At 70.6% G+C, this 57,671-nt stretch carries 44 protein-coding genes, 1 tRNA gene and 1 pseudogene (2 of these 46 cut by a window edge); 24 read left to right on the top strand and 22 right to left on the bottom strand.

Going from position 1 to position 57,671, the window contains the following annotated elements:
- Positions 1-1,751 carry the 5' portion of a DEAD/DEAH box helicase gene (locus FRADC12_RS05170; protein ID WP_045879109.1) on the bottom strand. The gene continues 4,693 nt to the left of window position 1, outside the view, so only the first 1,751 of its 6,444 coding nucleotides appear in the window; its start codon is at positions 1,749-1,751; its stop codon lies off the left edge, out of view.
- 166 nt (positions 1,752-1,917) lie between these two features.
- Positions 1,918-3,429, bottom strand: coding sequence for a hypothetical protein (locus FRADC12_RS30885; protein ID WP_157488696.1), 1,512 nt, complete (start codon positions 3,427-3,429; stop codon positions 1,918-1,920).
- A gap of 62 nt (positions 3,430-3,491) precedes the next feature.
- On the opposite strand from FRADC12_RS30885, the gene FRADC12_RS05165 reads away from it, so the two are divergent.
- Complete coding sequence (locus FRADC12_RS05165) at positions 3,492-4,490, top strand: IS30 family transposase (RefSeq protein WP_045875091.1); 999 nt, start codon at positions 3,492-3,494, stop codon at positions 4,488-4,490.
- On the opposite strand, the gene FRADC12_RS05160 is transcribed toward FRADC12_RS05165, so the two are convergent.
- The 3 genes from FRADC12_RS05160 to FRADC12_RS05150 form a co-directional block, all read right to left on the bottom strand.
- Complete coding sequence (locus FRADC12_RS05160; RefSeq protein WP_232303624.1) at positions 4,475-7,825, bottom strand: Eco57I restriction-modification methylase domain-containing protein; 3,351 nt, start codon at positions 7,823-7,825, stop codon at positions 4,475-4,477. The two genes, FRADC12_RS05165 and FRADC12_RS05160, sit on opposite strands and share 16 nt — an antisense overlap.
- Positions 7,825-10,845, bottom strand: a complete 3,021-nt coding sequence (locus FRADC12_RS05155; RefSeq protein WP_045875776.1) for a helicase-related protein — start codon at positions 10,843-10,845, stop codon at positions 7,825-7,827. The genes FRADC12_RS05160 and FRADC12_RS05155 overlap by 1 nt, the downstream gene beginning before the upstream one ends.
- A 163-nt stretch (positions 10,846-11,008) precedes the next feature.
- A complete protein-coding gene (locus FRADC12_RS05150) occupies positions 11,009-12,397 on the bottom strand; it encodes an NsdA family TPR-like regulatory protein (RefSeq protein WP_045875775.1) in 1,389 nt (462 codons plus the stop codon).
- A 356-nt stretch (positions 12,398-12,753) separates the two neighbouring features.
- Between FRADC12_RS05150 and FRADC12_RS05145 the strand changes: the two genes are divergently transcribed.
- The 5 genes from FRADC12_RS05145 to FRADC12_RS05125 all read left to right on the top strand — a co-directional run bounded on the left by FRADC12_RS05145 (position 12,754) and on the right by FRADC12_RS05125 (position 21,216).
- The gene (locus FRADC12_RS05145; protein WP_045875774.1) at positions 12,754-13,269 is read left to right on the top strand and encodes a hypothetical protein; all 516 of its coding nucleotides are present in this window, start codon (positions 12,754-12,756) and stop codon (positions 13,267-13,269) included.
- Positions 13,270-13,797: 528 nt separating this feature from the next.
- Complete coding sequence (locus FRADC12_RS05140; protein WP_198152775.1) at positions 13,798-17,385, top strand: AAA family ATPase; 3,588 nt, start codon at positions 13,798-13,800, stop codon at positions 17,383-17,385.
- A 175-nt stretch (positions 17,386-17,560) separates the two neighbouring features.
- Entirely contained in the window at positions 17,561-18,802 is a 1,242-nt protein-coding gene (locus tag FRADC12_RS05135; RefSeq protein WP_045875773.1) for an IS256 family transposase, read from the top strand.
- A 165-nt stretch (positions 18,803-18,967) separates the two neighbouring features.
- Positions 18,968-19,564 carry a hypothetical protein gene (locus tag FRADC12_RS31995; RefSeq protein WP_198152774.1) on the top strand — a complete coding sequence of 199 codons (597 nt, stop codon included), beginning with the start codon at positions 18,968-18,970 and terminating at the stop codon, positions 19,562-19,564.
- 1,466 nt (positions 19,565-21,030) lie between these two features.
- Positions 21,031-21,216, top strand: coding sequence for a helix-turn-helix transcriptional regulator (locus FRADC12_RS05125; RefSeq protein ID WP_045875771.1), 186 nt, complete (start codon positions 21,031-21,033; stop codon positions 21,214-21,216).
- Positions 21,217-21,394: 178 nt separating this feature from the next.
- Here FRADC12_RS05125 and FRADC12_RS05120 read toward each other — a convergent pair.
- Positions 21,395-21,466: transfer RNA gene (locus FRADC12_RS05120), tRNA-Lys, on the bottom strand.
- Between the two features lie 38 nt (positions 21,467-21,504).
- Between FRADC12_RS05120 and FRADC12_RS32830 the strand changes: the two genes are divergently transcribed.
- Complete coding sequence (locus tag FRADC12_RS32830; protein WP_349305849.1) at positions 21,505-22,998, top strand: glycerophosphodiester phosphodiesterase family protein; 1,494 nt, start codon at positions 21,505-21,507, stop codon at positions 22,996-22,998.
- Here FRADC12_RS32830 and FRADC12_RS05110 read toward each other — a convergent pair.
- The gene (locus FRADC12_RS05110) at positions 22,954-23,472 is read right to left on the bottom strand and encodes a hypothetical protein (RefSeq protein ID WP_198152773.1); all 519 of its coding nucleotides are present in this window, start codon (positions 23,470-23,472) and stop codon (positions 22,954-22,956) included. The two genes, FRADC12_RS32830 and FRADC12_RS05110, sit on opposite strands and share 45 nt — an antisense overlap.
- Positions 23,473-23,654: 182 nt before the next feature.
- On the opposite strand from FRADC12_RS05110, the gene FRADC12_RS05105 reads away from it, so the two are divergent.
- A complete protein-coding gene (locus FRADC12_RS05105; protein ID WP_084011263.1) occupies positions 23,655-24,485 on the top strand; it encodes a TylF/MycF family methyltransferase in 831 nt (276 codons plus the stop codon).
- Between the two features lie 358 nt (positions 24,486-24,843).
- On the top strand, positions 24,844-27,009 hold the full coding sequence (locus FRADC12_RS05100; protein WP_157488693.1) for a WD40 repeat domain-containing serine/threonine protein kinase: 2,166 nt from the start codon (positions 24,844-24,846) through the stop codon (positions 27,007-27,009).
- 89 nt (positions 27,010-27,098) lie between these two features.
- Here FRADC12_RS05100 and FRADC12_RS05095 read toward each other — a convergent pair whose 3' ends face one another.
- Positions 27,099-27,461 carry a nuclear transport factor 2 family protein gene (locus FRADC12_RS05095; RefSeq protein ID WP_232303623.1) on the bottom strand — a complete coding sequence of 121 codons (363 nt, stop codon included), beginning with the start codon at positions 27,459-27,461 and terminating at the stop codon, positions 27,099-27,101.
- Positions 27,462-27,968: 507 nt separating this feature from the next.
- On the opposite strand from FRADC12_RS05095, the gene FRADC12_RS29195 reads away from it, so the two are divergent.
- A complete protein-coding gene (locus FRADC12_RS29195; RefSeq protein WP_349305848.1) occupies positions 27,969-28,217 on the top strand; it encodes a protein kinase domain-containing protein in 249 nt (82 codons plus the stop codon).
- A gap of 72 nt (positions 28,218-28,289) precedes the next feature.
- Positions 28,290-29,003 (top strand): hypothetical protein, encoded by a 714-nt coding sequence (locus FRADC12_RS05090; protein ID WP_045875767.1) that lies wholly within the window; start codon positions 28,290-28,292, stop codon positions 29,001-29,003.
- Between the two features lie 126 nt (positions 29,004-29,129).
- On the opposite strand, the gene FRADC12_RS05085 is transcribed toward FRADC12_RS05090, so the two are convergent.
- On the bottom strand, positions 29,130-29,738 hold the full coding sequence (locus FRADC12_RS05085; protein ID WP_045875766.1) for a TetR/AcrR family transcriptional regulator: 609 nt from the start codon (positions 29,736-29,738) through the stop codon (positions 29,130-29,132).
- A 121-nt stretch (positions 29,739-29,859) separates the two neighbouring features.
- On the opposite strand from FRADC12_RS05085, the gene FRADC12_RS05080 reads away from it, so the two are divergent.
- Positions 29,860-30,189, top strand: a complete 330-nt coding sequence (locus FRADC12_RS05080; protein WP_232303622.1) for a cupin domain-containing protein — start codon at positions 29,860-29,862, stop codon at positions 30,187-30,189.
- Positions 30,190-30,612: 423 nt separating this feature from the next.
- Here the strand turns inward: FRADC12_RS05080 and FRADC12_RS05070 are convergent, their stop codons facing one another.
- The 5 genes from FRADC12_RS05070 to FRADC12_RS05050 form a co-directional block, all read right to left on the bottom strand.
- Positions 30,613-32,133: a sensor histidine kinase gene (locus tag FRADC12_RS05070; protein ID WP_045875764.1), complete on the bottom strand. Its 1,521-nt coding sequence runs from the start codon at positions 32,131-32,133 to the stop codon at positions 30,613-30,615.
- A gap of 15 nt (positions 32,134-32,148) precedes the next feature.
- Complete coding sequence (locus FRADC12_RS05065; RefSeq protein WP_045875763.1) at positions 32,149-32,829, bottom strand: response regulator transcription factor; 681 nt, start codon at positions 32,827-32,829, stop codon at positions 32,149-32,151.
- A 137-nt stretch (positions 32,830-32,966) separates the two neighbouring features.
- Positions 32,967-33,974 (bottom strand): FAD:protein FMN transferase, encoded by a 1,008-nt coding sequence (locus FRADC12_RS05060; RefSeq protein WP_349305847.1) that lies wholly within the window; start codon positions 33,972-33,974, stop codon positions 32,967-32,969.
- 2 nt (positions 33,975-33,976) lie between these two features.
- Positions 33,977-34,444 carry an FMN-binding protein gene (locus FRADC12_RS05055; RefSeq protein WP_232303621.1) on the bottom strand — a complete coding sequence of 156 codons (468 nt, stop codon included), beginning with the start codon at positions 34,442-34,444 and terminating at the stop codon, positions 33,977-33,979.
- Between the two features lie 262 nt (positions 34,445-34,706).
- The gene (locus FRADC12_RS05050) at positions 34,707-35,993 is read right to left on the bottom strand and encodes a ferredoxin reductase family protein (protein ID WP_349305846.1); all 1,287 of its coding nucleotides are present in this window, start codon (positions 35,991-35,993) and stop codon (positions 34,707-34,709) included.
- Positions 35,994-36,705: 712 nt separating this feature from the next.
- Between FRADC12_RS05050 and FRADC12_RS05045 the strand changes: the two genes are divergently transcribed.
- Positions 36,706-37,089 carry an acyl-CoA dehydrogenase family protein gene (locus FRADC12_RS05045; protein ID WP_045875761.1) on the top strand — a complete coding sequence of 128 codons (384 nt, stop codon included), beginning with the start codon at positions 36,706-36,708 and terminating at the stop codon, positions 37,087-37,089.
- 31 nt (positions 37,090-37,120) lie between these two features.
- Here the strand turns inward: FRADC12_RS05045 and serA are convergent, their stop codons facing one another.
- Positions 37,121-38,317 (bottom strand): phosphoglycerate dehydrogenase, encoded by a 1,197-nt coding sequence (gene serA / locus FRADC12_RS05040; protein WP_045875760.1) that lies wholly within the window; start codon positions 38,315-38,317, stop codon positions 37,121-37,123.
- A 146-nt stretch (positions 38,318-38,463) separates the two neighbouring features.
- On the opposite strand from serA, the gene FRADC12_RS30870 reads away from it, so the two are divergent.
- From FRADC12_RS30870 to FRADC12_RS05025, 3 genes are all read left to right on the top strand, one after another.
- Complete coding sequence (locus tag FRADC12_RS30870; RefSeq protein ID WP_045875759.1) at positions 38,464-38,667, top strand: hypothetical protein; 204 nt, start codon at positions 38,464-38,466, stop codon at positions 38,665-38,667.
- Positions 38,668-38,805: 138 nt separating this feature from the next.
- On the top strand, positions 38,806-39,258 hold the full coding sequence (locus FRADC12_RS05030) for a YdeI/OmpD-associated family protein (protein WP_045875758.1): 453 nt from the start codon (positions 38,806-38,808) through the stop codon (positions 39,256-39,258).
- A 131-nt stretch (positions 39,259-39,389) separates the two neighbouring features.
- On the top strand, positions 39,390-41,345 hold the full coding sequence (locus FRADC12_RS05025; RefSeq protein WP_045875757.1) for a M13 family metallopeptidase: 1,956 nt from the start codon (positions 39,390-39,392) through the stop codon (positions 41,343-41,345).
- Between the two features lie 72 nt (positions 41,346-41,417).
- Here FRADC12_RS05025 and FRADC12_RS05020 read toward each other — a convergent pair whose 3' ends face one another.
- On the bottom strand, positions 41,418-42,398 hold the full coding sequence (locus FRADC12_RS05020) for an NAD(P)-dependent alcohol dehydrogenase (RefSeq protein WP_045875756.1): 981 nt from the start codon (positions 42,396-42,398) through the stop codon (positions 41,418-41,420).
- A 96-nt stretch (positions 42,399-42,494) separates the two neighbouring features.
- Here FRADC12_RS05020 and FRADC12_RS05015 point away from each other — a divergent pair, with 96 nt between their 5' ends.
- On the top strand, positions 42,495-45,476 hold the full coding sequence (locus FRADC12_RS05015; protein WP_232303620.1) for an AfsR/SARP family transcriptional regulator: 2,982 nt from the start codon (positions 42,495-42,497) through the stop codon (positions 45,474-45,476).
- Between the two features lie 457 nt (positions 45,477-45,933).
- Here the strand turns inward: FRADC12_RS05015 and FRADC12_RS05010 are convergent, their stop codons facing one another.
- The 4 genes from FRADC12_RS05010 to FRADC12_RS33740 all read right to left on the bottom strand — a co-directional run bounded on the left by FRADC12_RS05010 (position 45,934) and on the right by FRADC12_RS33740 (position 49,509).
- Positions 45,934-46,704 (bottom strand): VOC family protein, encoded by a 771-nt coding sequence (locus tag FRADC12_RS05010; protein WP_045875755.1) that lies wholly within the window; start codon positions 46,702-46,704, stop codon positions 45,934-45,936.
- Positions 46,705-46,869: 165 nt separating this feature from the next.
- Positions 46,870-47,757 carry a transglutaminase-like domain-containing protein gene (locus FRADC12_RS05005; RefSeq protein ID WP_084010454.1) on the bottom strand — a complete coding sequence of 296 codons (888 nt, stop codon included), beginning with the start codon at positions 47,755-47,757 and terminating at the stop codon, positions 46,870-46,872.
- Positions 47,758-47,997: 240 nt separating this feature from the next.
- Positions 47,998-49,323: a low temperature requirement protein A gene (locus FRADC12_RS05000; RefSeq protein WP_052710689.1), complete on the bottom strand. Its 1,326-nt coding sequence runs from the start codon at positions 49,321-49,323 to the stop codon at positions 47,998-48,000.
- A gap of 63 nt (positions 49,324-49,386) precedes the next feature.
- Positions 49,387-49,509 (bottom strand): hypothetical protein, encoded by a 123-nt coding sequence (locus FRADC12_RS33740; protein WP_255355168.1) that lies wholly within the window; start codon positions 49,507-49,509, stop codon positions 49,387-49,389.
- Positions 49,510-49,804: 295 nt separating this feature from the next.
- Between FRADC12_RS33740 and FRADC12_RS29185 the strand changes: the two genes are divergently transcribed.
- Positions 49,805-50,080 carry an Lrp/AsnC ligand binding domain-containing protein gene (locus tag FRADC12_RS29185; RefSeq protein ID WP_084010453.1) on the top strand — a complete coding sequence of 92 codons (276 nt, stop codon included), beginning with the start codon at positions 49,805-49,807 and terminating at the stop codon, positions 50,078-50,080.
- Here FRADC12_RS29185 and FRADC12_RS04995 read toward each other — a convergent pair.
- Positions 50,058-50,585, bottom strand: coding sequence for an NUDIX domain-containing protein (locus FRADC12_RS04995; RefSeq protein ID WP_045875753.1), 528 nt, complete (start codon positions 50,583-50,585; stop codon positions 50,058-50,060). The genes FRADC12_RS29185 and FRADC12_RS04995 overlap by 23 nt on opposite strands.
- A gap of 305 nt (positions 50,586-50,890) precedes the next feature.
- Here FRADC12_RS04995 and FRADC12_RS04990 point away from each other — a divergent pair, with 305 nt between their 5' ends.
- The 6 genes and pseudogenes from FRADC12_RS04990 to FRADC12_RS04960 all read left to right on the top strand — a co-directional run bounded on the left by FRADC12_RS04990 (position 50,891) and on the right by FRADC12_RS04960 (position 56,847).
- Positions 50,891-51,481 carry a Panacea domain-containing protein gene (locus tag FRADC12_RS04990; RefSeq protein ID WP_045875752.1) on the top strand — a complete coding sequence of 197 codons (591 nt, stop codon included), beginning with the start codon at positions 50,891-50,893 and terminating at the stop codon, positions 51,479-51,481.
- A 9-nt stretch (positions 51,482-51,490) separates the two neighbouring features.
- Positions 51,491-52,168, top strand: coding sequence for a Fic/DOC family protein (locus tag FRADC12_RS04985; protein ID WP_045875751.1), 678 nt, complete (start codon positions 51,491-51,493; stop codon positions 52,166-52,168).
- 307 nt (positions 52,169-52,475) lie between these two features.
- Complete coding sequence (locus FRADC12_RS04980) at positions 52,476-54,113, top strand: AMP-binding protein (RefSeq protein ID WP_045879099.1); 1,638 nt, start codon at positions 52,476-52,478, stop codon at positions 54,111-54,113.
- 44 nt (positions 54,114-54,157) lie between these two features.
- A pseudogene (locus tag FRADC12_RS29175) lies at positions 54,158-54,397 on the top strand (SMP-30/gluconolactonase/LRE family protein); the annotation flags it as partial.
- 706 nt (positions 54,398-55,103) lie between these two features.
- On the top strand, positions 55,104-56,369 hold the full coding sequence (locus FRADC12_RS04965; protein WP_045875749.1) for an ABC transporter substrate-binding protein: 1,266 nt from the start codon (positions 55,104-55,106) through the stop codon (positions 56,367-56,369).
- A 190-nt stretch (positions 56,370-56,559) separates the two neighbouring features.
- Positions 56,560-56,847, top strand: a complete 288-nt coding sequence (locus FRADC12_RS04960) for a hypothetical protein (RefSeq protein ID WP_045875748.1) — start codon at positions 56,560-56,562, stop codon at positions 56,845-56,847.
- 36 nt (positions 56,848-56,883) lie between these two features.
- Here the strand turns inward: FRADC12_RS04960 and FRADC12_RS04955 are convergent, their stop codons facing one another.
- Positions 56,884-57,671 carry the 3' portion of a DUF2127 domain-containing protein gene (locus tag FRADC12_RS04955; protein WP_045875747.1) on the bottom strand. It continues 25 nt past the right edge of the window, so 788 of the gene's 813 nt are visible here — the last part of the coding sequence; its start codon lies off the right edge, out of view; the stop codon is at positions 56,884-56,886.

Below are 57,671 nucleotides of genomic sequence, written 5' to 3'. Positions count from 1 at the left end.
TCGTCGGCGCCGCCGTCGGTGGGCGGCCGGCCGACGAGCTGGAGGCTGGCCAGGTCCAACCAGAGCAGGCCCTCGACGGGCGCCGCATCGTCATTGGCCAGCGTGGCGGCCTCACCCGGAGCGTGCAGCAGGGCTCGGAACCGCTGGTCAGCGGCGCGGGCCGCCTTGCGGATCGAGGCGTCGGACGCTTCGATGTTGCGGCCCAGCACCGAACGCAGCGCACCCCAGCCAGACCGTCCGCAGTGCCGGCAGTACAGCGCCGGAAGATAAAGCTCCGGATCGGCGTGGGCGCCGTCGTCCGACCAGCGGAACGCCGGCACCGCCGCGACCCGCCGATCGACCCGGGTCACCTCCCGCACCCACAGCTGAGCATCCACGCCGAGCAGGCGGCGCCCGGCCACGCCGACCGCGTCGGCGCGGGCCGCCGAGAGCAGCCCGAGCAGCGCCTCGACGACCAGCACCCCGTCGGTCCGATTCGGGCTCGCGTCGTCCGGCAGCACGGCCTCGGCCAGCGCCCTGGGCGGCGCCGGTCGCAACGCGGCCGGCAGCAGCCGCTCGACGAGTGGGTGGCCGGCGAGCAGTGCGGCGAGCCGGCCCCGGGTGCGCAGCCGGCGGACATCCGCCGCCGCCAGGCCCGCACCGTCACTCTCCCGGATGAACAACGACCCCAGTAGTGCGTGCGCCACCTCGTCCGGGCCACCGCCCGCCGCCGCGCGGATCGCATCCGCGAGCAGCGCCGCCGACGCCACCGGCCGGGCCGCGAATCCTGGCGCGGAGCCCGCAGTCGCCGCACGCCACTCGTCCGGCGACATCCGGTCCTCGACGACGACCGTGTCAGCCTCGAATGGGCAGCCGAACACCGTCTCGGCGAAGGTCCGCATCGCCGCGAACGACGCCTCGTCGCCACCGCCGAGGGTCGCCGACGTCGCCACGGGCACGATGTCGCCGAGCGGGGCCCCCTCGCGGGCGACGCCGAGCATCGAGCCGAGGCGACGCAGCAGCATCGCCACGTCGGTGCCCTGCGCGCCGTCGTAGGTGTGGAACTCGTCGAGGACCAGGTAGGTCAGCGACTCCTCGGCGCCGACCCACAGGCCACGGTCGTTCGCCCGCAGCAACAGCTGGTCGAGCATCTTGTAGTTCGTCAGCAGCAGGTCCGGCGGGTCCGAGCGCAGCACCTCCCGCGACGTGATCAGACCGTCCGGGGTCACCTGGGTGCGCTGGGCCTTGTCCTCGCCGGTGTAGATCCCGGCGGTCAGCCCGCCCAGGCGCGGGTCGGACGTGAGCAGCTTCGCGATCCGGTCCGCCTGGTCGTTCGCCAGCGCGTTCATCGGGTAGAGCAGCAGCGCCTTCAACCCAGGCTGGCCCTGCCGGCGCATCCGCAGCGCGTGGTCGAGCAGCGGGATCAGGAACGCCTCGGTCTTGCCCGAGCCGGTACCCGTCGTCACCAGCGTCGGACGCGGCCGTGTGTGCTTCGAGGAGAGGCGCTCGAACGCCTGGGCCTGGTGGACGTAGGGCTCGAACCCTTCCTGCCACCAGTCCAGCGCCACCGTCCAGGCGCCGTCCGCCGGGCGGAACGGTAGGCGCAGCCGGGCGAAGGGGCCGCGGAAGATGCCCTCGTCCGGGTCGATCAGGAAATCGGTCAGCGCCGCGCGGACGTCGTCGTCGGTCAGCGCGAACGTCGTCGACAGGTAGTCGGTGAGCGCTCGCCGCAGGTCGGCCGCCTGGAGCGAGGGGAGCAGTGGGCCGCTCACGCCGACACCCACCCGGAAACACCGGCTGTCCAATTCAGAGCGACGCCCCGTATGCGTGCGGCAATGATGATCATCGGTCTTGTACCGGAATACGAAACATACAATCTTCGTGGTTCGGATTGCCGTACATAACCGCCGCTCATCGACGCACGCAGGGACAGCCTCATCATGCCGTGTCCACCCCACGGCCGATCTTTCCCGCGACGTCCGGGCTTTGGCTCTGGCGCGCTGCGACCAGTCGGGAAAAGTGCTCGTGGGCCAGCCGTAGATCGCGTTCCCGGTCGACGGCGAAGAATGGACCGACATAGGTACGATCAGGAGCCTGCAATGTATGTATCTTGTGCCCGCCCGACGCCTCCTTGTCAAGTTCCTTCACCAGCTCGGCCGGAACCTCTCTGCCGAAACTGTCGAATCGCAATCGACGCTCATTCTGTCGAAGAATGGGGAACTGTGTCCGATATACGGCCGCCAGTTCGTCAGCAGTGAATCCAAGCATGATAGCAACAATCGCGTCGATCTCTATCAACGCTTGCCGTCGATCCGCCGGCCGACGTAGCGGCGTATCGTACTGCCACGACGACGTAATTTCCCCGACCTCGGATCGATCGCGATAAGCGGTGCCGGCACCTGGAACCCATCGATCGTTCTTCCATTCTGCAGAGTGCAGTGTATTCCACAACGGAGCGTAGGGCCGGACTAGGCAGTTGAGCCGGAGCGTGCGTAGTACGATCTCCTGCTCCAAGGCGTGTCCCCTGACGTGGGGAAGCTTGGAAAGAACTCCGATCTTAATATTTGCTACCGTTGTCACCTTGATGAAAAAGTCTGCGATAAGCGAGGAAGTTGTCGCTGCCGAAACTGCTAGGTCTAGTGGATCTTCGACGGTGAGCGAGAAAATTCCAAGAACATGAGAAGGTCCCGGGGGAATTATGGCGGAATGCAACGTCCGTGCCGTCGCGGGGTCAGCCATGGCCCGCCAGGAGAGACGAAAGTCGTCGCAGCTGGGGTGTCCATTCCACTGCGTGTAGGCTTCCCGGTAAGCGCTCACAGAGCTCGCGCGTTGATATTTTGTTCGAGGAATAAAGTTCTCGGTGATTTCCTCGAGATCTATTGGTTTGTAATCCTGATGATTCTTGGCGGTCGGATTCGGCTGTTGGAAAAGTGCTGTTCCAGCGCTCAGATGCGGTCCTTGAAGGATTACATCCTGCCACGATCCAGCAAACCCCGGCCTCCGTTCAAAGTATCCTTTTTGGCGATCTCCAGTCTCGTGCCATCCCGGAGTCCAATGAAAGTCCAAGGCGCCAAGTCTTGGCGCGCTAGCTATTTTTTCCAGAACTATGGCCGTGGAGCTATTAACCGGAAAGATTGCGCGAGCCTGATCGAAGTGTGTACCGGGCTCGTCGAGGAGATCCGCCCAGCCCGAGAGAACCTTCCAGTCCACGTGGGTGATGCGTGCTCGATGAGGTCGAGTATCCCACTTTCCGTCGTCGTCCTTGACTCCAGGCTCGTCCCCTGACCCATCGTGCAGTAGAGAGCGGTCGATGGTCGATGGGTCATAAATCCAAGCGGCCTGAAGAAAGGATATGGTGCCACGCGGTGCACCATAAATATGCACTCCGAACTCGCGTGTGTCCTTGATTTCGAACAGGCGATGCTTGTTCCGATACTGCCAGGGCGGCATCAAACGGTCGTAGCGACGCCCCGATAGGATGATCGCGATGGTGTCGAGGGGCTGGATGGTGGATGGGCGTACGGGAGCGGTTGACGGTGGAGGACCGCGAGGTCATCTCGCGGGAGTTGAGTCAGGAGCGTTCGGCTCGGTATATCGCCGCTGTGCTCGGTCGTCATCATTCGGGGATCTCCCGGGAGATCGAGCGTAACGGCGGTGCCGCGGCGTATCGGGCGGTGGATGCGCAGGCACGGTGTGATCTGATGTGCGCCCGCCCGAAGGAACGGAAACTCGTCGCGTCGAAGGAGCTGCACGACGCGGTGAACACCGGCCTGGTCGAGAAGTGGTCGCCGAAGCAGATCAGCGAGAGACTGCGCACGGACTTTCCCGACGACGAGAGCATGCGCGTGAGCCACGAAACAATCTACGAGTGCCTCTACCTCCAGGCGCGCGGCGAGCTGCGGACGGAACTGAAGATCGCGCTGCGTAAGGGCCGGGCCAGGCGGGTCAACCGGTCGCGCAGCACCCTGACCAGGGGCGGGATCGTCGGCATGGTCAACATCAGCGAGCGGCCGAAGGAGGCCGAGGACCGCGCCGTCCCCGGTTTCTGGGAGGGCGACCTGATCATCGGGAAGGGCAACAAGTCGCAGATCGCCACGCTGGTCGAGCGCACGACCCGGTTCGTGATGTTGGTGCGAATACCGTACGACCGTAACGCCGACAAGGTCGCCTACCTGCTGGGCAAGAAGATGGAGACCCTGCCCGAGTTCATGCGGAACTCGGTGACCTGGGACCAGGGAAAGGAGATGGCCCGGCACGCCGATTTCACCGTCCGCACCGGTATTCCCGTGTATTTCTGCGACCCGCACTCACCGTGGCAGCGCGGCTCGAACGAGAACACCAACGGGTTGCTGCGCCAGTACTTCCCGAAGGGCACAGACCTGTCCTTGCACACGCAGGAAGAACTTGATATGGTGGCCACGCAGCTGAATGGGCGGCCACGGCAGACGCTCAAATGGGCGACGCCGCTCGAGGTCTTTACCGAGCTGCTGGAAAGTCATGTGTCGCCATGACCGCTTGATTCCGCCCAGTGACGCCGAAGACGATGATACGCTTCTCGGCGCAGCGCGGCAGCACGTAGTTCGGTAAAATGGGACTCTGGATGTATGAGCGATACAATTCCCTGGGCGGCAGATGAGCGCCAAGTGTGATCTATGAAGCATCGATAAAGATCGGTTCTTAGGCCGGCCAGCGTGGGCCTATCAATCGAACTTCCAAGATGTGCGGATATCCCTGCCTGCTCGGAGCGCTGGTCGAGATACCATAGCTCCGATGCGGGCGACGCAAAGGCCTGCACGCGGCGTTTCTTTTTGGCCTGTTCGGAGGCCTGAGCGTCGAGCTCCCACCACGGATCGGATTCTGCTAGCACGCCTGCCTCGTCCCAGTCTGGCCGGACCCACGGTGGGTTCCCGACCTGGAGGTCGAAGCCGCCCTTGGTGAAGACCTGGGGGAACTCCAGCTCCCAGTGGAAGAAGCCTTGGGCTTCGGCGATCTGGGCGGCGACCGTCAGCCAGGGGTGGCGGGCCAGCGCCTCGTCGATGGGGAGGGCGCCGGCGAAGCCGAGGTCGAGTTCTTCGGCGTCGTCGAGGCCGTTCCAGGTGTGGTCGGCCGTGAGAGTGGTCTGGCCGCGCTTCTCGGCCGCCACACCGCTGCGGTCGATCGCGGCCACGCCGAGCAGGGCTTCGAGGCCGGCGAGCCAGGCATTCCAGTCAGGCGGCGGAGTGTCGGTCGTGAGCGGCCAGGACCACAGGGCGCACCAGACATCCATGGCCCGGCGCAACCGCCTATAGGCGCTGCCCTCGTCGTGCAGCACCCTCTCTACCTGGTCTCGGCTGACTGACGTCCCTTCAGCCTTTTCCTGGTCGGCGGTGTCCTGGCTGGAGTGGCCGGACGGCGCCCCGGCCGGCTTGGCGTGGCCCCAGATCTCGGCGTCGCGACGGACGCCGACCTCGGCCAGCTCGATCCGCCGGCGGGCCAGGTCCCACAGCGTCTCGACCCGGGTCGCGAGCCGCGCGAGCCGTTTGCTGGTTTGTGCATCCGGGCTACCGAGAACCCCCGAGCGCCATTTACGCAGTTCTTCGCGCTTTTCGGGCGCGTAGATCTTGGCTTCGGCGGTGTCGACGACGGCGCCCCAGCCGGCGGCGGGCAGCAGGAAATGGTGGATTCCGGCACCGACCGATGGCACGAACCCCGGCGCGGTTGGGTCGTGCAGACCGACGTCCTTGGGGACGGTCGTCAGCCACGCCTTTTTCTTGAGCAGGCTCGGGTCGTAGACGGCGCGCCGAGCGCCGATCAAGCTGTTGCCGCGACGCAGATGTAGGCCGAACCAGGGCGCCGCGAGCCCGGCCTGCATCGTGTCCAGCCACAGGGAGACCTCGGCCAGCTCGACCGCCGTCGCGTTGAGGTCGACCCCGTAGACCTGGTGCAGCGCGAGGTAGGCCTTCACGCGCTGTAGCTCGGCCGGGTAATCCTCGGCCGGGATACGAACCCCGGCCTCGTCCTGGGCGCGGCGGAGATATTCGGCGGCGAGCTGGCGGACCGCCTCAATGGCGAACGCGCCGGAGCCGAGTGCCGGCTCGCAGATCGTCATCCGCAGGATCTCGGCGGCCTTCGTCGTCGCACCGTCCTGGTCGAGCAGCTCGGCCAGCGCGTGGTGGACGACGGAGCGGGTAAGCGACTCGGGCGTGTAGAAGGAGGCGGACTGCTGACGTTCGCGACCGGCGAGGCGGAAAACGAAGGAGCCGCGTCGGTGCAGCACTGGCTTCGGCTCGCCGGTGTGCTCGTCCTTCTCCCGGACCAGGGAGCTGGTGAGGACGGTGTCGTTGTGGACCCGGTCGGCGGGGACCAGCCAGGTGCCGCCGGACGGGTCGCCGCCCTTCGCGACCTCGTACAGGTCGGTGTCCGCGATCATGCCGGACCAGGACATCAGGCCTTCGTACACGGCGCCGAGCTGGTTGATGCCCAGCTCGCCGTAGGCGATGAAGCCGCGATCCTCGTTCTTCTTCACAGGGGTGAGCAGCAAGTGGCTCAGCACCTGCTGAAGCGCCTCGTTGCCGAGACCGACCTCGTCGATCAGCGCGGTCGCCGCCGGGGCGAACAGGTCCGAACGCAGCGCCTGGAACACCAACTGGTCGCCAGCGGTCCCGTCGGCCTCGTTGCCGTCAGCCGTCTCGCTGTCGTCGGAGTCGTCCGGACTCGCGAAACCGTCGATCTCCGCGTTCCGCGGAACGGCACGCCGGGGGTCAAAGCCCTCGTCGACGAGCCGGAACAGCAGCGCGAGCGAGGAATAGAGGTGGGTGCCGTTCCGCGAGCGATCACCGGACAGGTCGGTGAGGATCAGGTCGCGCAGCCGGTCGAGGCCGTAGCCGGCCTGGTATTCGGGCGCGCCGACGGGCAGCACCTCCAGCTGCGGAGACGCCTCGGCGTACAGCAGGAACAGGATCCGGTAGAGGAACCGCAGCGCCTGACGGGCCAGGTCCTGACCGAGCCCGGGAACGCCAAGCACCGGCACACCGCGAGCCGCCCGCCGGGCAACAACGTCGTTCGCGATGATCGAGATCGACAGTCGCACCCCGGTGCGCAGCCCAGCGGAGACGCCGACGGTGTGCTGGACCGACTTCTCCAGCAGGCCGAGCCATGGGGCCTGGCCGTCCTCGGCCGGCAGCAGCAGGTCGGGGCCGAGCATCGCGGCCGCGTGCTCCAGCTCGCCGGCGCGTTTCGTGTCGCGCCGGTCCACGACGACGCCGAGGTCGACGGCGAGCCAGCGGCCCTCGGCCCAGCGGGCCCGCTCGACGAGCAGCACCCAGCGGCCGGCCTGAATGAGGATGAACGGCGGCGCATCGTCTGTAAGGAAGATTGTCGAGACAGTCTTCGCCAGTGCGGGCTGGGGCTTGCCGTCGACCGTCGCCGGGTCGATCAGTACGCCGGTCTCCGGGTCGAGCAGCTCCTCGACGGCGGAGACGGGCCGGGCCTCGACGACGATCAGCGCGGTTCCCGTCGGCGACGGGTGGACGACGGCGGCGGGTAGCCGCACCTCGTCGCCGGACCGGTCCGACGCCCAAAGACTGGGGTCACGGTCGAGCAGCAGGGCCCGGCGGACCTCGCGATGGGTCTCGCGGACCGTGTCGTCGGAGCTGTCCTCCCCGAGGGCGCCGAACCGGCGGGCCAGCGGGGTCGCCGCGTCGCGCAGCGCGGATCGGGCGCTCGGGTGGCCGGCGCTCTCGGTCTCGTCCCAGCGGTCCCGTAGCGCCAGCACCTCGGCGAGGAACGTGCCGCTGCGCCCGTCCGAGGTCAGGTAGTGCTCGGAGATCCACGACTCGCCGACGACGACGGCGTCAAAGCTTGGCATCAGTCCAGCTCTCCCGAGGGCACGGGGATGACGACGGCGAGTGGCCGGAGCAGCCGCTGGCTCGCCTTCAGCGACAGTGCGATCTCCTCTTCCAGACTGACCCGCTTGGCGAGGCGGCGGACCTTGGCGCGGGCGGCGCCGCTGAGCGACAGTTCGAGCTGCTCGGCCTGGGCGCGCCAGCGCAGCTGCCGGCTCGACCAGGCGTGCAGGCGGCGGTCGAGGTCGGCGTGCTGGGTCTGCTCGGCGAGGTCGAGGGCGGCGGTGGCCGCGTCGATCGCCGCGGGGACCAACGCGGCCAGCTCGTCGGTGACGTCCGCGGCCCCTGCGTTCACCGGATCGCTGTCGCTCAGCCCGGTGCCCTCGAACAGTTCGAGGCCATCGACGACGTGGGCGAGCGGCAGATCGGCGCGGCCGGTCGGGAACTCGACGGAGACCATCTGCCGGGTGACGACCTGGCCGCGCTGGTTCATCAGCATCGCTAGGACCAGGACCCGTGGGGAGTCGACCGGTCCGTGGACGAGCGGGACCTCGTTGCGGCCTGACGCGGCGAGGACCTTGTCCGCCGCCCAGTCGAGGACAGGGTGCAGCGGGGAAAGGAAGTGCGCCTCCGGCCAGGTCGAGCTGTGCGGCGGCAGCACCTCGCGGACCGTGACCGCATCACCCTTGGCCGCCTTCGCCGGCCGGCCACCGCCGCGTTTCGGAGTGGCGGCGATGCCCTCGCGGGCAGCACGCAGGGCGTCGAGCGCCATCTCGGGCGCTGTGGCGAGCACCAGCTGGTGGCGGACGCCGCGCTCCGTGACGTAGGAGGCAGGCAGCGCGTCAAGGCGGGTCCGCAGATCGCGCGGTGGGGTCATCGAGACCAACGCCGCGCCCTGGTGGACCGTCCAACCGACCCCGCCGCTGCCAGGCGGAGCGCCCCGGTCCTCGTTGGGCGGGCGGGTCGGCTGGTCATAGACCTCGGCGAGCGCGTCCTGCAGAAAGGCGAGATCGGTCGGGTAGAGCGACTCACGCGGCCGGGTCGGCGGTGGCGTCGGGAGCTCGGCGGTCGCAGCGGCGGCGACGAAGTCGGTGTCGAACTCGTCGCCGAACATCGCCATCAGGTTTTCGTCGTCGCCGGCCGTGGCGGTCGGGTCAGGGATGAGGTCGTCGAGGTCGCGGTGGCGGGCGAGCGCCTCGCGGATCGCGTCCGCCTCGGCGGTCGGCGAGTGCAGATGCATCAAGGTCGCCGCGTCGCCGAGGGTCGTGTGCGCCAGGTGCTCCTTGGCGAGCAGCTTCTCCAGGACACGGACATCGCCGCTGAAATGCTCGTCCGACGGGGTCAGCGCCAGCGCGGCGATCTGCGGCGGGTGCTGCTGGCCGTAGCGGTCGATCCGGCCGTTGCGCTGCTCGATGCGGATCAGCGACCAGGGGATGTCGACGTGGACCAGGTGGTGGCATTGGGCGTGCAGGTTGACGCCTTCGCTCGCGACGTCGCCGGTGACGAGGATCCGGATGGGGCTGGCGGCGGTCTTGAAGTCGTCGACGATGCGTTCCTGCTCGACGTCCGGTAGCGCGCCGTGCATGACGGCGACCTGGTCGCGGGTCAGGCCGAGCAGTGGCGCCAGGTTGGCCGCGAGCCAGTTGAGGGTGGCGACTCGTTCGGCGAAGAGCACCGCTCGTGTCGACGATCCAGGGCCGACGCCGGACCTGCGCAGGTAGTCGGCGAGAACGGTCAACTTGCCGTTGGTCTTCGTGGCCTGTGGCGTCGACGCGGTTTCGGTCAGGTCGCGCAGCCGTTCGAGGGCCTGACGTTCCCGTTCGGTGTCGCGGTCGGTCAGACCGCTGATCCGCTTCAGTCGAGCCTCGGTCGTTTCCAGCAATGCGGCCGGGGACGACAGGAACGCCTTCGCCAGTGTCCATGGGAACAGGGCCGCGCCCTTTCCCGAGACCGGGGGCGTCGTGTCGCCGCGGGGGTAGAGCCAGGTCTGCGACAGCTCGGTGGCGATCGCGTCTTCGGCCGGCGACGGCGTGACCGGGATGACGAGGGGCTCCGGGCGAAGCGCCCAGTCCGCGCCGACCTCGGCGGCGACCTCCGGGGAGTTGCGGTGCCGGCGGACGAACAGGCGGGTGACGTCCTGGACGTCGTACTCGCCGTCCGGGCCGACCGCTGTCGGGTCGAGCAGACGCAGTAGCTCGGCGAACGAGTCCTTCTTGCCGTTGTGCGGAGTAGCCGAGGCGAGGATCAGCGCCTCCGCGTTCGGCGCGAGCACTCGGGCCAGCTCGTTGTTCAGTGTGCCGACGTTCGTCAGGTTGTGGGACTCGTCGATGACGACGACGTCCCAGCGGTGTTTCTCCAGGAACGAGCGGTACCTCGGCGACTTGAGCGTGTCGATCGAGACGATGATCCGCCGGTAGAACGTGAACGGATTGCGGTTCGCGGGCAGCTTCTGACGGACCCGCTGCAACCCGTCCGAGTCGAGGCGGACCAGCGGCAGGCCGAACCGGCACCACAGCTCATGCTGCATCTGCTCCAGCACGTGGCGCGGTGTGACGACCAGGACCCGGTCAGCGCGGCCCCGTCTCGTCAGCTCGGCAAGCAGCATTCCGATCTCAAGCGTCTTCCCGAGCCCGACCGCGTCGGCGATCAGCACCCGAGGCCGCAGGTTCTCCGGCGCCAGCGCGTGCGCGACCGCCTGGCGCTGGTAGTCCAGTCGATTGATCAGCATCCCGTCGGACACCGTGAGCGCCGGATCCCCGAACGGCATCGGCGTGCGGCGCAGCGTCGCCTCCAGCCACAGCCGGGTCCGCCGATGCTTCGGCGAGGCGTCCGGACGTAAGGCAGCCTCACGCGGGTCGAGCAGCGTGATGTCCCGGTCGAGCGCGGTGAAGAAGGTTGCGGTGGTCTCCCGGACCAGCTCGCTCAGGCCGACGACATCCAGTCGCCAGTCCCCGTCCGCGGTACGGTCAGCCCGCTCGGCTGCGGTGACCAGCCACTCCTCATCCCGCGCAACGACCACCGATCCCGGCGCAAACGTGACCATGCCCCCGCCAACCCCCCTGGCTCCAGGCGATCCGCCCATCAGGGGCGAGCGGTGAGCATACCGTCAGCGAGTTGATATATCTCCCGATGGGCGCGCCAGTCGCCCACACCGCCCGGCGCCAGACCAACCAGCACAATTCCGGCACCTACGGCACCTACCCCCGTTAGACGGCGGCGGCTGCCGGTAGGGCGTGGGGGCTGGCAGGGAGGTGGGATGCCAGGTCGCGGATGGCGGGAAGTCCGGCCCAGCCGGGAGTGGCTATGAGGCGGCGGTAGATCGCCGTCGCGCGGATCGTGGTGCGGCCGTGATCGTTTCCCGCTGCCACGCGCAAGGCATCCGTGACTGCGCCTGCGGCCTGTTCCGGGTCGGGCGCCGGGCGCCGTAGGAAGGCTCGGGCGAGCGCAAGCTGGGACCCGGCTGCCTGGACATGGCGGCCGGAATCCGCCACGAGCTGAAGCGATGTCCGGGCATGCTGTTCGGCTTCGTCGCCGCGTCCGAGATAGCTGAGCGTGATCGCACTGAAGGCCTCATAGAACTCTTGGCTGGCCACGTTCGGCCCGGGAAGCGACGCGCCGTCCCAAACGGTGTCATGCAACGTCCCGAGCGCGGCCATCGCACCATCGGCGTGGCCAAGTTGCGCCAATGCGCGCGCCAGGCAGCCGGCGAGAAGGGGCGCTACATAGGGATGGGCGCCAGCCTGTCCCTGCTGGGCCAAAGCTGCGGACCGGCCGAAGTCACCTGAAAAGAAGGCGCATGAGGAGCGCATGACGGCGACCGAACCCGAGAGCAGGCTGTCGCCTGCGGCGTTGGCATGTTGGGCGGCGAGGACGAGGAATGTGAGTGCGGTTTGTTCGTCGCCCATGTCGAAGGCGAGTTGGCCGCGGTAGTAGGCGTATTGGCCGGCGACGAGTTCGAGGTCGGTGCGGCTGGTTCCGGTGACGCGAGTTTCCAGGAGTGCTTCGGCGTTGTCCCAGGCGCGTTCGATCGGTCCGACGAGTTCGGCGTGCGGCGTCAGGGCATAGCGGGTCGTGAGCTGGTGGATGCCGTGCTGGAGCTGGGCCAGCGTCAACGGGTCGGGCGTGGAGGCGGCGATCGCGCGGGAGATGCCTGCGGCCCGGGTGACGGGGTCGATGAGGGAGCCGGTGGCGGTGAGCAGGACACCGGCGCCCAACAGGTCACGGCGACGCGAGGAACCCACCTCCTCGGACGGAGCTGAACCGGTCTGCTCATGGTCACTCGCGGACGCAGCCACGGCCACCCCTTCGGCAGTGAGGGATCGGTCACGCACCGGCGCATCTGGCGGAGCGAGCAGAACCTCGGCGTCGGTGGCGAACATGGTTTCCAGGACGCGACGAGACGCCGGATGTGGCAGCGAGGGCAGCCGACCGCCGACCCAGCGGGTGGCCTGCCGCCGGCTGATCGTGTGGTCTTCGCCGTCCGGCCCGGATTGGCGGCCTGCTTTGTTGAAGGCGCGGACGAAGTCGTCGACGGTCCACCGCTTCTGGCGGATGAGCTGGGCGAGCAGGGTCCGCGCAGTGGGAGCAGGGGGCATGCCGCACCTCTCGGGCCATGAGGCAACCAGACATCTCGCATGATCCGGACCTGCCGGTCATCTGTCACGTCACCACCACGCCGCGTGTCGAAACGTCACCAAGGAGGCTCAGACCCCGCCCCTGGGCGTCACTGAAACGGCGCGGACCCGTGCCGACGGCGTCTCCAGGACGGCCCGGTGTCGTCGCCGCGGCGGGTCGTCGGCGCGGGGTCCGTCGAGTCCCTTGGGAAGCCTGAACGAGTCGCTGTCGACGGCCCGGCCAGCCGCGTCATGGTGGCCGCGGCCCCCGGGGTCGGCCGGCCCCCACAACCCCGGCCCCGGGGAGCCGTAACCCACGCCTGGACGGGAGGCCTCGCATGCACGTGATGCTCGATCTCGACGGCACCACCACCGGCCCTGTCACCCTCGACCTCGAACCCCTCGACCTGCCCGCCCGCCCAGGCGTCCTGCTCGACGGCCACGCCCGCCACCATGCCGGCGGCGACACGGGTGTCGTGTTCGTCCCCGCCCATCCCTACCCACCCGAGAACAAAGCCCGATCCCTCGCCACGGCCGGCGATGCCCGGGTCCTGGTCGTCTGCCCCAGGCTCGTCTCCCCGGCCCGCACCTTTCTCGCCCTCGCCATCGCCCGCCTGATCGCCCAGCAGCGGACCATCGACGAGGCTGCCCACGCCCCGGTGATCACCTGCGGCGCCCGTCCCCACTGCACCTGGGAAGCCGGCGCGATCACCGTCCCTCACCTGGTCTCGGTCGTCACCCCGGACGCGATCCAGCTACGCGTCGTGTGGGAGCTCACCGACCATCGCCGCACCGCAGCCTGGCGCGACCGGCCTGACCCGGCCGATCTCGAACCCCTCGCTGTCGCGGCATGACGCCGACCCGACCGGCGAGACGTCCTCCGTCGCTGGAACCCTCCCGGGCACGGCGCTCTGCCCGGGGGCACGGCTGTGGACAACCGGACACGGGCGCCCACGTCCGTACGTATCGTCATGCAGTTAGGTTCTGACCATGATCAGGAGCAATGTGGAGCCTCGAAATGGTCGCTGACCTGCAGTAATTGGCAGCGACGTCCAGCCCAGCCCGACTCTAGGGGTTCACTGCGGAGCAGACGCCGTGGTCGAGATTCAAGACTGGCATCGGTGGCAGATGACCGTCTTGTCGGTGCTGGATGGTATGCCGGTGGCGTGAGCGGCGTTCAGCACCTGTCGATGCGGGTTCCGTGGCGGGATCGTCCTTGGGATCAATATGTCTGTGACGACCCACGGGGGAACTCGTCGTGTGTGCTTCTGAGCAACATCGGTCCGAAGCGGGACGATGCTTATGAAGTCGAGCATGCGTCTGCCGGCATCGACTCGCTCGACCAGGGTCGCCTGCCGTGCCTGAGTGAGCGTGCGACGTTCATGTCGCCCGTCGGGTACACGGTGACGAAGACGCATCCGTTCGCCTGGAACCAGGCGTACAAGGGCGCGATCCATCCAACCGATGTATCGCTTCCGGGCTACGCGTTCGAGGCGGTGCCGTTCCGCTGGCTCAACCGGAAGATGCTGGCTGACGAGGTCGGTCACGGCCGCGTGCGAGCCTTCAACCCGACCGCGGAAGACCAGGTTGATGAGGCGACGGGCTACGGCGATGCGGCCTGGGTGATGGACGGGAACAACCAGCGGGCGGTCATCGAGGCGTTCTTCGAGCCCGTGACGGTGGGTCACTCGCTGGTCGTCATCTACCTGAAGCATTCACCGCTGCAGGAGCTGCGTACAGACCGGCTGCTGGTCGGAGCCGCGCGCGTCACCCGGGTGACGCTTCCGCCGATGTACAACCAGTCGCCGACCGCGCCGTTCCTGTCGTCGATGTGGGAGACGGTCGTCGAGCACAGCCTGCGGCCCGGCATGACCGACGGCATTCTGCTGCCCTACCAGCGGCTGGTACCACTCCTCGATGACGGTGTGGATGTCACCGGAGCCCTCGCCTGGGCTCCCGAAAGGCGCGGCACCGAGTTCTCGTACGTGACGGAGCACCTGTCGGATGACGCCGCAATCGAGGCGCTCGCCTCACTCGAACGGGCCGCCCGGGGTATGCGGGCGCTCGGGGTGGAGGTTCCGGACGCGTCGCTGGACTGGATCGCGACCCAGGCCGAGCGGCTGTGGCAGATACGTGGCCCCGTTCCTGGTCTCGCCGCCATCTTCAGTGAACTCGGCGTGGCCCAGCCCTATGCCGCTGCCCGGGCGGTCGTCGGGCATGTTGGCGAGTCCGATCCCTGGCCGCTCCTCGAGAAGATCTTCGCTGATCCCGCTGCTACGCCCGACCAGCTCAGGTCGCACCTGCCCCGCCCTATCGGCAGAATCTGGAGCAAGCAGCCGGCCGAGCGCCAGGCCGCGTTGCGGCTGCTCTCGGCGTTCGACATCACGCCCGACCAGGTGAGGACCATCATGGCCGGAGAGACGGACGTCGGCTTCGAACTCAATCAGCTGCTGGACAACCCATACCTCGCGGCGACTTGCACCTACGGGACGCCCGATCACGTGCCCTTCACGACAGTGGACCGGGCCCTGTACCCGCCGACGCACGTCAGCTGGACAGCACCGGTCCCGGCCGAGGTGCGGCGAGACGGGCCGTTGAACAGGCCACGCGTCGAAGCGTTGCTCGCCGATGTACTGGAGCAGCAGGGTGCCCAGGGCGACACACTGGTCCCGGCGGACGAGACTGTGGACCTGGCAAACGCGCGCAGCTTGGACCAGCTAGGCAACCTCACCAGCACGATCATCCTGGGTCTCGACCTGGATCACGATTCGGCCGTCGCGTGGCCCGACTGGTCGCCGTTGACCAGCGTGTCCCTGGCGGACGGCTCCCCGGCCTACAAGCTCGTCCGCCATGAGGAAACGTCGCAGACGATCCGCGACTGGATTGCGGTCCAAAAGCGGCGCACGCGGCTGGGCGACCTGTCGGACGCTCGCGCCGTGCTGGACGCGGCCCTCGACCGCAACCAGCTTGTCACCGTCTCATCCGGTGGTGCGGACGACGAGCTGGAGGACCGTGCCCGTACCGAGAAGACCGCCGGCCTGTCGATCCTCCACGATTCGGCCCTGTCGGTGCTCATCGGGCCCGCCGGCACCGGAAAGACCACACTGCTGCGGGCGCTTGTGGAATATCCCGGGGTCGCCGCCGATGGCGTGCTGCTGCTCGCGCCGACAGGCAAGGCGCGGGTCCAGCTGGAGACGAAGGTCGAGTTGCCGGCGATGACTCTCGCCAGCTATTTGACCCTCTCGGGCCGCTACGAGGGCGAAACCGGCCGCTACCGGGTCCTGGGCAACGACGGCCGACGCCGGAGCTATGGCCTCGTCGTGATCGACGAGGCCTCCATGCTCACCGAAGAGATGCTTGCCGCGACCCTCGATGCCTTCACCGGCGTCCGCCGCCTCGTGCTCGTCGGCGACCCGCACCAGCTGCCGCCGATCGGAGCCGGCCGGCCGTTCGCCGATCTCGTCAACAAACTGCGGCCCGCAGAATTCGTCAACTGGGCACGGGTCGCACCCGGCTACGTCGAACTGCAGGTACCCAGGCGGCAGCTACCCGACGGCAGACACGGCACCCGCCACGACCTGGAACTCGCGGCCTGGTTCGGCGACGGCACCCGCGGCGCCGGCGACGAGGCCATCTGGACCGAGCTCGCCACCACCCCGGACCTGCCGACCGTGCGCTACGAGCCCTGGGGCGAGCGCACCGCGGTCCAAGCGCTGACCGACACGATGCGCGAGGAACTCCCGCTCGACACCCACCCGAAGCCCGACTGGGCCTTCGCGCTGACCTACGGGGCATCGGTCAACGGGCAGTACCTCAACTGGGAGCCCGGCGCCGGACGCCAGGCCGAGCGCTGGCAGATCCTGTCGCCGACCCGGTCACGCCCGTTCGGCACGGTCGAGCTCAACCGGCACATCAAGCGGGTCTACCGCGCGGACGACCTCCGGTTCGCCCAGCGCACCTTCACCTCCAACATCCCGGCACCCATCGGCCCCGAGATGATCATCCGTGGCGACAAGGTCATGCAGACGACCAACCGGCGCCACAAGGCCTACCCACCGACTGGCGGGCTCAACTACGTCGCGAACGGCGAGATCGGCGTTGGCATTGGCCGCGTCACTCCGAGCAAGACTCGGCGGAAGAAGGGGCTACGGCTCAACGTCGAGTTCTCTTCCCAGCCAGGGTTCCAGTACGGCTACTGGCCGACCGACGGCGATGATGTCGACCTGGAGCTGGCGTGGGCGGTCACGGTGCACAAGTCGCAGGGCTCCGAGTTCGGCACCACCTTCCTGGTCCTCCCGGCGCACGCCCACGTCTCCCGCGAGCTGATGTACACCGCGCTGACCCGGCAGAAGGACAGGGTCGTCATCCTGCACGAGGGATCTCTCGCAGACCTGCGTGACCTCGCCCAGCCCTGGCGCTCCGAAACCGCCCGCCGGCTCACCGACCTGTTCACGGCCCCGGAACCGTTCACCCTCCAGATCCGGGGCGAGGCGCGCCGGTACGACCGCAAGCTCCTGCACGTCTCGGCGAACGGCACCCCTATGGCCTCGAAGAACGAGGTCATCATCGCCGGGCTTCTCGACGGCCTCGTCCCCGGCCAATGGCAGTATGAGCAGCCCTACACAGGTAGGGACGGCCGCCAGGTGCTGCCAGACTTCACTATCGCCGCCGACGACGGCCGCACCGTCTTCTGGGAGCACGCTGGCATGCTTGACCTGCCTGATTACGCCCGGAAGTGGGAGAAGAAGAAGGCCTGGTACGCCGCGAACGGGATCCTTCCGCACGCCGATGGCGGAGGCCAGAACGGAACCCTGCTGATTACCGACGACCTCCGCGGAGCCGATGCCCAGGCTTGGCGCGCGCTCGCTGCCGAGGTACTTGGCGTCGGCCATGCCTCGCCGGTCCGAGGCGCTAGCGGTCGGCGGTTCGCTACAAAGAGAACGGCCAGCAGGCGGCAATCCGGCCAATAGCTAGACGCGCAGACACCCCGTCGCTGTCAGAAGCTCCAGTGGAGTCCACGGACGTGGTGTACGGGGTGTGATCGTCTGACGACTCGCCGTGTGTGACGGTGCGTGACGTTGGACGGCCATCGCGTGATCCTCACGAGAAAGCCTGCGAAAGCGACTCGATGAGGAGAGATACGCGATGGCCGTGCGTCCGACTGTGACCGACTCGGAGGGGTTCGGCAAGGAGCTGTTGACGGCGAGTCCTGATCTGTTGGGTTCGATGGTGAAGGCGTTCGCGGAGGCGTTGATGAACGCCGAGGTGGATGAGATCTGTAATGCGGAATATGGCGAGGTATCTCCGGAACGTGTCAATCGCCGGAATGGTTACCGGGATCGGGCGTGGGACACGAGGGCCGGGACGATCGAGTTGGCGGTTCCGCGGCTGCGGCAGGGCTCGTATTTTCCGGAGTGGTTGTTGACGCGGCGCCGGCGTGCGGAGCAGGCGCTGATCTCGGTTGTCGCGACGTCCTATCTGCTCGGTGTCTCGACGCGTCGGGTCGACAAGCTCGTCGAGCAGCTCGGCGTCGCCCACATCTCGAAGTCCCAGGTATCGGAGCTCGCGCGGCATCTCGACGCCCAGGTCGAGGCGTTCCGTTCCCGGCCGTTGGACGGCGGGCCGTACCGGTTCGTGCAGGCGGACGCGTTGACGATGAAGGTCCGCGAGGACGGCCGAGTGATCAACGTGCACTGCCTGCTCGCGGTCGGTGTCAACGGCGACGGGCACCGCGAGATCCTCGGCCTCGACGTCGTGAGCAGCGAGGACGGTGCCGGCTGGCTGGCGTTCTTCCGCGGCCTGGTCGCCCGCGGCCTGACGGGCGTTCGCCTCGTCACGTCCGACGCCCACGCCGGCCTCGTCGCCGCGATCGGCGCGACCCTGCCCGGCGCGTCCTGGCAGCGCTGCCGCACGCACTACCTGCGCGACCTGCTGACGTTCACCCCGAAAAGCTCACAGCCCTGGGTCGCCACGCTGGTAAGAACGATCTTCGACCAGGCCGGCGCGACCGAGGTGAACGCACAGTTCGACCGGGCCGTCGAGGCTCTTTCCGAGAAGCTACCCCGCGCCGCGACCCACCTGGAGGAAGCGAAAGCCGACGTGCTCGCGTTCACGACCTATCCCCGAGAGATCTGGCGGCAGATCTGGTCGTCGAACCCGCAGGAACGGCTGAACAAGGAGATCCGCCGGCGCACCGACGTCGTCGGTATCTTCCCGAACCGCGACGCGATCATTCGTCTCGTCGGCGCGGTCCTCGCCGAACAGCACGACGAATGGATCGAGACCCACCGCTACTTCGGACTGGAAATCCTCGCCAAAACCGATCCAGCCGAAACCGCCGCCGACACACCCGAGATCAGCGTGACCACCGACGCCCTCGCCGCATAACCTGCACCCAGGATCACGCGACGTCACCCTCCGTACACCACGCCGCTGGACGTGACCGAAGCTCCGACTACTCCTTCGTGCTATCCAGATCGCCGGGTAGCCCTTGGTCTACCCGGCTTTCTAGGACCCGCAGCTGCTGTCCTTTCTGGGATCGGAGAAGTTCGGATGGACAACCAGTTCGAGGGCCGTTGTGCGTCCTGTTCCGTGATGGTGCATGCGCAGGGTGGTCTACTCCGAGCGGGCCCCGAGGGATGGGAGGTCCTCTGCGCCGCTTGCCGTGTCGACCAGATCGCTCCCGGAGCTGGGTCGGCGGATTCCGGACCGCAACCGCCGCCGGCCGGATGCGCGGCCACGATCCGCGTACGCATCCTGGGTATGAAGAGACTCTGCTGGAAGTGTGGTGAACAGACCCTCTGTGTTGTGGGCCTTTATCCGAAACAACCAGCCCGCGGGTACCAACGGCTGCCCACCACGGACACCGACGAGACGATTGCCCTGGCCCAATGGCTGCTGCGGGTCGAAGGGCGGCCGGAGGTAGCAGAGACGATCAAGACCCGGTACAGCCAAACCGTAGGAGGGACCTACCTCGCCAACACCTGCCGTCACTGCGACGCCCTGCAGGGCAACTTCCCAGTGCAGGAGGAGGTCTTGGCCTGTCTCGCGGCGACTGGGCTAGGCGGCCTGGAGACGTTGGTGGAGGCCGACTGCCCAATCCGGCAGTGGCAAGCCGTGCTGCGCGAGAGCGGCTTCGTGATCATCTAGCGGGCTTCGGGCGGCGCGACCGCCGTTCGTGTGATGGTGACGGCGCCGTGGCTTCGGACGTCGCCGTTCGCAATGTTCTTCCTGAAATCTCCCGACTGGGGCCTGTGCGCCGCACTCCGTGGCAGGAGTCCGGCGCGTCTGTACGGGTGGTTATGTCCTGATGTAGGCGCGTCTCCTGCGGTGGACGGATTCGGCGAGGCTTGCAGCGGTTGGTGGCACCGGTACCGAGGACCAAATTCCAGATTCGCTGCAGGGCTGCCGACACCGCGGGCCAGCGGGTTGTTCCGCTGCAACCGGGGAGGCGTACATCGGGCGTCGCTCGCAGCGTTACGCCGGCGCGACCTTTATCGAGCCCGCCTCGACCATCGAGGCAGCCAAAGACCCGTGCCGGATCGTCCGTGACTCCGATCCCAAGAGCGATCTCGGCGCGATCAGGCGGCTACTCACCGAGCGCCGGCTTCGTCCTGACATTGATCGCGGATCCGCCTAACCGGGGACCAGTCCTCCCTTTGGCGCCGCAGCGCCAGACGGCGACCCGCGCCGCGATAGCGACCGTGCACGATCACCCCAAGGTTCTCGGGTGCCAGCCGCTGGTGGGCGCTACGCGCGGACTGAGATGACCATGCGCGGAGCGTGCGGGGGCGCCCGTGACAGGTGAGAGCACGATTTGCCGCGGCCCCCCCGACCGCCGGGCCGTTGCCGCCGGCTTGGCCAGCGGTTGCGGCTGACCCGGTCCCGGGCCCGGCCGTGCCGATTCCCGTCTTGGCTCGCACGGCGCGTCCGACGTGGTCCGGCTCGGTCATCACGACCCTCATCAAGAGGGCCATCTCGATCGTCATCGCGAACGACATCCGCGCAGCTAGCGGTCAGTCCCGCCCGGACGACCCGGCCTGGGCACCCGGCGCGGCCGGGTCGCCGATGGGCCTCCGCAGCCCTGACGAACGCGACGCTCACTTCTCTATCGCCAGATCATGCACGGCGCCGGGAGCGCCAGCGCACTCGCTGCCTCACCGCCGACGCTGGCCGCGGACGCGCAAGTGCCGGGCCGGCTTAGGCGGAGGTACGTCCTCGCGTCACCCCTCCAGCCGACGACCTCTTCGCGGCACAAGGGTGCTGACAAGGTCTCCGCGAGGACGCCGATGAGGCTGGGTCCGCCGGCCGTTACCTGTCCTCGACTGTTCCGGGCCGCCTCGCTGCGGCGAGGGCTGCGCCGGTGTCGTTGGCGGTGACCGAGTCTGTGGCGATGTCCTCGGCGGTGACGGTTCAGATGGCCTTGGCGGTGACTCTGGCGCTCATCGTCCATACCAGTGCGGCGCCGCGCGCCGTTCGTCGACAGACAGGTTCAGCTTCCCGGCTCTTGACTGGCCCTCAGACGGAGGTGCCAGGACGGCTGCCGCGGTGGGGCCTGGCGACTGGCGGACACGACGCGGCGCCGGTCGGGTCGGGCAGACGAGGAGGCGACCGCGATGGCAGAACTTGGCGATGAAGCGGAGCGGCTGTGGACGGTGCCGGAGCTGGCGCGGTTCCTGCGGGTTCCAGTGAGCACGGTCTACAAGTGGCGGACCACCGGGGACGGGCCGAGGGGCATCCGTGTTGGCCGCTACGTCCGTTACCGAGAGCGAGATGTCGCCGCGTGGCTCGCCGCCCACTAGGACGTGACGTAACTCACAAATACGACCGAACCGGGCGCGGCTGCGGGGCGTGGTCCACGCCCCGCACCGGCCGACCCGACCGCCGATCATGGTTCCCAAAGAGCGGGGTTTCTGCGGGACGATCTTGCAGTCAAGATCGTCCCAACATGAAAAAGCCCTGCGTAGCAGGGCTTACGGGTGCGCCGCCAGGGATTCGAACCCCGAACCCGCGGATTAAGAGTCCGCTGCTCTGCCATTGAGCTAGCGGCGCATGTTTCCTGAGGTCGTGCAGATGCTGAGGCCGTACAAATGCCGAGGTCTTGCTGGTGTCCAGCAGGTTTCCCCCGCGTCGACGTAGGAGACTCTACCAGCTCGCGGGGCGGATGGTCGGGGTGGGCCCACTCGGAACCCGCAACGACGCCCGCCCGATCGGTCAGGGTTCGCGACGATGCGTCACGGGAGCCACAACCACGGAACGGCGCAGGTCAGGCCTGCGCGCGCGCCCGGGATCGGCGCTCGATCCCGCCGATAGACCGCCGTGTCCAGCCGGCCGATCCGCGCCAGGCTGGACCTGGGGCAGGACCGCGGGCCGCCGCGCGACGACGGCCAACGCGGAGAGCCGCTCGCATCACGGGCGGACCGGCCCGGGAGACCGACAATGGGGGGCTCCGACCGTCGGCGACGAGGGGATCTGCGACGACCATGGCTCCGCCTACCTTTCTTGACCATCCGGGGCCGATCGCGTTCGCGCATCGCGGTGGGGCCGGGCCGTGGCCGGAGAACTCGTGGCCGGCCTTCACGCACGCGATCGCGCTCGGATACCGCTACCTGGAGACCGACGTCCGGGTGACGCGGGACGGAACGGCCATGATCCTGCACGATCCGACCCTCGATCGGGTGTCGGATCACACCGGTCGGCTTGCCAATCTTACCGCTGCTGAGGCAGGGCGTGTCCGTCTTCACCCACCGTCATCACGACCGGGCGCGACGGAGCCCCCTCCCGCCACGGTGACGACCGCGACCACGAACGGCTCCAATTCGACCGGCAATGCCACGGCTGCCGCAAGCGACGCACCGACGGACCAGGCTCAGCCGAGCTCGGCGGGCGGCGAGCCGATCCCCAGGCTGGACGATCTCCTGGACCGCTGGCCCGACGCGCGATTCAACCTCGATGTGAAGGAAGCCGCTGCTCTCGAGCCGACGATCGCCGCGCTGCTCCGGGTGAACGCGCTGGGTCGGGTCTGCGTCACCTCGTTCGACGACGGGGTCGCTCGCGAAGCGCGCCGCCTGGCCGGCCCGAACCTGTGCCTCGGCGCTGGCATGTCCGCGATCGCCGTCGCCCGTCTGTGGAGCTTCCTGCCATCCTGGCTGGCTGTCGGCCGCTCGAATGGCGGACGGTCGTCGGACGGCAGCAACGGTCGAGGTCCGGCCGATGGCCGGGAGCCCCGAGAGCGCTCGCCGAGCGAGGAGCTTCAGGACGTTTCGGTCCCGCGGAGCGCCGAGCCTAGCGGCTCCGCTCGCCCGGACGGCTCGGGTGCAGATCGGCAGGGCGCGCGTCGGCCGCGCGGCCTCGTCGGGCGCGACGTCGTCCAGGTGCCGGTCTCGTTCCGGTCGGTCCAGGTCTGCGACGCCCGGTTCGTCCGCTATCTGAAGACGATCGGACTCCCGGTCCATGTCTGGACCGTCAACGACGAGGCGGCGATGGAGGCGCTTCTCGACCTCGGTGTGGACGGGCTCATCACCGACCGTCCCGAGGTGCTACGTACCGTCCTGCGACGCCGCGCCCTCTGGCCCGCGACCTGACCAGGAACCCGCGCACCAACCGCGCGCCTGCGTGGTCCGCCGTAGGGCGAGCCGAACGATCACTACCCCGGCGGGCACGGGCACGGTCCGCGCCTGGTAGTGAATCTGGCGCTGGACCGGCAGCACGATGACCGGCTCGGCGCCGTCGCAGTAACCCCAGGCGTCGGCCGGGGCGAAGATGAGATGGGGGGAACGGTCGTTGAGCAGGTTCGGCCGACTGTTGCTGCGCTGGCCGCCGAGTGCCCGGTCAGTGCGGTAACGGCCGGCGAAGCGGCACTGCGTCGGCAGCTCCGCGCCGCCTTTCCATTCGACGACGCCGTACAGCGGGGTGTCGATGCCGCCGCCGTCCCGGATGGCGGGCCAGGCCGCCGGCCGCCCGGCCGTCGCGCCCGGTACGTCAGCGTGTTCGTCCGCAGGCGGACGTTCGCGATATTCCCCGAGCTGCGGCTCATCACCGCGATGGCGCCGTCCCATGACCCGACGCGCGGCTCGCATCCAGCCGACGGCGACGTGCCCCGTCTTATGCACGGTGGCTACGAGTTCGGCGGCCGGGGAGCCGGTCCGCGTGGAGGGACGGTCGGCTTTGGTCGCGAGCCGCGAGGAGACCGGCCAGGATCGAACCATCCGGGGACAACCGGGAGGGAGCAGCCGTGGCCGTGGCCGCGAGAGGGGACGACGACGTGACCTTGGCCAGGCCGCTGACCGCGCACGGGGCCGGGAACGAGGACTACCTCGACCTGATGAAGAGGATCCTCTTGAACACGATCTACCAGGACCCGCCCGTCTCCCGAGAGGGGGCGTCGTTCGACGGCGACCAGCGGGCCGCCGGCCTGGACTGGCCGACCCTCGCGCACACGATGGTGGGCCGCGCCCGGCTGGACAACGTCCAGGACTGCGCCGCCACGGCGATCGTCGAGGACATTCCCGGCGACCTGGTCGAGACGGGGGTCTGGCGCGGCGGGACGGCGATCTTCATGCGCGCGGTCCTGCGGGCCTACGGCGTGACCGACCGGCTGGTGTGGGCGTGCGACTCGTTCGAGGGGATGCCGGTCAGCGGGCCGGACAGCCACCCCAGCGACCAGGCGGCCCGGCTGCACCTGGCCAACGCCGTGCTGGCCATCCCGCTTGAGCAGGTGCGGGCCAACTTCGGCGTCTACGGGCTGCTCGACGACCAGGTCCGGTTCCTGAAGGGATGGTTCCGCGACACCCTGCCCACCGCGCCGATCGAGCGGATCGCGGTGCTCAGGCTCGACGGTGACCTGTACGAGTCGACCATGGACGCGCTGCACAACCTGTATCCGAAGGTCTCGCCGGGCGGCTTCGTGATCATCGATGACTACCAGATCCCGGCGTGCCGGGAGGCGGTCCACGACTACCGCGCCGCCCACGGCGTCACCGCGCCCCTGACGCGGATCGACCAGTGGGCCGTCTTCTGGCGCCTCCCGGGACCGGCCCTCGTGGAGCGGAATGACGGCGGGCGTCGGTAGTGGAGGCTGATCCGAAACGCACGGAAGTTCCAGCGGCATGGTGCCTGTGTGGTGCCCGCACGTGCCGGAACTCGGTCTCAGGCCGTTGAGCTGGGATGGCGCTGGCCCGCCGGTAGGGGCTGTCGCCGACGAGGACGCGCCCGCCGCGCCAAACGCCGCCCGCGCCAAACGCCGCCCGCGCCAAACGCCGCCCGCGCCAAACGCCATCAACGCCGCACGCCAATGACGCTGATCCCGGGCCCGCGTGGGCCCGGGCCTGCTGCGGACCGACATCCGTTCCGGTATAACTCGTGCGGGGAAATCGTCCTTCGCCCTGGACAGGAACCAGGCAGGCGGTTGGTTCTAATTGGGGGGGTCGGTGGCTGAGCTGCCGGCGGGGGTGAAGACCCTCGATGAGGGCGATCCGCGTGTGCTCGGTCCGTACCAGGTAGTCGGGCGGCTCGGCGACGGTGGGATGGGAAGCGTCTACCTGGCCCGCCGCGACGGCACCGGGCCGTTCGTCGCGATCAAGGTGATTCGCGCCGACCTGGCCCGCATCCCGGAGTTCCGGGAACGGTTCCTGCGTGAGGCGAACGCCGCGCAGCGGGTCGCCCATGCGGCGACCGCCCCGGTCGTCGACGTGGACACCGCGGGCAGCCAGCCGTACCTCGTCACCGAGTACATCGAGGGGCCCACGCTCGACGCGCGTGTCCGCGAGCGGGGCCCGCTGTCTCCGGCCGAGATCGAGTGGCTCGCCACCGCGGTCGCCACCGCGCTGCGCGCGATCCATGCCGCCGGGCTCGTCCACCGCGACCTCAAGCCGTCCAACATCCTGCTTTCGCCGTTCGGGGCCAGGGTCATCGACTTCGGCATCTCGCGGGCGATGGACTCCACCACCATGCTGACCGAGGGGACCATCGGCACGCCCGCCTTCATGGCCCCTGAACAGGCGCTGAGCCTCCCGGTCTCCGAGGCGGCCGACATCCACGCCTGGGGCGCCGTGCTGGCGTTCGCCGCCGCCGGCCGCCCGCCGTTCGCCGGCGACTCGCTGCCTGGCGTCATGCTCAGCGTCGCCTACGACCCGCCCGACCTGAACAACCTCCCCGACGCGCTGCGGCCCCTGGTCACGCGCGCCATGGCCAAGGACCCGGCCGACCGGCCCTCCGCCGCCGAGCTGTTCGATCTCCTCCATCGCGCCCGGCCGTCCTCGGCCACGGCGGCGCCCGCGGCGCCCGCGGCGCCCGCGCCCGCCGCCGTGGCCGGCCCTCGTCAGAAGCCTCCTGCCGGCCGCGACGCCAGCGAGGTCCACACGACCAGGGCCCCTGCCGTGCCCCAGCGCGCCCGGACGCCGTCCGTCAGCGGCGCCTCGTCCGGCGACGTTGTCGCGTCGGACGAGCAGGCACCGCCACCCCCGACACTCCTCCTGGGCCGGCGGCGCCGGAAGCGGTCCACCGTCGCGCTGGCCGCGGCGCTGGTGGTCGTGGCCGTCGCCGCGGTGACTGCCGTCGTCCTGACCAACGTTTTGGGCACCGGCTCGGGCGCTGCCGGCGCCGCGAGCGTCGCCCAGGACCCGAGCCCGTCGGCCGCACCCACGTTCGCGCTGCCCACCGGCGCGGGCCGGGCACTGGTCGGCCCCACCGACAAGGTGCAGTCCGTGGCGTTCTCCGCGGACGGGCACACGCTCGCCGCGGCCAGCACCGACCACAGGATCTACCTGTGGGACGTCACCCGGCCGGCCGCCCCCACCCTGCTGGGCCAGCCGCTGACCGGCCCCGGCGACTGGGTGTCGTCGGTGGCGTTCTCCCCGGACGGGCACACGCTCGCCGCCGGCAGCGACGACCGCAAGGTCTACCTGTGGGACGTCACCCGGCCGGCGGCCCCCACCCCAGTGGGCCAGCCGCTGGCCGAACCCGGCGACTGGGTTCGTACGGTGGCGTTCTCCCCGGACGGGCACACGCTGGCCGCCGGCAGCGGCGACGGCAAGGTCTACCTCTGGAACGTCACCACGGCGGGCGCGACGCTCCTCGGCCAGCCCCTCAGCGGTTACGGCAACTCGGTGCGGTCGCTGGCCTTCTCCCCGAACGGCCACCTTCTCGCGGTCGGCGGCTACCACCGTGACATCCAGCTCTGGGACGTCACCCAGCCGGGCAGCCCCGCGCCGCTTGGCCAGCGGCTCGCCGGACCAGGCGGCTACGTGATGTCGGTCGCGTTCTCCGCGGACAGCCGCACGCTCGCCGCCGGCGCGGACAGCGGCGGGCTTGGCCTGTGGGACGTCACCCAGCCCACTGCTCCCGTCCAGCTCGGGCCGCCGGCCGGCGCCGGCGGCGCGGTGCTGGCGGTCGCGTTCTCCCCGGACCGCAGCACACTGGCTTCGGCGGGGGACGACAAGGTCATCCACCTGTGGAACGTCAGCCAGCCCAGCGAACCCACCGCGGTCGGCCAGCCCCTGACCGGGCCTGGTGGAGCCGTGAACGCGCTGTCCTTCTCTCCGCGCAGCGGCACCCTCGCCGCGGGCAGCGCCGACCACCTCGCCTACGTCTGGTAAGGGGATCCACCGGACCTGGTGTTCATGACTCGGCTTTCCGCGGGTCCAGGTGGCCGCGTCCGTGGCCGTGTCTGTCACGCCTGACCTCGTCAACCAAGGGCTCGGGGGAGGCCGAGGTAAGGGGCGATCGCCGTCTCGAACCGGGTGATCTCACGGACCAGGTCGCCGGCGATATCGATCACGAGGATCCCGGCGAGGTGGAGGCGGCCGGTGACCGGGTCGCGGAGGTACTCGCCCCAGGCGGGCTGCCCGTTCGCACGAACCGGTGCCAGGTGGTCGATCCGCCGCAGCCGCGCGCGGACGGCGCTGAAGAACTGGCGGATGGCCGTGCGGCCGCGGTACTTGGACGGCAGCGGGGGCATCCGGACCCAGGCGTCGTCCGTCCTGAGCGCCACGAGCGCGTCGACGTCCAGGTCGGTGAATGCGGCGACGAGTGCCCGCTGGGCGCACAAGGACGCCGTTCGGGGCTTCGTGTTCGACGTGGCCCGGCCTGCTCAAAGAGATCGCCTGACCGGCCCGGGCCGGCCCACAGCCGGCCGGGGCGCCGACGGTGCTGGCCGACCTGCTGCAGGCCTGGCAGCGCGCTGGCCTGTCCGGCGCGGCCCGGCGCCGTCCCGCACGACCTGAACGCGATCACCCGCGACCTCGTCGCCGAGCCGCTGCGTCGCGGTGCCGTCCGCTCCGCGTACGAGGCGAGCGCGCTGCGCGGCCTGCGCGGCCTGCGCGGCCTTTCCCGGCTGGCCAGCCGGTACGCGGCCACTGCCCACTGAGCAGTCCCCAGCCCCGTCGGCCGCGATTCGAGGCTCGCCTGTCGAGCCGCGCGGTAGTGCCGAGGACCGACGGCTGGGAAAGCCTGAGCACGTCCGGCGCGCCAGACGGCCTGAAAGCCCTCGGCTAGGCTCGTTCCTGATGGCGCCTGACGGAGACGCAGTGAGACGACCGACCTGGCAGGACGATCGGTGACTGTCGACCGGGGGCGGGTAGCGAAAGCCCTACCTGGATATGTTCTGGGTGAACAGCTCGGGACAGGGGCGTTCGGGCAGGTGCTGGCGGGAACGCACCGCCAGATGGGCCGGCCCGTGGCCATCAAGGTGATGGAGGCCAAGGGCACGGTCGCCGCCGAGGCACAGGTGCTGGCCAGGCTGGACCATCCGCACGTCGTGCGGTCTACGACTATGTCGAGGACCACAGCCGGTGCCTGGTCGTGATGGAAATGCTGCTCACCCCATTTCGGCATGAACGGCACCACTCCGGTCAAGAAGTGATGGGGAGAACGAGGCGTGTCCACGCACACGAACGACGCCAGCGACAGTCAGCGCTCCCGGGGGCTTGTTGTTCCCGCGCCCGCCCGGTTGCTGGACATCGCGTCCGAACCGGCGCCGGCGCACGTCGACCCCGAGTTGCCCGCGCCTGGGGCGGAACCGGTTCGTCAGGACGCTGAGCTCGCCGTCCAGTGGGCCGCGGCGCTCGCCCGACAGGCTCGACAGCAGTGCGTGGACGATGGCACCGACGCCGGCGTCCCGGGCAGCCAGCTCGACGGCGCGGTCACGCTGCTCGACCGGCACGAGGCCCCCGGCTACATCGCCCACCTCATCGAGCACGCCCACTCTGAGGTGCTGTTCCTCCTGGCCGGCCCGGCTGAGCCGGAAGACCGCGACGACCGGCTGATCGAGGCCACGTTGCGCGCCGCGGCGCGCGGCGTCGCGTTCACCTCGGCCTGGGCGCCGGACCTGCTCGCGGCCTACGCGGCCAAGGTCGGTGAGCGGTTGGGAGCCGTCGGCGAGATCCACCAGAGCACCGAGCTGCCGACGCGGATGATCGTCGTCGATGGGCACACCGCCGTCCTGCCCATCGACGCCGACGACCTCACCCAGGGCGCGCTCGCCGTCCGGACACCCGCGCTGCGCCACCTCGTCACGGGCCTCATCGAGGAGTTCTACGACAACGCCGCGCCAGCCAGCCGCGGGGTGCGACCAGACGGTCAGGGGCATTGACCTGGGCGAACAACTTCCGGAGGCCGTGACGCGTCACGGCGTCGGCCGGGGCGTCGCCGCCTGCGCACGGGCGGCGACGCCAGCTGCTTCAGGACCGGTCACTCGCGCCACGCCTGGCGCGCGGGGCTATGAGGGTGGCGGATTTCCGGTGAGGGCGGCCTGTAGGAGGGCGCGGGCGGACCACTGGAGGGTGTCGGCGGCCTGGTTCCGGGTCAGGCCGGCGATGTCGGTGAGCCAGATCAGCGCTTCGACGCCGGCGGCGGCGCGGATCGCTACCGCCAGCCGGTGCAGGTCGAGATCCGGGTGGGTAGACGCCAGCGGAGCCAGGGCGTGCTCGATCCAGCCGATAGCACGGCCTTGGCGTAGCAGCGGTGGCGGTGCGTCGGTGGCGGGCTCCAGGGACAGCCGCAGTGCCGTGCGTAGCTGTGGTTCCCAGTCGAGGGTGATGCGTAGGTGGGCCTGTATCACCTGGTCCAGCCGGGCCAGCGGATCGGTGGGCGCGTCGTCGGGCAGCAGGGACTCGTGCTGGATCTCAGGGTGCGCCCCGAGCAGCAGGGCCCGTTGGTTGGGGAAATAGCGGTAGGCGGTGGTCCGGGAGATCCCGGCCGCGGCCGCGGCTTCCTCCACGGTCGGAGTCACCCCGTCCGCCAACAGCCGGCGGGTGGCTGACACCAACGCGTCGCGGGTGCGTGCCTTCTGCTGTCTGCGTCCCGCTAGCTCGTAGGGAACCGACATCCCATCATGGTACTGTCATCCCATGGGATCGAGGTCCCATGACGGGATGTGGATCCCGCAACCGGATGCGGATGACCGCGACGAGGGAGCTGGTGAGGCGACGATGTGCCTGGATCCCGCTGTGACCGACCCGGATCTCTACTCGGTGGTCTTCGAGAACGACCGGGTCCGAGTTCTGGCGTACCGGGACCGGCCCGGCGACAAGACCAGCCCCCACCGGCACCCCGACAGCGTGATGGTCACGCTGGCCGCGTTCCGCCGCAGGATCAGCGCGGGCGGCCGGCAGGTCGAGGTCGACCTGTCCGCTGGAGAGGCGCGCTGGCTCGACGCCCAACAGCACAGCGGCGAGAACATCGGCGACACCGACACCCACTCGATCTTCATCGAGCTGAAGGAACCCCGATCCACCGGCCGGCCCGCCGCCGCGGTCCTGGGCCCCAGCGGTAACTGAGCGGTCCCGCGGGCCTGGTCTCGCGGCGAGGGCCGGCGACCGGTCGGACTGATGCGCCCATGGCTGGGCGGCGGCGCGGAGATCCGGCGTGTGCGGGAGGTTCGTGATGGTCCGCTGGCGGTGGCCGGGTCGCGACGGCGATCCTGACCCGACGTCCGTACCCAGGTCCCGGCGGCGGGCCCCGCGCGGCGAATCCGCGTCGGGGCCAGAGACCGCGCCGGCCGCGCAGGACGGTCCGTACGCCCTGGCTGACCTGCCGAGCCAGGCGGTCCGCCGGTTCGATCTGGGTGCCCTGCTCGTTCCGGTGCTGCCCGGCGTCGGCTACCGGTTCGAGGTCAGCGGACGACGCCGTCCCGCATCGGGATCCGCAGGTCGCTGGTGACGCGGTAGTCGGTCGTGACCGTGTAATGGGAATTTCGACGATCAGCCGCGCGGGATGGTCAGGCGGAAGGTGGCGCCGCCGCCGGGCGTGGGCTCGTGGGCCACGCTGCCGCCGTGGGCGGCGGCGACGGCGGCGACGATGGACAGGCCCAGACCGGAGCCACCGGCATCGCGGGATCGGCCCTCGTCGGCGCGGTAGAAGCGCTCGAAAATGTGGTCCGTGGCCTCCGGCAGGATCCCGGGGCCATGGTCGATGACCGCGATGACGACCTTGCCGAGGTCGGCGGTCTGGTCCGCCGAGGCGGTTCTCGCACGTTGCTGGGCGGGTTCGACCGTGGTGATCTCGATAGAGACTGGCGTGTCAGCCGGGGTGTACACGAGCGCGTTGCGTACGAGGTTGCCGACTGCCTGGCGCAGCCGGCTCTGATCGCCCATGATCTCGAGGAACGGTGGCACGTCCGCCGCGACAGGGCGGTTCGGGGCGACCGCCCGGGCGTCGGTGACGACATCACGGACCATCGCCGCGATGTCGACGGGCTCCCGTTCGGCCGCGGGCTCCTGGTCCAGCCGCGCCAGCAACAGCAGGTCGTCGACCAGGTTCGACATGCGCGCGGACTCGTCCTCGATGCGGCGCATCGCCATCGCCAGGTCGTCGGGCCGGTCGGCGGCGCCACGGTGGAACATCTCGGCGTAGCCGCGGATCGAGGTCAACGGGGTGCGCAGCTCATGGCTGGCGTCCGCGACGAAGCGGCGCAGGCGCTGCTCGGAGGCCTCCCGTGCCCGGAAGGCGGCCTCGATCTGGCTGAGCATGGCGTTGAAGGCGCGGCCCAGCCGGCCGACCTCCGTGCGCCGGTTGGTGTCGGTGACCCGCCTCGTCAGGTCGCCCCAGGCGATCTCGTCCGCCGTCTGCTCGATACGGGTCAGCGGGCGCAGGCCCAGCCTGATGATGACGTAGGCGAGTGCCGCCAGCACCGCCATCACGACGGAGCTCCCGATGATCTCGATTCTCGCGACGCGATCCAGCGTCGCGTCCAGCTCCGTGAACGGGACCGCGACCACGAGCACGTCGCCGCTGGTGAAACGTTCGGCCAGCACCCGGAAGCGGGCGTCGCGGTTGCCGGCCGCCGGAACGCTCCACAGCGGAACGGTCGCCAGCTTCGGGTGGACCTCGGCAGTGGCAAGCTGGCGTGTCGTGATGGCCGGCCGCTCGGTCGGCGTGCGTTCACCGCCCGGGCCGGGGCTGGATTCCAGCAGCCGGTGTCCGGCGCTGTCATACAGCGCACCGTAGGTCCCCACCAGGTAGGAGCTACCGAACCGCGGGTTCTGTTCGTCACCGTCCGACCGGCCGTCCGGGCCCCCGCCGTGGCCGAGATCATCATTGTCACCGTAGGGCGTGCCGCGCAGCAGCGTCTGTTCCATCACCGGATGGGCGTCGCGCACCTGCTGGTCCAACCGGCTCATCAGGTAGGACCGCAGCGCGTCGTGCGTGCCGACGGCTCCTAAGGACAGGCCTACCGCGAGTAGCCCGACCAGGGCCAGGAGGAGGCGTGCACGCAGCGACACGGCGGTTGTCCCAGCTCAGCGGGGCAGGCGAAGCACGTAGCCGACCCCGCGCACAGTGTGGATCAACGGCGGCTCGACGTTGTCGGTCTTGCGGCGCAGATAGCTGATGTAGGTCTCGAGGACACCGCCGTCGCCGCCGAAGTCGTGGCCCCAGACGTGGCCGAGTAGCTGGGCCCGGGTAAGCACGGTGCGGGCATTGGTCATCAGGTAGTGGAGCAGGCGGTACTCGGTGGCGGTCAGCTCGACGAGCCGCCCCGCCCGGCGGACCTCGCGCGTTCGTGGGTCGAGATCGAGGTCGGCGAAACGCAGCGGAGCCGGACCGTCCTCGCCGGCTGCCGCGGTTCCGGTGCGCCGAAGGATCGCGCGGACCCGTGCGACCAGCTCGGACACGGCGAATGGCTTGGTCACGTAGTCGTCGCCACCGAGCGTCAGACCACGAACCTTGTCCTGAGTGGTGTCGCGAGCGGTCAGGAACAGCGTCGGAACGTCATGTCCAGCGCTGCGCAGCCGCTCATAGACGGCAAAGCCGTCAAGGTCGGCGAGCATGACGTCCAGGACCAGAAGATCCGGCGGGGTGAGCGCGACCCTGGTCAACGCGGCCTGACCTGACTGCACGGTGTCGACCTCGAATCCCTCATACCGAAGGGCCATCGCGACAAGATCGGTGATTGCCTCCTCGTCGTCGACGACCAGCACCCGTGGTCGCTCGTCCGTGGTGTCCCCCGGTGAATCCGGGGCGGCTGGCGAAGTGTTCGTCGGTGAGGGCGGCGTCACCTGCCCAGTGTGGCTCCCGGACACGGGGACGGGCAGGGCGCTCGACGGCAGACGCACCGTCATCCGCCGCGCGGGACGAACGCGGCCGTGGGGATGGCGGTCGCGACGGGCGACGTGGTCGGGACCAGGGAAACGCGTGCGGGTCGGAGGATCGGGTGCGCGTTGGCCTCGGCAGGGACCGGGCTGTCAGGTGGTGCCTCGGCGAAGCCCGCCACGACGAGGCCGTCGGCACCCCGCCGGAAACCGGCCGAACAGGTCAGCTCCCCCGAGTCCGCGACGGCAAGCCACTCCCATCCATCCCGGGCAAGGTCCGTGAGCAGGCCCAGCGCGTCCCGCCCGGCGGCAACGGCCGCCGTGGCGTAGGCGTCGGCTTCAGCGAGACCCGGCCCCACGACGGTCACCGAGGCGAGACCCGAAGCAGACGCGCCCGTTCGCGGGTTCACGATGTGATCTCCCTGTTCCGCGGTGCCGGACGTGGCGATGGCCAGTTCCGATCCTGCTACGACGGCCACGAACCGCCCACGGTGGAACGGATCCGCGATGCCGACTCGCCACGGCCTCCTCGGGCCTGGCCTTCCCCGGACTCGGAGGTCGCCCGCGGCGTTGACGCAGTGGGTCGTCAGTCCAGCGGCCGTCAGCGCGGCCGACGCCATGTCCGCGGCCCAGCCCTTGACCAGACCGGTCGGGTCGAGCGTGCCGTCGGCGCGCCACCCAGGGTCGAAACAGCCACCGGTCCGGTCTCGGCAGGTGGCGGCGAGCCGATACACCTCCCCGACCTGCTTCGGGCAGTCTTCGAGGCTGATCTCATCGCGGCGGAGCTTCGACACCCACGACGTTGGCTTGAAGGTGCTGAAGTCCTCGTCCGCCCGGTGCAGCGCGCCGACCGCAGCCGCGATGGCCGCCTCCACGGCGGCGGGCTCCCGCCCGGGTGCCGAGGCCCAGCCCGAGGGCGCCGGCTCGGCCGGGAAGCGGATGTCGATGCTGACGACCGTCCCCATCACGGGCTCGGCCAGGACCCGGCCCGGCCGCTCCGCGCCGTCGGGCCCCGCCGTCGGGCCGCCGCTCACGGCTAGAGCCCGGCCTTGTCGATAGCGGACTGCACGGACCACGCATATCCGCTGCTGGTGAAGGAAGCACCGGATACAGCGTCGATCTTGGCGCTCTGCGCGGCGAGCACCTCCTGGCGCAGGATCGGCACCGCCTGATCGTTGATCTCGATGTCGCGCCTTTCCCGGTTCGGCACCTGCAGGGCGATGACGTCGGTGATGGTCCGCCCAGAGAGCACGAGCTCGACCTGCACCGCTCCGTAGCGGGTGTCCTCGACGTCGCCGACGACCGTCCGCGTGCCGGTCGTCCCTGTGCCGGTCGACCCCGAGGATCCCGTGCCGGACGACGCGCCCGCGGTGGCCGCCGCGGCCGACCCGGCGGTGGGCGTCGCGGAGGCCGCCGACGCGGAGGCCGGACTCGTGGTGGCCGCGGCGGGACTGGGACTGTCGCTCGACGCCGGTTGTCCCGCCTGCGTCGTCGCGCCTGGCATGGAGACTTCCGCGGCCGTCTGCTCGTCGTGTCCCGCCGCCGCTCTGCCGGCCACGGCTACCACCACGACACCAAGCAGACTGGCAAGACCAAGGCGAGCCCGATAGGCCTTCCCGGCGTTGAGATTCATACGGGATCGCGGCGCCAGGTACAGCTGGCCGGGGCCAGCGCGAGGCGCCGCTCACCTCCTTCCGACAGCTGAGAAAGACCGATCCGACCAGCCGAGAGCGACGAACACGAACGAGATCCAGGACGGCGGGGCGTCACCGAAGGGAGAAGTCCTCGGTGTGGATCTGCTCGTCCGGCAGGCCGAGGAGCCGGAGCGAACGGACCAGTCCATGGGTCAGGCCGGTCGGGCCGCAGATAAAGACGTCCCGCGCGAGGACGTCGGGCACCGACGCCTCGACCAGGTCGGCGGCGAGCGGGTCGTAGCCGAGCTCCCTGCGGGAGCCGACGACGCCGTGTACCCGCAGGCGTCGTTCCTGGGCCATCCGCCTGAGCTCCGGCCACAGCGCCAGCTCCCGTGCGTCACGTGCCCGGTGGACGACGATGACGTCGTCGCCGCGAGCGGCGAGATCCTCGGCGAGCGCCCGTACCGGCCCGATCCCACTGCCACCGGCGATGAGGAGTGCCTTGCCGCGAGTTGCCCGGTCGGCGGTGAAGTGTCCGAACGGTCCCTCGGCGGCGACGAACGTGCCGGGGCGAAGACGCGCGATCGCGCCCGAATGGTCACCTGCGGCCTTGACCGTGATCCGCAGCCGATCCGGCCGCGGCCTGGCGGACAGCGAGTACGGATGGGCCGTCAGCCAGTGGCCCGGTGCGAGGAACCGCCAGAGTAGGAACTGGCCCGGCTGGACCCCCAGGCGGTCCAGATGCCGGCCCCGGATCCAGACCGAGACGACGCCGGGCGTTTCCTCGACCACCCGCTCCACCCGCATCCCGTGACGGACGACCCTGCCAAGCGGCAGGGCGAGCCGCCAGATCACCAGGCAGGCGGCGACGGTCACGTACATGAGCTGCCACAACGTGCGGTTCACCGGATGGCCGACGAACTCCGCGCCGTTCGCCGTCTGGTGGCCATAGACCAGCAGGACTGACGCATAGACGGTCAGGTGGAGCAGGTACCAGAGCTCGTAGGAGATCCGTGGGCGCAGGCGACGGGCGCTGGCCACCGCGACGGCGACGAAGAGCAGGGTGCCGATCGTGGCCTTCCACATCTCCGGATAGGTCGTGATGACCGTGAACAACTCGGCGACGGGCTGATGATGGTCAGCCAGCCCGTATCCCCACACGATCAGCAGAACGTGGCTGACCATGAGAACGACGATGTTCGTCCCCAGGCCACGGTGCCAGGCAGCCAGCCGGTCGAGCCCGACGGCGCGTTCCAGAACTGGTACGCGCGCCATGAGCAGCAGTTCGACCAGCATCAGATAGGCGGCGAGCAGGCCACTGACCCGGCCCAGACTGGTCAGGACGGCGGCGCCGCCGTGGACGCTGCTCCCCGAGGTGCTCGTCCACCACAGCGACACGACGACAAGGCCCCAGGCCACGAGTCCGACCCGGACCGCGAGCCGGCCTCGCCAGCCGGCCGATCGCCGAGCAACCCAGCTCGACGACGGTCCACCTCCCCCGACCAGAACTGGACGAGCGTCCGATCGCCGCGAGGACGCCGTCATCGTCGGGGCGTCGCCACGTTGGCTGGGCATCGTCGGCAACCCGCCGGCCACCCGGCCGCGGGTCGGACTGGAGGTCGCCGTCCGCGCGGGAGGCGTCATCGTTTCGTCCGGCGGGACCTGGCTGGCGCTCATGACACCGACGATGGCGGCGGAAGCTGGGAATTCCCTGGGAAGAATCTAGGAGAAGCCCGGGAGTCACCGTTCGCCGCGCCGGCACGAGCGCCCGAACAGGCACAAACGCCGGCGGTCCAACCGCAGGTCGAGGGCCGGCGCGGTCGGCACGTCCCGACGGGCGGGCAAATCGGCGCGGCGACCTGTCTCCTGGAGGACCGATCGGCCCGGTCGAGCTCGCCACGCGGTCCTCCAGCGACGCGGACGCCGCCACCGACCGGCGTGACAGCGATCGGGTCTGTTGGATCGCCAGCCTCCGTCGAAGCACCATGAACGCGCCGGTCACTGCCCGCCGCCGCTGGCGCGTCGACGCGCCTAGCCTGACGAACGATGGCGACCAAGCTTGGTGGGCGCCCTGGGGCCCGCCCACCGTCCGCCACGCGCAGGACGTGGCCGGCTGCGAAAGGCGGAGTGGATGTTCGACCTTGGTGCCGATGAGCGGGCTGTCGTCCAGGTGGTCCGGGAGTTCGTGGACGACGAGGTACGGCCGGTCGCGCGGGAGCTCGAACACGCGAACGCCTATCCCGAGAAGCTCCTGTATGCCGCGCGCCGCTACGACACGGGGGAGCGGGCCGACCTGGAAGCCGGCATGGCCAAGTTCCACTGCTCGGAGGTCGCCATGGAGATCGCGTTGGCCGCGATGCGGATTCACGGCGGCTACGGCTACTCGACGGAGTTCGACATCGAGCGGTACTTCCGCGACGCGCCGTTGATGATCCTCGGTGAGGGCACCAACGAGATCCAGCGCAACGTGATCGCCGCGCAGCTGGTCGCGCGGGGCGGCCTTCCGCTCCTGTGACCTGCGGCGATGCGCTCCTGGGGCGCGTCCCTCAGCCCAGCAGCCTCACCCGGACCGTCTCCGGCATCGCGGCCAGTGAGCCGAGGACGGCTGCCGGGTAGTCGACGGCGATGTCGGTCAGGGCGTACCCGTACTCGCCGCGGGTGTCGAGGAGCTGGCCGTCGATGTTGACCTTGTGCTCGGCGAGCGTGCTGTTGATCTTCGCGAGCACGCCTGGGACGTTGCGGTGCAGGTGGGCGATCCGACGTCCGCCCGGCCGCGGCGGCAGCGACAGATGGGGCAGGTTGACGCTCATGGACGTGCCGCCGTCGAGGTGGTAGTCCCGCAGCTTGCCGGCGACGTAGCGGCCGATGTCCTGCTGGGCCTCCTCGGTCGAGCCCGCGATGTGCGGCGTGAGGATCACGTTCGGCAGGTCGCGCAGCTCGGAGCGGAACTCGTCGCCGCGCCCGGCCGGCTCGTGTGGGAAGACGTCGATCGCCGCGCCGGCCAGGTCGCCGCTCTGAATCCGCGCGCGCAGCTCGACGTGGTCCACCACGAAGCCGCGCGAGAGGTTGAGGAAGAGGCTGCCGGGCCGCATCCGGGCGAACTGCTTGGCACCGAACATCCCGCTGTTGCCGGCACGCCCGTCCACGTGCAGCGTCACGACGTCGGCGACCGCGAGCAGGTCGTCGAGGCTGTCGCAGCGCCGCGCGTTGCCGAGCGCCAGCTTGTCCGCGGTGTCGTAGAAGTACACGCTCATGCCGAGCGCCTCGGCCAGCACCGACAGCTGAGCGCCGATGTTGCCGTAGCCGACGATGCCCAGGCGCCGGCCGCGGACCTCGTGGGCAGCCTCGGCCGACTTGTCCCAGACGCCCGCGTGCATGCCGGTGTTCTTGGGGATCAGCCGCCGGGTCAACGCGATGATCTCGGCGAGCGCCAGCTCGACCACGCTGCGGGTGTTGGAGAACGGGGCGTTGAACACGGCGATGCCGCGCTCGCTCGCGGCCCCGAGATCGACCTGGTTGGTACCGATGCAGAACGCGCCGATGGCGAGCAGGTCGGGCGCCTCGTCGAGCACCGCCTCGGTGACCTCGGTCTTCGACCTGATCCCGAGCAGCTCGACCCCGGCCAGGGCCGCGACCAGTGCCCGGTCGTCAGGCGCCCGGTCGATCGTCTCCACCTCCGCGCCGGCGGTCTTGAGGATCGTCGCGGCGTCCCGGTGGACGTTCTCTAGCAGTAGCGCACGCACGGCAGGGGCCCTCATCAGCTGGTGACAGTTCTCCCGAAGTCTACGAAGCTCCGGGCCGGTCGTCGGGAGGAGCCGCGCCGCGGGGGAGGCACCCGAGATCCGGGCCGCGCACACACGGCAGCGCCCGCCGCCCGCCGCCGATCTCGATGCCGCGCACTCCGCGCCGCACGCCCGCGGGGTCCGCGACGCCGTTCTCGCCGCCGCCTCCCGGGCTCGACCTGGCCATCGTCACGACCGGCATCGCCAACCCCGCCCAGGCGCGCGAGCTCGCCGCCGCCGGCTGCCAGCTGGGCACCGGCCCTCTCTACGGTCCACCTCACTCGCTGCGGGAGACGGTCCGGCGGCGGTAGCCGAACGCTTCGCGGTGCCCGGCTTCACCCAGGGCCCTGGTCAACGCCGGGTCGAGGGGCCCGTTCGAGAGTGGTCCGGAGCCGAGTGGGCCGTGCCTCTCGGGCACCGTGTGGTGGTGCGACGGCCATACTGGGCGGGTGAGATTCCGGGCGACGGTCGAGCTGCATGGCGCCACCGCGACGGGCATCGAGGTGCCGGCGGACATCCTGGCGGGGCTGAACAGCGGCAAGCGGCCGAAGGTGACCGTGACGATCGGGCCGCACTCCTACCAGACCACCGTCGGCTCGATGGGCGGCAGATACCTCATCCCGCTTCCCGCCGAGGACCGGCGCGCGGCCGAGGCCGCCGCGGGCGACGAGGCCGACGTGGAGCTGGTCCTGGAGGCCGCGCCGCGGCTCGTCGAGGTGCCGGCCGACCTGGCGGCGGCGATCGCCGAGGTACCCGCCGCGCAGGCGACCTTCGACGGGCTCGCGTTCACTCATCGCAAGGAGTGGGTCCGGTCGGTCGACGAGGCGAAGAAGCCCGAGACCCGCCAGACCCGGATCACGAAGACCGTCGAAGGTCTCAGCGCCGGCCGCCGCACCCGCTGAGGCGCGGCCCGGTCGGTTGTCGAGCCCAACAACGAGGGTCCAAGCCCGCGCGAGCACAAGGCACCGGATGACCGGACGTTTCTTGGTGTGACGCTTCCCTGAACGCCCAATCGACTGGAGACTTCCGTTCTGTGAGCATCCTCGACGACGCCCGCGAGGGCATGGACCTCGACGTCCGACCGCAGGACGACCTCTTCGGCCACGTGAACGGCCGGTGGCTCGTCGAGGCGGAGATCCCGTCCGACCGTTCGAGCTGGGGCCCGTTCGTGCAGCTGGCCGACGCCGCCGAGCAGCAGGTCCGCGACATCATCACCGACCTCGCCGCGCAGGACCCTTCCGCGCAGTCCGAGGACGTGCGCAAGATCGCCGACCTCTACAACTCGTTCCAGGACACCGAGGCGGTCCAGGCGCTCGGCCTGGACCCGGTGCGGCCGGTGCTGGCCGCAGTGAGCGGCCTGAGCGACGTGCGTGGCCTCGCCGCGTTCCTCGGCGAGTTCGAGCGGGGCGGCGGCAGCGGACTGTTCGGCAGCTACGTCGACACCGATGACCGCAATTCCGACCGTTACCTGTTCCATCTGGTCCAGGGCGGCCTCGGCCTGCCGGACGAGTCGTACTACCGGGACGAGAAGTTCGCCGAGATCCGCGCGAAGTACGTCGGCTACCTGACCCGGATGCTCGGGCTGGCCGAGCATCCCGGCCCGCAGGGTGCCGCGGAGCGGGTCCTCGCGCTGGACACGCTGCTCGCGAAGGGCCACTGGGAGCGGGCCGAGACCCGGGACGTCCAGAGGACCTACAACCTGAAGACGGCCGAGGAACTGGCCGCGCTCTGCCCGGCATTCGCATGGGACGCCTACGTCACGGGCCTCGGCGGTCAGCTGGCCGGCGCGCACGCCACGCTGGCCGAGGTCTGCGTGCGCCAGCCGTCGTACTTCGAGCACCTCTCGAACGTGCTGACCGAGACGCCGATCGACGTCTGGCGCGACTGGCTGCTCAGCCACGTGCTGCGCTCGGCGGCGCCCTATCTGCCCGACGCCTTCGTGGACACCCATTTCGACTTCTACGGCCGCACGCTTTCCGGTACGCCGGAGCTGCGGGCGCGGTGGAAGCGGGCCGTGTCGTTCGTCGAGGGCTCGATCGGTGAGGCCGTCGGCAAGGAGTACGTCGCCCGCCACTTCCCGCCGCGCGCCAAGGCGCAGATGGACGACCTGGTCGCGAACCTGCTCGCGGCCTACCGTTCGTCGATCTCCCAGCTGGACTGGATGACGGAGGAGACCAAGCAGCGGGCGTACGAGAAGCTCGAGACGTTCCGGCCCAAGATCGGCTATCCGGAGCGGTTCCGCGACTACTCGAAGCTCGTGGTCCGCCGCGACGACCTGATGGGCAACGCCCAGGCCGCCTCCGCGTTCGAGACCGACCGGGACCTCGCCAAGATCGGCGCTCCGGTCGACCGCGACGAGTGGTTCATGCTCCCGCAGACCGTGAACGCCTACTACAACCCGGGCACCAACGAGATCTGCTTCCCGGCCGGCATCCTGCAGAAGCCGTTCTTCAGCCCCGACGCCCACCCGGCTGAGAACTACGGCGGCATCGGCGCGGTCATCGGCCACGAGGTCGGCCACGGCTTCGACGACCAGGGTGCGCAGTACGACGGCGCCGGCAACCTCAACGACTGGTGGACCCCGGCCGACAAGGCGGCCTTCGAGGTGAAGTCGAAGACCCTGGTCGAGCAGTACAACGGGTTCGAGCCGCGCAACCTGCCGGGGGAGAAGGTCAACGGCGCCCTCACCGTCGGCGAGAACATCGGTGACCTCGGCGGCCTGACCATCGCCCACGTGGCGTACGTCATCTCCCAGGGCGGCGCCGCGGCCCGCGAGGACCGGCGGCGGCTGTTCATGAACTGGGCCTACGTGTGGCGGACCAAGCGCCGGCTGGAGCTGGAGCGGCAGTACCTCACCACCGACCCGCACAGCCCGCCGGAGCTGCGCGCCAACATCGTGCGCAATCTCGACGAGTTCCACGACGTGTTCGACACGGCCCCCGGCGACGGGCTCTGGCTGGAGCCGGCCGACCGGGTCCGCATCTGGTAGACCGCCCGGCTCCTCCGGCCGGCCCGACCGCCCCGGCCCTCGCGAACCGTCGCCGGGGCGGCCGCCGGCCGGTCAGCCGATGGTGACGACGACCTTCCCGCGGGCGTGGCCGGCCTCGACCTGGCGCAGCGCGTCCGCGGCCTCGGGCAGCGCCCAGCCGCGGTCGAGGACGGGGACGAGGCTGCCGGCTTCGAGCAGGCCGGCGAGGGTGCGCAGGTCGGCCCCGTTCGGCTTCGCGACCAGTGGCCGGATCCGCTGGCGGACGACGAGGCCGAGGGCGGCGCCACCGGCGAACCTGCCGACGGCGCCGAACACCCGGCCCGGCGCGCCGCCGCCGTTGAGCAGCAGGATCCCGCCGGGGGCCAGCAGCCGGCGCAGCCGGTGCGCCGGCAGGTTGCCGACGTTGTCCAGGATCGCGTCGTACCGCTCGGCTGAGCCGAGGACGTCCTGCGCCTCGTAATCCACGACGTGCGCCGCGCCCAGCGAACGCACCAGCTCGACGTTGCGGGCACTGCACACCCCCGTGACCTCGACGCCCAGGCCGGCCGCGAGCTGGACGGCGAAGGTGCCGATGCCGCCGGCGGCCCCGTTGACGAGCAGCCGCTGTCCGGCGGTCAGCCCCGCCGCGTCCCGCACCGCCCGCAGCGCGGTCAGGGCCGCCAGCGGCACCGCGGCCGCCTGCTCGAACGTCAGGTTCGCCGGTTTCGGCGCCCACGCGCCCGGCGGCCCGACGAGCGCGTACTCGGCGAGCGCGCCGGGGCAGAAGGCCAGCACGTCGTCGCCGACCTCGACCCCGTCGACGTCCGCGCCGACCGCCTCGACCGTTCCCGCGGCGTCGAGACCGGCCACCCGCGACCTGGGCCGCCACACACCGACGCCGCCCATCAGCCGGGCGACGTACGGGTCGCCGCGCAGCATGTGCCAGTCGTACGGGTTCAGCCCGGCCGCGCGTACCCGCACCAGCACGTCGCCGGCGCCGACCCGGGGAACGTCGGCGTCCGCCAGCCGCAGCACGTCCGGCGGGCCGAACCGGTCCTGGACGATGGCCTTCACGATCTGGGCCCTGTCACGATCGCGCCTCCTGGTCTCGGTATCCCATGACCACGGTCCTCGGCCGGCGTCGGGCCTCGGTCGAAGATCTGTTGCGTTATGGTTGAGCCGAAAACCACCCGTACGGGTGAGAAGGCGGTGGCCGCGCTGATGACCCCCGGCGGCGCGATCGGGTCCGGCGTCCGCGTCCGGCTGCTCGGTGGCGTCGGCGCTTTCGCTGGCGACGGCGAGCCGGTGGAGGTGGGCCCGCCGCGGTGCCAGGCGCTGCTTGCCGCGCTCGCACTGTCGCCGGGAACGGCGCTGTCGGTGGCCCGGCTCGTCGACCTCGTGTGGGGAGCGGACCGGCCGCGCACCGCCGAGCGGACCCTGCACTCGTACGTCGCCCGGCTACGGCGCGCGCTCGGCCCGGCGGCGATCACCACGGTCGGCGCCGCCTACCGGCTCGACGTGCCGGCCGACGCCGTCGACGCCCTGCGGTTCGCCCGGCTCGTCGAGGCCGGTGACACCGCCGCCGCGCTCGTGGAGTGGGCCGGCGCGCCGCTGGCCGGCCTACGGGTGGCGCCGGGTCTGGCCGCCGTCGTCGACGGGCTGGAGGAACGCTGGCTCGTCGCCGTCGAGACGGACCTCGCCGGGCGGATCGAGACCGACCCGGCCGCGGCCCTCGGGCGGCTGGCCGAGCTGACCGCGAGCCATCCCGCCCGCGAGGAGCTCTGGGCGCTGCGGATGACGGCCTTGTACCGGACCGGACGGCAGGGCGACGCCCTGGGCGCCTACCAGACCGCGCGCCGCCACCTCGTCGAGCAACTCGGCGTCGAGCCCGGCCCGCGGCTGCGTGCGCTGGAGGCGATGGTCCTCGGCCAGGACAGCCGGCTGGCCATCCCGGCACCCCCGCCCGGTCGGCCGGGCAACCTGCCGCTACGGCTCGGCCGGCTCATCGGCCGGGACGCGGACCTGGCGGCCGTCCGGCTGGCGCTGTCCTCCTGGCCGGTGGTCACGCTGGTCGGGCCGGGCGGGATCGGCAAGACCAGCCTCGCCCTCGCCGCGGCCGGTCGGGAGGACGACGCGGACGGCGCCTGGCTGGTCGACCTCGTCGAGGCCGGCTCGGCGGCGGACGTCCCACGCGCCGTCGCCGCGACGCTGGGCGTCAAGGAGAGCGCGGGGCGCGGCCTGACCGGCTCCGTCGTCGCCGCGCTGCGGTCCCGGCGCACGCTGCTGGTCCTCGACAACTGCGAGCACGTGCTGCCCGGCGCCGCGGCGCTCGCGCAGGCGGTGGCCGACGGCTGCCCGCACACCCGGGTGCTGGTCACCTCGCGGGAACGGCTCGGCCTGCGCGGCGGCCACGAGCGGGTCGTCCCCGTCGGGCCGCTGGAGCCGGACGGTCCCGGTGTTGAGCTCTTCCAGGAACGCGCCGCGGCGCTGTCGGCGCCCCGTGACCCGGCTGGCGCTGACCCGGCCGCTTCGAACGGCGGGTCGCGGGCCGGGCCGCGCGGGCACGATCCCGTCACCGAGATCTGCCGGCGGCTGGAGGGTGTGCCGCTCGCGATCGAGCTGGCCGCCGCCCGGACGACGACGCTGCGTCCCGCCGACCTGCTGGCCCGGCTCGACGACCAGCTGCGCCTGCTGGTCACGGTCGACGGAGGGCAGGCCGGCACTGGTCGGCACCGCGCGATGCGGGCGACCATTCAGTGGTCGTACGACTTGCTCACCCCGCCCGAGCGGACTCTGCTGCGCCGCCTCGCCGCCTTCATCGGGGCCTTCGACCTGCCCGCGGCCACGGCTGTCGCGGGCGACGCGGCCGCGCTCGACGCCGGCGACGTCGACGAGGCGCTGGCCGGGCTGGTCGCTCGGTCGATGGTCGTCGCCGAACCTGGACTGGCGCGGCGGCGGTTCCGGCTGCTCGAACCGATCCGGCACTTCGCCGTCGAGCGGCTCGCCCAGGCGGGCGAGACCGACCTGACGGCCGACCGCCACGCGGCCTGGTGCGCCGGCCGGGTCGCCGCGATCCATCGCCTGCTGCTGGGTCCGGACGAGGCCGTCGGTGTCACCGATCTCGACGAGCTGTGGCCGAACCTGCGGTCGGCCTTCGACTGGGCCGTCCGGCGGGCGGACCGACGCCTCGCCTACGCGCTGGTCCGGCCGCTCGTCACCGAGATCCCGCGCCGTAACCGCGGCGAGCTGGGTGACTGGGTCGAGCGGCTGCTCGCGCTGACCCCGGCCGAGGACGTCGCTGTCGTCGCCTTCGGACTGGTCTGGGCTGGCCAGCGGTACAAGCTCGCCCAGGAGCCGGCGGCGTTCGACCGGCTGCTGGCTCGGCAGGCTCCGCGAGCCATCCCGGCCGAGCCCGCCGAAGCCGACCCGTCGGCCGGCGGGATCGTCGCCGTCGCCGTCCAGCATGGGCTGGCCTCCGTGGGGCAGGACTTCCCGGCGCTCGGGATCCTCACCCCGCCGTTGATCGCGTGGTTCCGCGCCCGGGGGGACGACGACCTGGCCGAGCATCTGGAGCTCGACGTCGGCGCGTCGCACGTGTTCGGCGGCCGGTTCGACGAGGGTGACGCGACCGTCGGCGCGCTGGTCGAGCGCTACCGCGCGGTCGGCCCGCCGACGCTGCTCAACATGGCCCTGCTGCTGCTCGGATACTCGGCGCTGCTCCAGAATCGGCCGGCCCGCGCCGAGGAGCTGCTCGGCGCGGCCATCGCGGTCGAGGTGCCCGCGCGCACCCACTCGCCGAACCGGTGCGTCGAGGCCCGCACGTACTTCCGGCGGGGCGACCGGGCCCGCGCGTACGACATCCTGCGCGAGCACGTCGACGAGCTGCTCGACAGCGGCAACATGCAGGCGATCTGCGTCACCGCGGTCGAGTTCGTCAACATGATGACCACGATCGGCCGGCTGACCGAGGCGAACCGGGTGCTGCGCCACCTGGACCGGGTCGCCCCGTACTGGGCGACGCTGGTGGCGGAGGCCAGACAGACGATCGACGCCGCGGGCCAGCGACCGCCCGAGCCGGCCCTCGACGACCACGAGGCGCTCGAATACATCCGCGCCGTGCTGACCGACCTCACCCCGCCAGCCTGGGTATGACACAGCCGGGCCGGCCCCACTGGCCGCCCCGCCGTGGCGCGACTGGACGCCCTTCGACCTCGTCGAGTCCAGCCTCATCGCCGCGGCCGAACAGGCCGGCCGGGATTGAGACCTGCCCGCGAGTCCGACGTCCTGGTCGCCGACAACGGCGAAGCGCGAGCATGGCGTAGGAATCGGCGGTTACTTGGTGCGCACTCGGTCTCCTCCTGGGTAGATTGTGGGTACGGCGCCGCGTGCCGGTCACCGGCTGGGTGAGGCATGGAGGCGTCCGCGATATGCCTCGCGGTCCCTTCCCAGAGCGAGGCCAGATACACCTACCAGACAATTGCGGTGGCCGGTCCCATCCGCAAACGTGCAGTGCTCCTACAGCAGGCACCGGGCTCTCCTCGACGGCCAGCGGCCACGAGTACCCGTGGCCGCTGGCCGTCGCCCGGACGCCGCGCCGGTTTCGCAGCCGTCAGAGCTTGATGATCGCGAAAACCTCGCCCTGGGGACCGCTGAGCACCGCGAGCCGGCCGGCCGGACTGTCCATCGGCCCGGCGACGGTGGTCGCCCCCAACCGGCCAGCCTCGGCGACGGCCGCGTCGGTGTCGGTGACCCCGAAGTACGTCACCCAGTACGGCGGAACCTGAGCCGGGACGCCAGGCGGCATTGGCATCATCCCGGCGACGGTGGCGGTGCCACCGCGCTTCCACTCGTAGTACTCCCAGCCGCCGTCGGCGCTACCCTCGACCGTCCAGTCGAACACGGCCGGGTAGAAGGCCTTCGCCGCGTCGATGTCCCGGCTGTCCAGCTCGTTCCAGCAGAAGGCGCCGGGCTCGTTGGCCAGTTGCGCGCCCTTGTGCTGGTCGGGCTGGAAGACCGAGAAGAACGCTCCCTCCCGGTCGGTGCACACGGCCATCCGCCCGGCGCCGCCGGGGATATCCACCGGCCCGGCGACCACCGAGCCGCCGGCACCCCGCACCGCCTCGGCGGTCTTGTCGGCGTCGTCGACCTGGACGTAGGTCGCCCAGGCCGACGGCTGGCCGGGCGCCATCGTCGGCCCGTAGCCGGCGATCAGCTTGCCACGCAGCAGGAAGAAGCCGTAGCCGCCCGCGGCCGGGTCGGGCACGTCCTGCGCCTCCCAGCCGAAGAGCGCGCCGTAGAAGGCTTTGGACGAGGCGAGGTCCGAGCTGGCCAGATCGACCCAGCTCGGTGTCCCAGGCTCGTAAGAGGTGAATTCGGCCATGCCAACCTCCTGATAGGGGCGGTCACCAGACAAAGTGACCTGCTAGGCGCTGTGACGGAAGCCACCCGCGTCCTGGTCAGGGACGGTAGCGGGCGCCTACGACAGAACCGTGCGGCTGCCGATCGAGCCGCGCGGGGATTCGCCGGCCCGGCTTCGGACGAGCTGTCAGTAGAGGTGGACGTCCGCCTGGTGGTCGTCAACGGGGAGATTTCCGGTGACCGTCGCGGTGACCTCGATGGAATGGAGGCTGGCGATGCCCCCCAGCACGTCGGCGAAGGCGGCGTCGGCGGCGTCGCGGCCGGTGGCGATCCGGACCAGACTGGACCGCGGGACCTTGCGGGTCGCGTCGTAGACCCGCCATTCACCGTCGACCCAGGCCTCGAAGACGGCGTGGAAATCCATCGGGCTCAGCCCAGGCGCATAGACGGCCGCGAAGCGGGCGGGTATCTCGAGTGCCCGGCACAGCGTGATACCGAGATGGGCGAAGTCACGGCACACGCCCTGTCCGGTGAGCAACGTGTCCTCGGCCGAGTCGTGGACCGCACTGGAACCGATGACATAGGCGACCCGGTGATGAATCCAGCTCGTGATCGCCTCCACTCGGGCCCGTCCCGGCGGCAGGCCGCCGAACTCGGCGACCGCGAGACCGACGACGTGGTCCGACGGGCAGTATCGGCTCGGCCGCAGGAAGGTCAGCTGCTCCATGGTGAGCTGGCCGCCGGCGGGGCTGGCGCGGACCTCGGCCTGCTCGGTCTCCGGACCCACGAGCTCCGCTCGGTAGGACACCGAGAGGATCCCCCGCGGCGCGCGCAGCAGATGCAGGCGGCCACCGTGCGGTCCAGACAGTTCGGTGGGCCGGGGAAGCGGCTTCGCCTCGGTCGCCACGTCGAGCCGTTCAGCGTGTATCCGGCCAGCCCGGGCGACGGCGATCTGGAAGGCGATGTCCGCGGGCTCCTCGACGCCGAACATGAGGTCACAGCTGACCACCCGGCCCGCGTCGGCGGAAGCGGGTGGGACGCGCGCCCACTGGTTGGCAGGGTACGGACTGGTCATCTCGACGGCTCCGCGCCGGCATTTGTCCGAATCCTGACGCGACGGCCACCGATTCCGGAAGGATCTGGCGGTTCGAGAGTGGACATCGTCTGCCTCATGATGGCTGCCCAACCCCGACGGCCCGCGCTGCCGGATGTCTCGACCGGCAATGACGCCGACCTCGTCTCGACGTTCATCACTTCCCAGCCAGTCCGCCATTCTGCCAGATGTGCGGGTCGCCCCGGCCCGACACGATTAGACCTAAGGAAGGCGGGACTGCCCGTCGGCCGCTGAGTCGCCGCGGGACTGTTCAACGGCGGCGGACGTGACCAGGACGGCGGTCAGGATGCCCATGGCGGCCAGCCGGTCGAGCGCGGTCAGGAGGGGAACGGCGGCGAGCAGCGCGACGGCGACCCCGACCGGCCACCACGCGTGCCGGCGGCCGACCCGGGCGCAGCAGGTGGCGAGGCCGGCGAGGAACAGCGCCGGGCCGCCGAACGCGACCAGCGCGCCGGACAGGCCGATGGGCTCCTCGGGGTGCGCGATCACCAGTTCCAGCCCGACGGCGGCCAGCACGATGCCGGCGATGACCGGCAGGTGCAGGTAGGTGTAGACGTCCCGGCCGAGCTTGCCCGCCTCGGCCGGTGCGCTGAGGCCGATCCGCCGTGCCACCACCTCGGACACCTGGCCGAAGTACAGCCACCACAGCGCCGTCGACAGCAGGAACGCGACCCCGAGCGCGACGGCGACCGTGGCGGTGAGCCTGGACTCGGACGCGGTCGCGCCGGCGAGAACGATGCTCTCCCCGAGCGCGATGATGACGAAGAGCTGGAAACGCTCGGCGAAATGGTTGCCCTCGACCTGCCACTGGCTCGTCGGGGTCGAGCCGAGGCCCGGCAGCCAGTACAGAACCAGCGGCGCCGCGAGGTCGACGAGCAGCGCGACGCCCCAAAGACCCCAGCGCGCGTTGCCGTCCACGAGCGCGCCCATCACCCATGGTGGTGCCGTCAGGAGGCTCCAGGCCAGGATCTGCCCGAAGTTACGGCGGAAGGCGCCGGTCGGGCAGACCACGACGACGAAGACGTTCCGCACCACCTGCAGCGCCACATAGCTGGCCGCGAACAGCAACCCACGCCCGCCGAAAGCATCCGGCACGGCGATGGACATCAGCAGGCTCGCCATCATCACGAACACGAGGACAAGACGGACGGTGACCGTGCGCGGGTCGAACCAGTTCGCCATCCAGGTCGTGTAGTTCCACGCCCAATAGATGACGACGAGCATGAACGTCGCCCGGGCGGCGCCGGGCCAGCTCAGGTCGGCGAGCAGGTAGTGCGAGAGCTGCGTGACGGCGAAGACGTAGACCAGGTCGAAGAACAGCTCGAAGAACGTCGCCCGCTGCTCGCCGGCGGCCCGGCTCCGGATCAGCGGGATGTTCGGGATGACGAAAGGAGGGCCGGCGTCCGCGCCGCCTTTGCCGGCCGCGTCGTCGGTAGGCCGGCTGCCGGGTGGCGGTGCCGGGACCTGACGCGGGACCTCCGGCTGGGCGGGCACCGGCTCGGCGGGCAGGGACGGACCGGGCTCCATGTGGGCAGCATAGGCGCGGCCACGGATCTTCCCCGAAGGTCGCCGGCGCACGCTCTCGCCGTCTCAGTCCCTGGTCGGGCGCGGCCCCGCGGCCGGCTGGTGGAGGGCGACGCGGGTCGCGACGAGGACGATTCCAGCGAGGTCGGGCCAGGTCGGCACCTGGCGCAGGACGACCAGGCCGGTCACCGTGGCGGCGGCTTCGGATGGAGGTCGACCCCGGCACCCTCGGCCTCCCGACAACGGCCTTCGTCCGTCCGATCCCTGGGCGGCTGGAAAAGCTCGCGGCGCTCGCCCGCTCCACCGGCCCAGGGCTGCGGCGAGATCGCTCTCGGCAGCGCATGACTACTCAAGGTAGTCGGATTCGGCCGGCACGGATAGGCCGGCAGCGACGTGAACCGCCTGTGGTTGCTGGGTTTCCTGATCAACTCTAAGCACTTCTCCAGGCCCGACCAGACTGGAAGTGTAGTTTGATCAATCCGGACTGTTATCTTGCCGCGGCCCTGCCACCGGCCAGGTCAGCGAGTGCTACCGGATCACCGGCGAGGACTGTTTCCTGCTGATGGTCCACGCCCCCAGCGTCGAGGGCCTGCAACCGGTGCTCGACCGGTCTCTCGGCTACGGCCAGACGGTCAGCTCGATCGTGGTCTCGACGCCGGTCCCAGCTCGACCGCTGCCGCTCCGCTGTCGAACAACGCGGCTCCCTGAGCCGCGGCGGCCTTTCGATTCAGCCTGGCTCAGGTCGTGGGCGCCGCCGTGAGCCCCTTCTTCCTGGCGAAGAAGGACGCCATCGCGTCGGTGTGGGTCGGGAACGCGAGCCGTCGCGGCTCGGTGACCACCAGCCATTCGACCGTCTCGTTCGACGCCGTCACCGGCGGCAGGTCGGCGTGCGGCCGCTCGGGCAGCAGGCCGAACACGAGCAGGACCCCGCCGTCGCGCCCGCTGTGCACGTCGAACAGGCGGACATCGGCCGCGTCCGCGAGGATTCCGGTCTCCTCGCGCAGTTCCCGTACGGCGGCTTCCTGCCAGACCTCGCCGGCCTCCATGAAGCCGCCGGGCAACCCGAGCTCGCCGCGGCCCGGGTCGATGTCGCGGCGCACCACGACGAGGCCGGACCCGCCTTCGGGGATCGTGATCGGCAGCAGGGCAACCGCTACCGGGAGTGGGTTGCGCCACGTTGTTTCGCCGCACGCGGCGCACACCCGGGGCCACGTCGCATCGGGCTGATAGCGGCTACCGCAGTACGAGCAAAACGAATTCTGCATGGGCCCTGACCATAATCCCCGCGGACGGTGCGGGGGCCGCGGGACAGCCTGGTCCGGCTCCAGCCGGCCAGCGGGCCCGATGTGGCCGGGAAGATCCGATGTGGCCGGGAAGACCCGATGTGGCCGGGAAGACCCGATGTCGCCGGGAAGAACAGCTTAGCGGCCTGCGACGGGCCCCGCCTGACCCTAAAATGGGTACCGAATGGGCATTGCCGACGTTAACCGCTTCATGGGTACGCCAGGGCAGGTCTCCGGTCGTCGCCAGGCGGTCACGCGCGTGGGCATCCTCGTCGGGGGAGGGCACGATGGCGGAGAACGTCGACGACGTCGCCGCCTGCCTGCTGGCGACGCTTGGCGCGATGCGCCCCACGCGGCTTCAGCTGCTCGTCTACTACGCGCAGGCCTGGCACCTCGCCGGCCATCACGAGCACCTGTTCGACGATCCGATCGAAGCCAGGCCCGACGGCCCGGTCATCCGCCGGCTGTACGACCAGACGCGCGGCCGGGACGAGGTCGACGCGTGGCCCGCGGGCGACCCGCGCCGGCTCGGCTCCCGGGCGCGCGGCGTGATCGAGTGGGTCCTGAGATCGTACGGCTCGTTCCCGGACGGCGAGCTGTCCCGGATCGCCCGCGCCGAGGCGCCGTGGCGGCTCGCTCGTCAGGGGCGTCTCGTCAGGCGGTCGACGAAGGCGGTCGACCCGGCCGTCATGGCCACCTACTACGACCGCCTGCGCGCCTCCCCGGATACAGCGGTGCTCGTCGCCGTCGGCAGCGCACGCCTGGAGGGCCACGAGTTCGGGCCGCGCGAGGTGGACCTGCTGCGTGCGGTGGCCGCCGGGACCCGCCCCGCGGACGACATCGTCGCCGAGCTGACGCGGAGGTACCGAGCGTCGTGACGGCCGCCCATGGATGACGACCCCTACTGCTGGCCAGGCACCCGGTGCCTGCGCAACCTGCTCGACGTGCGAGATCTTGAGGAGCTCGACAAGGCGGAGCACGAGATCGTCGGTGTTCGCACCGTCGAGCTCACGACCTCGGTCGTGCCCGGTGCGTACGACACCGCGCACCTGCTGAGGTTCCACCGCCTGCTGTTCCGGGACGTCTACGACTGGGCGGGCCAGATCCGCCTCGGCAACATCTCGAAGGGGAACGCGCCGTTCTGCGACGTGCGCCTGGTCGGTGCCCGGCTCGACCAGCTGTTCGCCGAGCTGGCCGGCCACAGGTTCCTGGCTTCGCTGGAACGGGAGCCGTTCGTCGCCTCGTTCGGCTCGCTCTACGGCGAGCTGAACTCGATCCACCCGTTCCGGGAGGGCAACGGGCGCACCCAGCGCGCGTTCCTGCGCCAGCTCGCCGCGCACGCTGGCTGGTCGGTCCGCTGGGAGTCGCTCGAACGCAGTGCCAACGACGGTGCCTGCCGCGAGTACCTCAGATCCGGCCGGACCGCGACGATGATCGAGCTTCTTGCTCCGATCGTGGAGCCCCGGGCGATCTGGCCGGACCAGCGCCGAGACGCGGATCAGGCGCACGCCAGCACCGGTTCCAGGAGGCCGGCCGCGGACCCGCGATCGGCGACCCACCGCTGACCCGAGCGGCGCCGAGCTAGACCGGCGGAGCCGCCCGCGAGGTCCGTGCCGGTGACAGCGACCAGGTGTCAGGGTCACCCCCAGATCGGGAACAGCGACGGGCCGCCGCCGCCGGGCAGGGTGATCGGCTGGCCGATCCGGCGCGGGCCCATCCCTTCCCACAGCGCGAGGCTGCGCAGGTTCGACGCCGGTTGCGATGCTCCTCGACCGAGGCTATGGTCCGATCAGATATCGAGGTCGACGTCGACATTGAGCAGAGCATCGATGCGCGACCTCGATGCCCGACATCGAGGCGAGGGTGGGTGGCGTGGGCGCGACGACCGTGGCTGACCTGCTGCGCGACCGGTCCGACAGCGAGGCGGCCGCGCTGCTGGTCGGGGACGAGCGCTGGACCTACCGGCAGCTGGCCGCCGAGGCGTCGCGCCGTGCCGCGGTCTTCGAGTCGTTACGCGGCCGCGACCGGCCACCCCACGTCGGCGTCCTGCTCGACAACGTCCCGGACTACCTGTTCTGGCTCGCCGCCGCCGCGGTCTCGGGTTCCGTCGTCGTCGGCATCAACGCCACCTACCGCGGCGACGCGCTCGCCCAGCTGGTCCGCCACACCGACTGCCAGGTTCTGGTGACCTCACCGGAGTACCGACCGCTGCTCGACGGCCTGGACACCGGGATCAGCGCGGACCGGACCCTCGTCGTCGGCAGCGACGATTACGCCGCGCTGCTGGCCGCGGCCCCCGACGCGGCGCCCGACCGGCCCGTCACCGCGGACGACCTGTTCTTGCTGATCTTCACCTCCGGCTCCACCGGCCTGCCGAAGGCGGTGCGCTGCACGCAGGGGCGGTTCGCCCGGACCGGTGCGCACGTTGCCAGGATCGCCGGCCTCGCCGCCGGCGACGCCGGTACCGCCGGGGATGTCGTGTACTCGCCGCTGCCGTTCTTCCACTCCAGCTCGCTGTTCACCGGCTGGTCGTCGGCCCTGAACGCCGGCATCCCGCTCGCCACCCGGCCGAAGTTCTCCGCCAGGGGCGCGCTGCCCGACGTGCGCCGCCACGGCGCGACCATGCTCACCTACACCGGCAAGGTGCTGAACTACATCCTCGCCACTCCCGAGCAGGCCGGCGACGCCGACAACCCGCTGCGCCTCGCCATCGGCAACGAGGCATCCGCGCGGGACATCCGCGAGTTCGCCCGCCGGTACGGCAGCACGGTGCGGGACAGCTACGGCTCGACCGAGGGCGTCATCATCATCCGCCGGGACCCGTCGATGCCGGAGGGCGCGCTCGGTACCGCCGACGCGACGGTCAAGGTGCTCGACCCGGAGACGGGACAGGAGTGCCCACCGGTGGTGCTCGACGCGCACGGCCGGCCGGCCAACCTCGACCTGGCCGTCGGCGAGATCGTCGAGACGGCTCCGGCCTCGGGTTTCGAGGGCTACTACAAGAACGAGACCGCGACCAGGGCCCGGTTCCGGGCCGGCGCCTACTGGTCCGGTGACCTGGCCTACCGCGACGCCGACGGCTGGCTGTACTTCGCCGGCCGCTCGAACGAGTGGCTGCGGGTCGACGGCGAGAACTTCGCCGCGGCGCCGGTGGAAGCCATCCTCGCCCGCCATCCCGACGTCCGGTCGGTAGCCGTCTACGCGGTCCCGGACGACCCGGTCGGCGACCGGGTCATGGCGGCGATCGAGCTGCGCTCCGGGGCTGGCTTCGACGCGGCGGCGTTCGACGCCTTCCTCGCCGAGCAGCCCGACCTGGGGCCCAAGTGGGTCCCGGCCTTCGTCCGGGTCACCGACGAGCTGCCGAAGCTGGCCAGCATGAAGATCGACAAGCGGGGCCTGCGCCGCGAGGCCTGGCGGCCCGGTCAGGTGCTGTGGCGGCCGGCGAAGGGCGAGAGCCTGCGCCCGCTCGACGGCGCCGACCGGGCCAGCCTCGAACCCCTGCTGGGCTGAGGAGGCCGCCGTGACCGTGCTCGCCCCGGCCGGACGCCGACGGCGGCATCTGGGCCGGCTTCCCGCTTGCCCACGAGTTCCGCCGGATCCTGCCCGGCGGCGAGGTGACCGACCGGGTCCCCACCGGCGAGCGAATGGCGATCGCCTGCGCGCTGGGAGGCGTAGCCGGCCGCACGCTTTTCCTGCTCTCGGCACGCGACTGGAACTCGGTGGCGCTCGGCGGCGCTCGGACCTCCGTCATCGAGACAGTCCAGGTCCGGGTGCCCGGCGACGGGCTGGCCTGACCAGCCAGCAGCGGTCCGCGTCGCCGGCCAGGCTCCGCGGTGGCCGGCAGCGGAGCCCAACGCGAGCGACGCCCAGCCAATGGACGACCCGACATGGATGGTCGTGGCGACGCACCGTGTCAGATCCTCCGCATACGGACACCAGGTGGCCATCGCAGCTCCGCGTCGACGGATGTTCCACGACTGGCTGTGCCGGCTTCGGCGAGTCGTCGCCCACGGTTTGATCTCCTCTCGCGCGACGGGCGCCGACCCCCGGGGAATGGTTGACCTCTTTCTCTCCGTGGTGACTGCTCGTCATCTCCGCGAGCGGGAAAACTTCCTCACAATTCCGGGCAACTTCGGCCCGATCGCCCTCGACAAGGCCTCGCGCGGGGCCACAGACTTCGGGTGCTGACGGCCGTTTCGGTGACGGTCGTCGTGTGGCGGGCGCGGGGGCCGGTCCCGGCTCGTTTCCCGGTCGGCACGAGCCGGACGGCCGCGCACCTCGGATGATGCGCGAGGACCGAGCCCGGGAAGGGCCAATGGGGCAAAACGAAGGAGGAGCTGTCTTGGCTCGCCAGTGTGGCAACGGGCACTTTCGGGCGCTCTCGGCGGTCGGTGCCGGATGAAGCGTCTCTCGGACGCCTTCGGGGCCAAGCGCACGGAAGCATCTCCGTCTGGCTCGGGGTACGGCTCTCGCAGGGCAACCCGGCGGCTAGGCGCGAGGATGTCGCGTCGCCGGGTACGCCTGACGCTGGTGGCGGCCACGGCCGCGACGTCGCTCGTCGCGGCGGGCTGCGGGATGGCGGGTGGCAGCGGGTCCAGCACCGCGACGGCGGCGTGTAACGCGCCTGGCTACAGCGCCAACGAGATCCAGCTGGGCTTCGTCTACCCCAACACCGGCGCGGTTGCTCCGGCGCTGGTCGCTTCCAAGAGCGGCTTCGACGCGCGGATCGCGGAGGCCAACGCGGCCGGCGGCATCTATGGGCGCAAGATCGTCGCGTCCTGGCGTGACGACGCCGGCACGCCAGGGCAGAATCTCGAAGCCGCCAAGGACCTCGTCGACCAGCAGCACGTCTTCGGCCTCGTCGAGGCGACCGTGGCCGCCGCCGGCAGCGCCGAGTTCCTCCGCCAGAACAACATCCCGGTCTCGGGGATCGCGGCCGAGGCCCTCTGGGCCGACCCCAGGTACCGCAACATGTTCACGTTCTCGTACGTGTTCACCACCGGCCCGTCGGTGACGACCTTCGGCGACTACGCGAAGGCACAGGGCGGCACCCGGGCCGCCATCATTGAAAGCGACGGCGCCGCGAACGCGTCCGACATCGGCACGAAGATCGGCGCCAGCCTGGCGGCGGCGGGCATCCCGACCGCGCCCGGCCACTTTGTCTACAGCCCGAACGCGGTCGACCCGGAGAAGCTGGGCGAGCAGCTGAAGGCCGCCCACGTCGACGTCGTGGTCGCGGCTTTCGCTGGCGACCAGCTGGCCGAGCTGGTCCGCGGCATCAAAGCCGCCGGCGCGCCGATGAAGGTCATCCTCGCGCCGAGCGGCGCCGACAGCTCGCTGGTCCGCAAGTACGGCAAGACGCTCAGCGGCCTGACCGCCGCCGTCGCGTATATCCCGTTCCAGATCGGCGGTTCGGCTCACCAGGACTACCTGCGGGCGATGAGCGACTACGCGCCGGAGCTCCAGCCGCCGGACCAGGAGCTCGCCTTCGTCACGTACATCCTCACCGACCTTTTCCTGTACGGCCTGCAGAAGGCGGGGCCCTGCCCGACCCGGGCCGGGTACATCGACGCGCTGCGCGCCAGTACGTACACCTCAGGCCTGCTCCCGGGACCAATCGACATGACGAAGGACTTCGGCCAGATCGCGCGCTGCTACACGTTCATGCGGGTGAACGACGCCGGCACCGGCTACGACGTCGTCCCCAGCCGCGAGTCCGGCGCGACCGACAGCAACCGCTGGTGCGGCCAACGGCTCAGCCAGTAGCCACGTAGCCAGGCCGGTGTCCGCGTCTTCGACGCGGACATCGGTATCCGCCTCGGCTGACCGGCCGCTGCCGGGCCGGGCCGGGCACACCCCAAGGGCTGTCCGATCGGCGTCAGCGGGTTCGGCCCACGACCGGCTGCGGTAGCGTGCGGACGCGGAGGGGTACGTCCTCTCGCAGGCGGCTTGCCCAGTGCTGGTCGGAATGGTGGTCGGTGGCGACTTCCGTGGGACATCTGCGTTCCCTCGGCCCGGGGGACCCGCGACGGTCGGCCCCTACGTCCTGCGGGCGCTGATCGGCGAGGGCGGGATGGGCCGGGTGTATCTGGCGCGCTCGCCGGCCGGCCGGTCCATCGCGGTCAAGGTCGTTCACCCGCTGCGACGTCCTGTTCGACACGAGAATGCTCTCCCGACCAGCCCGCACCAGATCGCGACGGCGATCGGCCTGCAGGCCCACCGTTACGCGGGCCGGCGGCGCTGAGCCTGCCGGCAGCGGGCCGGTCGCGCGGGCCTGGCGTTACGAGGCGGGGCCTGACTTCGCCGCGGGCTCCAGGTCGGGCTCGCGGTCCACGGCCGGCGGGACCTCGGCCGCCGCGTCGACCTCCAGCAGCGACATGCTGTGCCGCTCGGCCTCGAAGGCGGCATGCCCGCCCCGGACGCCGAACAGCCGCTTGGATGCCACCAGGTAGACGACCGCGGCGATGTTGATGGCCAGCGCCGCCACCCGCAGCCAGGTGACGTGCTCGGTCAGCTCGTAGACCTCCAGCGGGAGGAAGATCGAGGTCGCGACGACCGCGAAGTACTCGCCCCACCGCTTCAGGAGCCACAGCCCGGCCCCCTCGGCGACCTGGATCGCGGCGTACCCGAACATCAGCACGGCGACGAGCAGCAGCGTCTTCGGCTGCGTGTAGACGAGGTGGCGCAGGTGTGTCACGGTCGGGCTGCTGTCGAGGTCGAGGTGCAGCACGTTCGCCAGCGGTTTCGCGGCCGGCAGGGCCCGGTCGAAGAGGTCCTCGGCCTGCGCCTGCGAGTGGCGGAACTGCAGGATCGCGTACCCGATCAGGACCAGCAGCACCGCGCGGACCAGCCGTTCGAGCGCGAGCAGGCGCAGCACCATGGCGTCCCGCAGGGCCCGGCCGCGCAGCAGCACCGGCGCCTCGTCCGCCGGCCCGGCGCCCGCCGGCTCCCCGACGGTGAAGTCACCGCAGCGCAGGCAGCGCCAGGCGACGCCGACCGCGGTCTCGGCCCGCAGCCTCGCGGCGAGGTCGGGCTCGTCGGGCCGGTAGGTCGCATGGCCCTTGCGCG

The sequence above is a fragment of the Pseudofrankia sp. DC12 genome (assembly GCF_000966285.1).
Lineage (GTDB): Bacteria > Actinomycetota > Actinomycetes > Frankiales > Frankiaceae > Pseudofrankia.
The sequence above is the reverse complement of the archived record's forward strand: the minus strand, read 5'-3'. Positions and strand labels throughout refer to the sequence as shown.

What these genes read in the sequence shown, in the direction of transcription:
- FRADC12_RS30885 (WP_157488696.1), bottom strand. Translation starts at nt 3,429, where the DNA reads ATGCCGCCCTGGCAGTATCGGAACAAGCATCGCCTGTTCGAAATCAAG.
- FRADC12_RS05165 (WP_045875091.1), top strand. Translation starts at nt 3,492, where the DNA reads ATGGGCGTACGGGAGCGGTTGACGGTGGAGGACCGCGAGGTCATCTCG.
- FRADC12_RS05160 (WP_232303624.1), bottom strand. Translation starts at nt 7,825, where the DNA reads ATGCCAAGCTTTGACGCCGTCGTCGTCGGCGAGTCGTGGATCTCCGAG.
- FRADC12_RS05155 (WP_045875776.1), bottom strand. Translation starts at nt 10,845, where the DNA reads ATGGTCACGTTTGCGCCGGGATCGGTGGTCGTTGCGCGGGATGAGGAG.
- FRADC12_RS05150 (WP_045875775.1), bottom strand. Translation starts at nt 12,397, where the DNA reads ATGCCCCCTGCTCCCACTGCGCGGACCCTGCTCGCCCAGCTCATCCGC.
- FRADC12_RS05145 (WP_045875774.1), top strand. Translation starts at nt 12,754, where the DNA reads ATGCACGTGATGCTCGATCTCGACGGCACCACCACCGGCCCTGTCACC.
- FRADC12_RS05140 (WP_198152775.1), top strand. Translation starts at nt 13,798, where the DNA reads ATGTCGCCCGTCGGGTACACGGTGACGAAGACGCATCCGTTCGCCTGG.
- FRADC12_RS05135 (WP_045875773.1), top strand. Translation starts at nt 17,561, where the DNA reads ATGGCCGTGCGTCCGACTGTGACCGACTCGGAGGGGTTCGGCAAGGAG.
- FRADC12_RS31995 (WP_198152774.1), top strand. Translation starts at nt 18,968, where the DNA reads ATGGACAACCAGTTCGAGGGCCGTTGTGCGTCCTGTTCCGTGATGGTG.
- FRADC12_RS05125 (WP_045875771.1), top strand. Translation starts at nt 21,031, where the DNA reads ATGGCAGAACTTGGCGATGAAGCGGAGCGGCTGTGGACGGTGCCGGAG.
- FRADC12_RS32830 (WP_349305849.1), top strand. Translation starts at nt 21,505, where the DNA reads ATGCCGAGGTCTTGCTGGTGTCCAGCAGGTTTCCCCCGCGTCGACGTA.
- FRADC12_RS05110 (WP_198152773.1), bottom strand. Translation starts at nt 23,472, where the DNA reads ATGGGACGGCGCCATCGCGGTGATGAGCCGCAGCTCGGGGAATATCGC.
- FRADC12_RS05085 (WP_045875766.1), bottom strand. Translation starts at nt 29,738, where the DNA reads ATGTCGGTTCCCTACGAGCTAGCGGGACGCAGACAGCAGAAGGCACGC.
- FRADC12_RS05055 (WP_232303621.1), bottom strand. Translation starts at nt 34,444, where the DNA reads ATGCCAGGCGCGACGACGCAGGCGGGACAACCGGCGTCGAGCGACAGT.
- FRADC12_RS05045 (WP_045875761.1), top strand. Translation starts at nt 36,706, where the DNA reads ATGTTCGACCTTGGTGCCGATGAGCGGGCTGTCGTCCAGGTGGTCCGG.
- FRADC12_RS30870 (WP_045875759.1), top strand. Translation starts at nt 38,464, where the DNA reads ATGCCGCGCACTCCGCGCCGCACGCCCGCGGGGTCCGCGACGCCGTTC.
- FRADC12_RS05015 (WP_232303620.1), top strand. Translation starts at nt 42,495, where the DNA reads ATGGTTGAGCCGAAAACCACCCGTACGGGTGAGAAGGCGGTGGCCGCG.
- FRADC12_RS05010 (WP_045875755.1), bottom strand. Translation starts at nt 46,704, where the DNA reads ATGGCCGAATTCACCTCTTACGAGCCTGGGACACCGAGCTGGGTCGAT.
- FRADC12_RS05005 (WP_084010454.1), bottom strand. Translation starts at nt 47,757, where the DNA reads ATGACCAGTCCGTACCCTGCCAACCAGTGGGCGCGCGTCCCACCCGCT.
- FRADC12_RS05000 (WP_052710689.1), bottom strand. Translation starts at nt 49,323, where the DNA reads ATGGAGCCCGGTCCGTCCCTGCCCGCCGAGCCGGTGCCCGCCCAGCCG.
- FRADC12_RS04995 (WP_045875753.1), bottom strand. Translation starts at nt 50,585, where the DNA reads ATGCAGAATTCGTTTTGCTCGTACTGCGGTAGCCGCTATCAGCCCGAT.
- FRADC12_RS04990 (WP_045875752.1), top strand. Translation starts at nt 50,891, where the DNA reads ATGGCGGAGAACGTCGACGACGTCGCCGCCTGCCTGCTGGCGACGCTT.
- FRADC12_RS04985 (WP_045875751.1), top strand. Translation starts at nt 51,491, where the DNA reads ATGGATGACGACCCCTACTGCTGGCCAGGCACCCGGTGCCTGCGCAAC.
- FRADC12_RS04965 (WP_045875749.1), top strand. Translation starts at nt 55,104, where the DNA reads ATGTCGCGTCGCCGGGTACGCCTGACGCTGGTGGCGGCCACGGCCGCG.